General features: G+C 57.3%; 55 protein-coding genes, 3 tRNA genes and 1 riboswitch (1 of these 59 cut by a window edge). Of the genes, 30 read left to right on the top strand and 28 right to left on the bottom strand.

The annotated features are described in order from the left end of the window. The 13 genes from AVO44_RS17360 to AVO44_RS17300 form a co-directional block, all read left to right on the top strand. Positions 1-249, top strand: the end of a protein-coding gene (locus tag AVO44_RS17360) for a peptidylprolyl isomerase (RefSeq protein ID WP_068339734.1). Its footprint begins 600 nt before the window's first position; the window shows 249 of its 849 coding nt (coding positions 601-849); its start codon lies off the left edge, out of view; the stop codon is at positions 247-249. 5 nt (positions 250-254) lie between these two features. After that, positions 255-1,481 carry a bifunctional glutamate N-acetyltransferase/amino-acid acetyltransferase ArgJ gene (gene argJ / locus AVO44_RS17355; protein ID WP_068339731.1) on the top strand — a complete coding sequence of 409 codons (1,227 nt, stop codon included), beginning with the start codon at positions 255-257 and terminating at the stop codon, positions 1,479-1,481. After that, entirely contained in the window at positions 1,478-1,876 is a 399-nt protein-coding gene (gene mutT / locus AVO44_RS17350; RefSeq protein ID WP_068339728.1) for an 8-oxo-dGTP diphosphatase MutT, read from the top strand. Before argJ ends, mutT begins: the two co-directional genes overlap by 4 nt. A 365-nt stretch (positions 1,877-2,241) precedes the next feature. After that, positions 2,242-4,215 (top strand): AMP-binding protein, encoded by a 1,974-nt coding sequence (locus AVO44_RS17345; RefSeq protein WP_068339724.1) that lies wholly within the window; start codon positions 2,242-2,244, stop codon positions 4,213-4,215. Positions 4,216-4,293: 78 nt separating this feature from the next. Further along, positions 4,294-5,112, top strand: coding sequence for an ABC transporter ATP-binding protein (locus AVO44_RS17340; RefSeq protein ID WP_068339720.1), 819 nt, complete (start codon positions 4,294-4,296; stop codon positions 5,110-5,112). Positions 5,113-5,141: 29 nt separating this feature from the next. Beyond that, the gene (locus tag AVO44_RS17335; RefSeq protein WP_068339716.1) at positions 5,142-6,128 is read left to right on the top strand and encodes a branched-chain amino acid ABC transporter permease; all 987 of its coding nucleotides are present in this window, start codon (positions 5,142-5,144) and stop codon (positions 6,126-6,128) included. A 2-nt stretch (positions 6,129-6,130) separates the two neighbouring features. Then, on the top strand, positions 6,131-6,388 hold the full coding sequence (locus AVO44_RS17330) for a hypothetical protein (protein ID WP_068339714.1): 258 nt from the start codon (positions 6,131-6,133) through the stop codon (positions 6,386-6,388). A gap of 3 nt (positions 6,389-6,391) precedes the next feature. Beyond that, on the top strand, positions 6,392-7,468 hold the full coding sequence (locus AVO44_RS17325) for a branched-chain amino acid ABC transporter permease (protein ID WP_068339710.1): 1,077 nt from the start codon (positions 6,392-6,394) through the stop codon (positions 7,466-7,468). Between the two features lie 72 nt (positions 7,469-7,540). Beyond that, positions 7,541-8,821, top strand: coding sequence for an ABC transporter substrate-binding protein (locus tag AVO44_RS17320; protein ID WP_068339706.1), 1,281 nt, complete (start codon positions 7,541-7,543; stop codon positions 8,819-8,821). Between the two features lie 73 nt (positions 8,822-8,894). Continuing rightward, complete coding sequence (locus tag AVO44_RS17315; protein WP_068339703.1) at positions 8,895-9,728, top strand: ABC transporter ATP-binding protein; 834 nt, start codon at positions 8,895-8,897, stop codon at positions 9,726-9,728. A gap of 19 nt (positions 9,729-9,747) precedes the next feature. Beyond that, the gene (locus AVO44_RS17310) at positions 9,748-10,968 is read left to right on the top strand and encodes a phenylacetate--CoA ligase family protein (protein WP_068339954.1); all 1,221 of its coding nucleotides are present in this window, start codon (positions 9,748-9,750) and stop codon (positions 10,966-10,968) included. Between the two features lie 117 nt (positions 10,969-11,085). Next, positions 11,086-12,750 carry an ABC transporter permease gene (locus AVO44_RS17305; RefSeq protein ID WP_082677535.1) on the top strand — a complete coding sequence of 555 codons (1,665 nt, stop codon included), beginning with the start codon at positions 11,086-11,088 and terminating at the stop codon, positions 12,748-12,750. A 76-nt stretch (positions 12,751-12,826) separates the two neighbouring features. Continuing rightward, a complete protein-coding gene (locus AVO44_RS17300) occupies positions 12,827-13,177 on the top strand; it encodes a DUF2794 domain-containing protein (RefSeq protein WP_068339699.1) in 351 nt (116 codons plus the stop codon). Here AVO44_RS17300 and AVO44_RS17295 read toward each other — a convergent pair. The 3 genes from AVO44_RS17295 to AVO44_RS17285 form a co-directional block, all read right to left on the bottom strand. Beyond that, positions 13,174-13,911 carry a C40 family peptidase gene (locus tag AVO44_RS17295; RefSeq protein ID WP_068339694.1) on the bottom strand — a complete coding sequence of 246 codons (738 nt, stop codon included), beginning with the start codon at positions 13,909-13,911 and terminating at the stop codon, positions 13,174-13,176. The genes AVO44_RS17300 and AVO44_RS17295 overlap by 4 nt on opposite strands. After that, a complete protein-coding gene (locus AVO44_RS17290; protein WP_068339691.1) occupies positions 13,908-15,290 on the bottom strand; it encodes a leucyl aminopeptidase family protein in 1,383 nt (460 codons plus the stop codon). The genes AVO44_RS17295 and AVO44_RS17290 overlap by 4 nt, the downstream gene beginning before the upstream one ends. A 63-nt stretch (positions 15,291-15,353) precedes the next feature. Beyond that, positions 15,354-15,743: a hypothetical protein gene (locus AVO44_RS17285; RefSeq protein ID WP_068339688.1), complete on the bottom strand. Its 390-nt coding sequence runs from the start codon at positions 15,741-15,743 to the stop codon at positions 15,354-15,356. Between the two features lie 144 nt (positions 15,744-15,887). Between AVO44_RS17285 and AVO44_RS17280 the strand changes: the two genes are divergently transcribed. Beyond that, positions 15,888-16,538, top strand: coding sequence for a carbonic anhydrase (locus AVO44_RS17280; protein ID WP_068339685.1), 651 nt, complete (start codon positions 15,888-15,890; stop codon positions 16,536-16,538). A 114-nt stretch (positions 16,539-16,652) separates the two neighbouring features. Here AVO44_RS17280 and AVO44_RS17275 read toward each other — a convergent pair whose 3' ends face one another. The 3 genes from AVO44_RS17275 to AVO44_RS17265 form a co-directional block, all read right to left on the bottom strand. Further along, a complete protein-coding gene (locus tag AVO44_RS17275; RefSeq protein WP_068339682.1) occupies positions 16,653-17,675 on the bottom strand; it encodes an aspartate-semialdehyde dehydrogenase in 1,023 nt (340 codons plus the stop codon). 110 nt (positions 17,676-17,785) lie between these two features. Beyond that, positions 17,786-18,820: a glycosyltransferase family 4 protein gene (locus tag AVO44_RS17270; RefSeq protein WP_068339679.1), complete on the bottom strand. Its 1,035-nt coding sequence runs from the start codon at positions 18,818-18,820 to the stop codon at positions 17,786-17,788. Between the two features lie 23 nt (positions 18,821-18,843). Next, the gene (locus AVO44_RS17265) at positions 18,844-20,016 is read right to left on the bottom strand and encodes an MFS transporter (protein WP_068339675.1); all 1,173 of its coding nucleotides are present in this window, start codon (positions 20,014-20,016) and stop codon (positions 18,844-18,846) included. Positions 20,017-20,157: 141 nt separating this feature from the next. On the opposite strand from AVO44_RS17265, the gene AVO44_RS17260 reads away from it, so the two are divergent. Then, on the top strand, positions 20,158-21,300 hold the full coding sequence (locus AVO44_RS17260) for a DUF3095 domain-containing protein (RefSeq protein WP_068339672.1): 1,143 nt from the start codon (positions 20,158-20,160) through the stop codon (positions 21,298-21,300). A 3-nt stretch (positions 21,301-21,303) separates the two neighbouring features. Here AVO44_RS17260 and AVO44_RS17255 read toward each other — a convergent pair whose 3' ends face one another. Beyond that, positions 21,304-22,074 carry an HpcH/HpaI aldolase family protein gene (locus tag AVO44_RS17255; protein WP_068339668.1) on the bottom strand — a complete coding sequence of 257 codons (771 nt, stop codon included), beginning with the start codon at positions 22,072-22,074 and terminating at the stop codon, positions 21,304-21,306. A 276-nt stretch (positions 22,075-22,350) separates the two neighbouring features. On the opposite strand from AVO44_RS17255, the gene hpaR reads away from it, so the two are divergent. Next, entirely contained in the window at positions 22,351-22,785 is a 435-nt protein-coding gene (gene hpaR, locus AVO44_RS17250; RefSeq protein ID WP_068339665.1) for a homoprotocatechuate degradation operon regulator HpaR, read from the top strand. 474 nt (positions 22,786-23,259) lie between these two features. Next, a complete protein-coding gene (locus AVO44_RS17245; protein ID WP_068339662.1) occupies positions 23,260-23,958 on the top strand; it encodes a fumarylacetoacetate hydrolase family protein in 699 nt (232 codons plus the stop codon). A 3-nt stretch (positions 23,959-23,961) separates the two neighbouring features. Here the strand turns inward: AVO44_RS17245 and AVO44_RS17240 are convergent, their stop codons facing one another. Then, on the bottom strand, positions 23,962-25,170 hold the full coding sequence (locus AVO44_RS17240; protein WP_068339659.1) for a winged helix-turn-helix domain-containing protein: 1,209 nt from the start codon (positions 25,168-25,170) through the stop codon (positions 23,962-23,964). 4 nt (positions 25,171-25,174) lie between these two features. Continuing rightward, complete coding sequence (locus AVO44_RS17235) at positions 25,175-26,200, bottom strand: LacI family DNA-binding transcriptional regulator (protein WP_068339948.1); 1,026 nt, start codon at positions 26,198-26,200, stop codon at positions 25,175-25,177. Positions 26,201-26,315: 115 nt separating this feature from the next. Between AVO44_RS17235 and AVO44_RS17230 the strand changes: the two genes are divergently transcribed. Further along, positions 26,316-26,392: transfer RNA gene (locus AVO44_RS17230), tRNA-Arg, on the top strand. Between the two features lie 729 nt (positions 26,393-27,121). Here the strand turns inward: AVO44_RS17230 and AVO44_RS17225 are convergent. The 6 genes from AVO44_RS17225 to AVO44_RS17200 form a co-directional block, all read right to left on the bottom strand. Beyond that, entirely contained in the window at positions 27,122-29,788 is a 2,667-nt protein-coding gene (locus tag AVO44_RS17225) for a methyl-accepting chemotaxis protein (protein WP_082677534.1), read from the bottom strand. Positions 29,789-29,891: 103 nt separating this feature from the next. Beyond that, positions 29,892-31,052, bottom strand: coding sequence for an ABC transporter substrate-binding protein (locus AVO44_RS17220; protein ID WP_068339652.1), 1,161 nt, complete (start codon positions 31,050-31,052; stop codon positions 29,892-29,894). A 152-nt stretch (positions 31,053-31,204) separates the two neighbouring features. Beyond that, entirely contained in the window at positions 31,205-32,257 is a 1,053-nt protein-coding gene (gene arsB, locus AVO44_RS17215) for an ACR3 family arsenite efflux transporter (protein WP_068339649.1), read from the bottom strand. Then, on the bottom strand, positions 32,254-33,519 hold the full coding sequence (gene arsJ / locus AVO44_RS17210; RefSeq protein ID WP_068339647.1) for an organoarsenical effux MFS transporter ArsJ: 1,266 nt from the start codon (positions 33,517-33,519) through the stop codon (positions 32,254-32,256). Before arsJ ends, arsB begins: the two co-directional genes overlap by 4 nt. After that, entirely contained in the window at positions 33,516-34,514 is a 999-nt protein-coding gene (locus AVO44_RS17205; protein ID WP_068339644.1) for an ArsJ-associated glyceraldehyde-3-phosphate dehydrogenase, read from the bottom strand. Before AVO44_RS17205 ends, arsJ begins: the two co-directional genes overlap by 4 nt. Beyond that, positions 34,511-35,344 (bottom strand): arsenate reductase/protein-tyrosine-phosphatase family protein, encoded by an 834-nt coding sequence (locus AVO44_RS17200; protein WP_068339641.1) that lies wholly within the window; start codon positions 35,342-35,344, stop codon positions 34,511-34,513. Before AVO44_RS17200 ends, AVO44_RS17205 begins: the two co-directional genes overlap by 4 nt. Before the next feature lie 214 nt (positions 35,345-35,558). Here AVO44_RS17200 and AVO44_RS17195 point away from each other — a divergent pair. Next, positions 35,559-35,634, top strand: a tRNA-Thr gene (locus AVO44_RS17195). 66 nt (positions 35,635-35,700) lie between these two features. Here AVO44_RS17195 and AVO44_RS17190 read toward each other — a convergent pair. The 7 genes from AVO44_RS17190 to AVO44_RS17160 all read right to left on the bottom strand — a co-directional run bounded on the left by AVO44_RS17190 (position 35,701) and on the right by AVO44_RS17160 (position 41,637). Beyond that, entirely contained in the window at positions 35,701-36,126 is a 426-nt protein-coding gene (locus tag AVO44_RS17190; RefSeq protein ID WP_157770020.1) for a hypothetical protein, read from the bottom strand. A 259-nt stretch (positions 36,127-36,385) separates the two neighbouring features. Continuing rightward, positions 36,386-38,314 carry a 1-deoxy-D-xylulose-5-phosphate synthase gene (dxs, locus tag AVO44_RS17185; protein ID WP_068339634.1) on the bottom strand — a complete coding sequence of 643 codons (1,929 nt, stop codon included), beginning with the start codon at positions 38,312-38,314 and terminating at the stop codon, positions 36,386-36,388. 13 nt (positions 38,315-38,327) lie between these two features. Beyond that, positions 38,328-39,194 carry a polyprenyl synthetase family protein gene (locus AVO44_RS17180; protein ID WP_068339631.1) on the bottom strand — a complete coding sequence of 289 codons (867 nt, stop codon included), beginning with the start codon at positions 39,192-39,194 and terminating at the stop codon, positions 38,328-38,330. Then, a complete protein-coding gene (locus AVO44_RS17175) occupies positions 39,194-39,436 on the bottom strand; it encodes an exodeoxyribonuclease VII small subunit (RefSeq protein WP_068339628.1) in 243 nt (80 codons plus the stop codon). Before AVO44_RS17175 ends, AVO44_RS17180 begins: the two co-directional genes overlap by 1 nt. Further along, positions 39,433-40,359: a histone deacetylase family protein gene (locus tag AVO44_RS17170; RefSeq protein ID WP_068339625.1), complete on the bottom strand. Its 927-nt coding sequence runs from the start codon at positions 40,357-40,359 to the stop codon at positions 39,433-39,435. Before AVO44_RS17170 ends, AVO44_RS17175 begins: the two co-directional genes overlap by 4 nt. A 67-nt stretch (positions 40,360-40,426) precedes the next feature. Continuing rightward, positions 40,427-41,128, bottom strand: a complete 702-nt coding sequence (locus AVO44_RS17165) for a response regulator (RefSeq protein ID WP_068339623.1) — start codon at positions 41,126-41,128, stop codon at positions 40,427-40,429. Continuing rightward, positions 41,125-41,637: a MarR family winged helix-turn-helix transcriptional regulator gene (locus AVO44_RS17160; protein WP_068339620.1), complete on the bottom strand. Its 513-nt coding sequence runs from the start codon at positions 41,635-41,637 to the stop codon at positions 41,125-41,127. The genes AVO44_RS17165 and AVO44_RS17160 overlap by 4 nt, the downstream gene beginning before the upstream one ends. 159 nt (positions 41,638-41,796) lie before the next feature. Here AVO44_RS17160 and AVO44_RS17155 point away from each other — a divergent pair, with 159 nt between their 5' ends. The 5 genes from AVO44_RS17155 (at position 41,797) to AVO44_RS17135 (ending at position 46,324) form a co-directional block, all read left to right on the top strand. Then, positions 41,797-42,663 (top strand): branched-chain amino acid aminotransferase, encoded by an 867-nt coding sequence (locus tag AVO44_RS17155; RefSeq protein ID WP_068339618.1) that lies wholly within the window; start codon positions 41,797-41,799, stop codon positions 42,661-42,663. A 127-nt stretch (positions 42,664-42,790) separates the two neighbouring features. Then, positions 42,791-43,741 carry an AraC family transcriptional regulator gene (locus AVO44_RS17150; RefSeq protein ID WP_068339615.1) on the top strand — a complete coding sequence of 317 codons (951 nt, stop codon included), beginning with the start codon at positions 42,791-42,793 and terminating at the stop codon, positions 43,739-43,741. Positions 43,742-43,850: 109 nt separating this feature from the next. Further along, positions 43,851-44,216 carry an SPW repeat domain-containing protein gene (locus AVO44_RS17145; RefSeq protein ID WP_068339612.1) on the top strand — a complete coding sequence of 122 codons (366 nt, stop codon included), beginning with the start codon at positions 43,851-43,853 and terminating at the stop codon, positions 44,214-44,216. 134 nt (positions 44,217-44,350) lie between these two features. Beyond that, complete coding sequence (locus tag AVO44_RS17140) at positions 44,351-45,919, top strand: alkaline phosphatase D family protein (protein WP_068339609.1); 1,569 nt, start codon at positions 44,351-44,353, stop codon at positions 45,917-45,919. A 207-nt stretch (positions 45,920-46,126) separates the two neighbouring features. Further along, the gene (locus tag AVO44_RS17135) at positions 46,127-46,324 is read left to right on the top strand and encodes a hypothetical protein (protein WP_068339606.1); all 198 of its coding nucleotides are present in this window, start codon (positions 46,127-46,129) and stop codon (positions 46,322-46,324) included. Between the two features lie 246 nt (positions 46,325-46,570). Here AVO44_RS17135 and AVO44_RS17130 read toward each other — a convergent pair whose 3' ends face one another. The 4 genes from AVO44_RS17130 to AVO44_RS17115 all read right to left on the bottom strand — a co-directional run bounded on the left by AVO44_RS17130 (position 46,571) and on the right by AVO44_RS17115 (position 49,842). Continuing rightward, positions 46,571-47,506: a DMT family transporter gene (locus AVO44_RS17130; RefSeq protein WP_068339603.1), complete on the bottom strand. Its 936-nt coding sequence runs from the start codon at positions 47,504-47,506 to the stop codon at positions 46,571-46,573. A gap of 52 nt (positions 47,507-47,558) precedes the next feature. Beyond that, positions 47,559-48,221: an HD domain-containing protein gene (locus tag AVO44_RS17125; RefSeq protein WP_068339599.1), complete on the bottom strand. Its 663-nt coding sequence runs from the start codon at positions 48,219-48,221 to the stop codon at positions 47,559-47,561. Then, a complete protein-coding gene (gene aroC / locus AVO44_RS17120) occupies positions 48,205-49,305 on the bottom strand; it encodes a chorismate synthase (RefSeq protein WP_068339596.1) in 1,101 nt (366 codons plus the stop codon). Before aroC ends, AVO44_RS17125 begins: the two co-directional genes overlap by 17 nt. Before the next feature lie 96 nt (positions 49,306-49,401). Then, on the bottom strand, positions 49,402-49,842 hold the full coding sequence (locus AVO44_RS17115) for a 6,7-dimethyl-8-ribityllumazine synthase (protein WP_068339593.1): 441 nt from the start codon (positions 49,840-49,842) through the stop codon (positions 49,402-49,404). Positions 49,843-49,915: 73 nt separating this feature from the next. Further along, positions 49,916-50,066: riboswitch (FMN riboswitch) on the bottom strand. A gap of 109 nt (positions 50,067-50,175) precedes the next feature. Between AVO44_RS17115 and AVO44_RS17110 the strand changes: the two genes are divergently transcribed. From AVO44_RS17110 to AVO44_RS17090, 5 genes are all read left to right on the top strand, one after another. Continuing rightward, positions 50,176-50,784, top strand: coding sequence for a glutathione S-transferase (locus tag AVO44_RS17110; protein WP_068339590.1), 609 nt, complete (start codon positions 50,176-50,178; stop codon positions 50,782-50,784). A gap of 378 nt (positions 50,785-51,162) precedes the next feature. Further along, entirely contained in the window at positions 51,163-51,747 is a 585-nt protein-coding gene (petA, locus tag AVO44_RS17105; RefSeq protein WP_068339587.1) for a ubiquinol-cytochrome c reductase iron-sulfur subunit, read from the top strand. 14 nt (positions 51,748-51,761) lie between these two features. Beyond that, a complete protein-coding gene (gene petB / locus AVO44_RS17100; RefSeq protein ID WP_068339584.1) occupies positions 51,762-53,105 on the top strand; it encodes a cytochrome b in 1,344 nt (447 codons plus the stop codon). A gap of 17 nt (positions 53,106-53,122) precedes the next feature. Then, positions 53,123-53,908, top strand: a complete 786-nt coding sequence (locus AVO44_RS17095) for a cytochrome c1 (protein ID WP_068339582.1) — start codon at positions 53,123-53,125, stop codon at positions 53,906-53,908. A gap of 143 nt (positions 53,909-54,051) precedes the next feature. Then, positions 54,052-54,465 carry a nuclear transport factor 2 family protein gene (locus AVO44_RS17090; RefSeq protein ID WP_068339579.1) on the top strand — a complete coding sequence of 138 codons (414 nt, stop codon included), beginning with the start codon at positions 54,052-54,054 and terminating at the stop codon, positions 54,463-54,465. Positions 54,466-54,476: 11 nt separating this feature from the next. Here AVO44_RS17090 and mtaB read toward each other — a convergent pair whose 3' ends face one another. Both mtaB and dapF read right to left on the bottom strand, forming a co-directional pair. After that, positions 54,477-55,733: a tRNA (N(6)-L-threonylcarbamoyladenosine(37)-C(2))-methylthiotransferase MtaB gene (mtaB, locus tag AVO44_RS17085; protein WP_068339574.1), complete on the bottom strand. Its 1,257-nt coding sequence runs from the start codon at positions 55,731-55,733 to the stop codon at positions 54,477-54,479. After that, positions 55,730-56,572 (bottom strand): diaminopimelate epimerase, encoded by an 843-nt coding sequence (gene dapF, locus AVO44_RS17080; RefSeq protein ID WP_068339945.1) that lies wholly within the window; start codon positions 56,570-56,572, stop codon positions 55,730-55,732. Before dapF ends, mtaB begins: the two co-directional genes overlap by 4 nt. 209 nt (positions 56,573-56,781) lie before the next feature. Between dapF and AVO44_RS17075 the strand changes: the two genes are divergently transcribed. After that, positions 56,782-56,857 (top strand) — tRNA-Lys (locus AVO44_RS17075). The last annotated feature ends 219 nt before the right edge of the window (positions 56,858-57,076 follow it).

Below are 57,076 nucleotides of genomic sequence, written 5' to 3'. Positions count from 1 at the left end.
CTGGAAAAAGGTCAGGTTTCCGCGCCTGTGCAAACCCAATTTGGCTGGCATGTTGTCACTCTGAACGACAAGCGCAAAACCGAGGCGCCTGAGCTGGATCAGGTACGCGCAGAACTGGCCCAGACTTTGCAACAAGGCGTGATTCAGGCCCAGATCGACGACCTGACCCAAGCAGCCGAGATCGAGCGCCCCGCGCTTGAGGGGGCCGGCCCAGAAGTGATGCGCCAGATCGAACTGATTCAGGAGTAAACCCCGTGGCGACGATCACTAAGGTTTCCCCGCTGGCACCGGCGGCATTTCCCGATTTGCCCGCGATTGACGGGGTGCGCTTTGCGACTGTTGAAGCTGGTGTGCGCTATCAGGGGCGCACCGACGTTATGCTTGCGGTGCTGGACCCGGGAACCTCGGTGGCTGGGGTATTTACGCGATCCAAGACCCGTGCGGCCCCGGTTCTGGACTGTCAGGCCAAGATTGGCGGGCCATCTGAAGGACCGGCAGCTATTCTTGTGAATTCTGGCAATGCCAACGCCTTTACCGGACATTACGGTCAAACCTCGGTGGCTGAAGTGACCCAAGCAGTGTCCAAAGCCACCGGCGTTCCGGTCGAGCGGGTTTTTACCTCGTCGACCGGCGTTATAGGCGAGCCGTTGCCCCATGACCGCATCATAACCCAGCTTGAGGTGTTGAAATCCGGATTCAGCCGCCACGCGATCGAGGATGCCGCGCGGGCTATCATGACGACGGATACGTTTCCGAAAGGAGCATCGGCGCAGGTTGAGATTGAAGGTAAAACAGTCTCTATTGCGGGGATTGCGAAGGGTTCCGGTATGATTGCGCCGGACATGGCGACCATGTTGGTCTACATCTTCACCGATGCGCAGGTCGACCAATCGGCGTTGCAGACGATGTTGTCGGCGCAGACTGATCGCACCTTCAACTGTATCACGGTCGACAGCGACACTTCGACTTCGGATACGTTGCTGTTGTGCGCAACCGGCGCATCTGGCGTGGACGCAACCGGGAATTCGGCGTTTGCCGAAGCGCTGGAACGCGTGATGCTGGATCTTGCGCAGCAAGTGGTGCGTGATGGTGAGGGGGCCACGAAATTCTTAGAAATTTGCGTAACCGGGGCGGCTTCGGACGCGGATGCAAAGGTACACGGTCTTGCCATTGCAAACTCGCCGCTGGTGAAAACCGCCATCGCGGGCGAAGACCCGAACTGGGGTCGTGTTGTCATGGCCATCGGCAAATCTGGCGCTGCGGCGGATCGCGACCTGCTCAGCATTCGTTTCGGGGACATACTTGTGGCCGAAAAGGGTTGGGTCAGCCCTGAGTATCGTGAGGAAGACGCCGCTGCTTACATGAAAGGTCAGGATCTTGTGATCTCGGTCGATCTGGGGCTGGGTGATGGCAGTGCCACGGTTTGGACCTGCGATTTGACCCACGGCTACATTCAGATCAACGCGGATTATCGGTCGTGAAAACTGTATTAGTGTCTGCTGTTGCCCTGATTGACGTAGAGGGCAGGGTGCTGCTGGCGCAGCGCCCGGAGGGCAAATCCATGGCTGGCCTGTGGGAGTTCCCCGGCGGCAAAATCGAACCCGGTGAAACCCCCGAGGCCGCCCTGATCCGCGAATTGCACGAGGAATTGGGGATCGACACCTGGGCCTCGTGCCTCGCCCCGCTGACGTTTGCGAGCCACAGTTATGATAATTTCCACCTGCTGATGCCGCTATTTGCCTGCCGCAAATGGGACGGCATCCCGCAGTCGAAAGAGGGTCAGGCTTTGAAATGGGTGCGAGCAAATGACCTGCGGAACTATCCAATGCCTGCGGCCGACGTGCCGCTGATTCCGATATTAAGAGATTGGTTGTGAGGGAAAAGAACTGGATTTTCCGACATGAACCCGGTGTTGGAAGTTCTTCAGAAAGAATCAGTCGAGTTCTGTGCCGGAAAACGGATTTGAAAGAAGCGATCGGTGATATGATCGCTGGGAATGAATTCAAAACGCATCTTCTGTCAAATCATGAATGCTTAGAAATCTACGCAAGCTAAATATGATTTCTTGTGACAAAAACGTGGTGTCCGCCCCTGTTACAATTCGTAAGAATTGAGAAAACATCAGGAAATAGTTGACGCTGATCGTGCACGCGTTCCTTAATCGGGGCGCTGGCGTCCGGGGGCTTCCTCGGGTCCGCCGTTTCTGGCCAGAGGAGAGGCCGGATTGGGAGGAGAGAAAGATTGGCTCAGACGCAGTCGGGCGCAGAAGGGTTAGTTTCCCTTCCTGCGCTGCTACACCGTAATGCGACGCAGTTCGGGGATGCCCCGGCCTATCGGGAAAAAGAATTCGGAATCTGGCAGTGCTGGACCTGGGCGGAGACCGCCGCCGAGGTGCGCGCCCTGGCGCTGGGCTTGCTGGAGCTTGGCGTTGAAAAAGGCGACCACATCGCCGTGATTGGTCGCAACCGCCCGGCACATTATTGGTCAATGGTGGCCGCACAGATGGTCGGTGCTGTACCCGTTCCGCTATATCAAGATGCCGTGGCCGAAGAGATGGCCTATGTAATGGAGCATTGCGGTGCAAAATACGTGGTCTGCGGCGATCAGGAGCAAGTCGACAAGGTCATCGAGATCCAAGAGAACCTGCATCAGGTCAATCAGATTCTCTATACCGACAAACGCGGAATGCGGAAGTATGACCATTCCCAGATGAACGCGCTGGACGACATCATGGCTGAGGGTCGCGCAGGGCATCAGCGGTTCGATGCGGAACTGGATAAGCGCATTGCCGACATCACCTATGACGACACCTGCGTGATGCTTTATACGTCCGGCACCACGGGTAAACCCAAGGGCGTTGTGCTGTCGAACAGAAACGTTATCGAAAGCGCCAAGAACTCGGCGGAGTTCGACCACCTGACCCGCAATGAGGATATCCTGTCCTACCTGCCGATGGCGTGGGTGGGTGATTTCATTTTCTCGATCGGTCAGGCCTATTGGTGCGGCTTCTGTGTGAACTGCCCCGAAAGCGCTGACACGATGATGACCGACCTTCGCGAAATCGGGCCGACCTATTTCTTTGCTCCGCCGCGCGTGTTCGAAACGCAGCTGACCAACGTGATGATCCGGATGGAGGACGCGGGCAAGCTGAAGCAGCGCATGTTCCACTATTTCATGGCCCATGCCAAAAAAGTCGGTGGATTGCTTCTGGACGGTAAACCTGTGGGTTTTGGCGACCGGATGAAATACGCGCTGGGCAACCTGCTGGTTTACGGCCCGCTCAAAGATACGTTGGGCTATGGTCGTTTCCGGGTTGGCTATACCGCGGGCGAGGCGATCGGGCCCGAGATTTTCGATTTCTATCGCTCGCTGGGTATCAACCTGAAGCAGCTTTACGGTCAGACCGAGGCCACCGTATTTATCACCGTGCAGCCAGATGGCGAAGTGCGTGCGGACACGGTTGGCGTTCCTGCACCGGACGTTGAACTGAAGATCGATGAAAACGGCGAAATCCACTACCGCTCACCCGGTGTGTTCGTCGAGTATTTCAAGAACCCCGACTCGACCGCTTCAACCAAGGATGCCGAAGGCTGGGTGGCCACAGGCGATGCTGGATTTATCGAGGAAGACACAGGGCATCTGCGCATCATCGACCGTGCCAAGGATGTCGGCAAAATGGCTGACGGCTCAATGTTCGCGCCGAAATACGTCGAGAACAAGCTCAAGTTTTATCCCGATATTCTTGAAGTCGTCGTGTTCGGCAATAACCGGGATTACTGTGTTGCGTTCATCAATATCGACCTGACGGCGGTAGGCAACTGGGCCGAGCGGAATAACGTCGCCTATGCGTCGTATCAGGAACTGGCGGGCCACCCCCGCGTATTGGAGACCATTCGCAACCACGTGGAAGCGGTGAATAAGTCGGTCGCTGCGGACGAGATGTTGTCAGGCTGCCAAGTGCATCGTTTCGTGGTGCTGCACAAGGAACTGGATGCGGATGATGGTGAAATGACCCGCACGCGAAAAGTGCGCCGCGGGTTCGTTGAGACCAAATTCCAGGACATCATCGACGCGCTTTATGACGGGTCCCAGACTATTTCGACCACGACCGAAGTGACCTATGAGGACGGTCGCAAGGGTTCGATCAGCGCGACACTTCAGATCGTCGATGCGCCGGTTGTTCCGGTTGGCCAGCACAAGGTGGCGGCGGAATGAGGGCCTGTCGCGCGCCGCTTGACCTGCGGTCATCGCCCCGCCCGCCGTCCCGTTTTTGCGAACACCAAGGAGTGACAGATGCTGGATAACACCGAAGGATATGTCACCGAGGACGGCCGCAAGATCGGCGGAGTGGTGATGGAGATGAAGAACATCACCTTGCGATTTGGCGGTGTGGTGGCGATCAAGGATATCTCGTTTGACATTCGCGAAGGCGAGATTCGCGCGATCATCGGGCCGAACGGCGCGGGCAAGTCCTCGATGCTCAACGTGATCTCGGGGTTCTATGTCCCGCAGGAAGGTGAGGTCTGGTTTCATGGGTCCAAGCGCCCGCCGATGCGGCCTTATGAGGTTGCGCGCCAGGGGATTGCACGGACGTTTCAGAACATCGCTCTGTTCGAAGGTATGAGCGTGCTGGACAACGTCATGACTGGGCGGTTGAACTACATGAAGACGAACATCCTTCAGCAGGCGGTGTGGAAGGGCAAGGCCGAGGCGGAAGAGGTAGAAAACCGCGAGGCTGTGGAAAAGATCATCGATTTTCTGGAAATCCAGCATATCCGCAAGACGCCGGTGTCGCGCCTGCCTTACGGGTTGAAGAAACGCGTCGAATTGGCCCGTGCCCTGGCGGCAGAACCCAAGCTGCTGCTGCTGGATGAGCCGATGGCCGGCATGAACGTCGAAGAGAAAGAGGATATGAGCCGCTTTATCCTCGATGTGAACGACGAATTTGGCACCACCATCGCATTGATCGAACACGATATGGGCGTGGTCATGGACCTGAGCGACCGCGTCGTGGTGATGGACTACGGCAAGAAGATCGGCGACGGCACCCCGGACGAAGTGCGTAGCAACCAAGACGTCATCGACGCCTATCTCGGGGTCAGCCATGACTGAACATCAGACAGACATGAGGAGAGGCGCAGATGCCTGAACAACTCGTTTTCGCGATGGAGGTCATCCTCAACGGCCTGATGGCGGGGGTGCTTTACGCTCTGGTCGCGCTGGGTTTTGTGCTGATCTACAAAGCCTCGGGGATTTTTAACTATGCCCAAGGGGTCATGGCCCTGTTTGCAGCGATGACATTGGTCGGGATCATGAACGGTCAGGTACCTTTTGCGCATCTGATAAACGCGACCTTTGGCACGCATATCCACTATTTTGGCTGGAATGTGCCTGCACTGCTGGCGATTCTGCTTACAATGGCCGTCATGGTGTTTCTGGCTTGGGCTGTGCAGCGCTTTGTCATGCGGCACTTGGTCGGGCAAGAGCCGATCATCCTGTTCATGGCCACAATTGGTCTGGCCTATTTCCTTGAAGGCGTGGCCGACCTCATGTGGGGGTCCGAGATCAAGACACTGGATGTCGGCCTGCCACAAGGCATCAACCTGTCGATTGATGAGGCTACCTTCAACATCTTTGGTTATGGTTTCTTTATCGACAATCTGGACATTGTAGCCACGGTGATCGCCGCCCTTCTGGTGGCGGGCTTGGTGGCCTTCAGCCAGTATACCAAACAGGGCCGGGCTATGCGCGCCGTGGCAGATGATCACCAGGCGGCGCTGTCGGTCGGTATCTCGCTGAACTTCATCTGGATCATGGTGTGGTCGGTGGCCGGGTTCGTGGCGCTGGTCGCAGGGATCATGTGGGGCACCAAGTCGGGTGTGCAGTTCTCGCTGTCGCTGATCGCGCTCAAGGCGCTACCAGTGCTGATGCTGGGCGGCTTTACCTCAATCCCCGGCGCCATCGTCGGCGGGCTGATCATCGGTGTGGGCGAGAAGCTGTTCGAGTTCGCCGTGGGCCCGCTGGTCGGCGGCGCGACCGAGAACTGGTTTGCCTATGTGCTGGCTCTGATCTTCCTCGTATTCCGGCCGCAGGGTCTGTTTGGCGAGAAGATCATTGAGAGGGTCTAGCCGTGCAGAAATTGATCGCCATCATCAACGTGGTTGCGTGGGCGGGCTTCTGGGCCTTTGGCTACATCGCACTCACCTCGGACGATCTGACCGACAGCCAACTGGTCGTGGCCGCGATTCTCGCCTTTGCGGGACTGGTGACCGGGGTACTGGCCTACATGAAACTGGTGCGCAGCTCCGAGGCGAGCGGATACGCCAAAGGTTCGAACCAACTGGATGCCGAAGCGCGCAACCGGGCGCAGCAAGAGTGGGAGAAGTAAAGTATGTTCTACCGTGAGGCCGGGGATTTCAAAACCTCCTACATTGATGACAACCAGACCTTTCCGATCAAGTTTGACCGGTATCGCTATTATGTCGTCCTTGCCGTGGCGTTTGGGATCATCCCGTTTGTGATGAATGACTACCTTGCCAACGCGCTGCTCTTGCCATTCCTGATCTATGCGATTGCTGCAATCGGTCTGAACATCCTTGTGGGATATTGCGGACAGGTCTCGCTGGGTACTGGTGGTTTCATGGCTGTAGGCGCTTATGCCTGCTACAAGCTGATGACCGCCTTCCCGGACGTCAGCATGTTTATTCATGTGATCCTTGCGGGTGGGATTACCGCAATCGTCGGCGTTCTGTTCGGCTTGCCGAGCCTGCGGATCAAAGGGTTCTATCTGGCGGTAGCCACGCTGGCGGCTCAGTTCTTTCTTGTCTGGCTGTTCAACCGGGTGCCCTGGTTTTACAACTATTCCGCCTCGGGCCAGATTAACGCGCCTGAGCGGGACGTTTTCGGCATTGTCATCACTGGCCCAAATGCTTCGGCCTGGGCAACCTATCTGTTCTGCCTGATCTTTCTGACCATTTGCGCCATTATCGCGCGTAACCTGACGCGAGGCACAACGGGGCGGACCTGGATGGCGATCCGCGATATGGATATCGCAGCCGAAATCATCGGGGTGAACCCGTTGAAGGCTAAACTCACTGCTTTTGCTGTCAGCTCGTTCTTCGTTGGCATCTCTGGCGCGTTGTTCTTCTCGGTTTATCTGGGCGCGGTCGAGGTCGGAGAGGTGTTTGGCATCCAGAAATCATTTCTTGTGCTCTTCATGATCATTATCGGCGGGTTAGGCTCTATTTTCGGCTCGTTCGCTGGGGCCGCGTTCCTGGTAACATTGCCCGTGGTGCTGAAGGTTGTCGGGGCTGATTGGCTGGGATGGCCGACCGACATCGTGGCGCATCTTCAGTTGGTGATCGTGGGTGCGCTGATCATCATGTTCCTAATCCTTGAACCGCATGGTCTGGCGCAGTTGTGGCGCCTGGCAAAAGAAAAACTCAGACTCTGGCCGTTCCCGCACTAGGTGCGGCCCAATCAGATAACGGGTGCAAAGCCCGACCATAAACATCGGACCAATCAAGGGAGGATACACCCGATGAAATTGAAACTGGCAACCGTGGCGCTGGGCGCCGCACTGGCGGCAGGCCCGGTCATGGCAGACCTCGTGTTCCCGTCGCTCAGCTATCGCACAGGACCATATGCAGCAAGCGGCATTCCGTTTGCCGATGGCTACGCGGATTACTTCACGCTTTTGAACGAGCGTGACGGTGGTATCGGTGGCGTACCTATTCGGGTCGTGGAATGCGAGACCGGATATAACACCGAAAAAGGTGTGGAATGCTACGAATCCACAAAGGGCGAAGGGGCGCTGCTGTATCAGCCGCTGTCGACTGGCATCACCTATCAGCTGATCCCAAAAACTACCGCTGACGGTATTCCCATGCACACGATGGGTTATGGCCGCACCTCTGCGAAAAACGGTAGTGTGTTCAGCCACACCTTCAACTATCCAGCAAACTACTGGGATGGTGCGTCGGGCGCGATCAACTATTTGCTTGAGGAAAACGGCGGTGATCTGAGCGGTAAGAAAATCGCGTTGGTCTATCATAACTCGGCCTACGGCAAAGAACCGATCCGCACGCTCGAGGAACTTTCCAAGAAGCATGGGTTTGAGCTTGTCGCGCTGCCGGTCGACCATCCGGGTCAGGAACAGAAGTCACAGTGGTTGCAAATCCGTCGTGACCGTCCCGACTTTGTCCTGATGTGGGGTTGGGGTGTGATGAACCAGGTTGCGGTGCAGGAAGCCGCGAACATCCGGTACCCGATGGAAAACTTCATCGGAATCTGGTGGTCTGGTTCCGAAAATGACGTGTTGCCAGCGGGAGAGGCGGCAAACGGTTACAAGGCTCTGACTTTCCACAACGTCGGTTCGGACTATCCGCTTTATGACGACCTGCAGAAATACGTGGTCGACTCAGGCAAAGCGGCCGGTGCCGGGGACCAGGTGGGTTCGGTGCTGTACAACCGTGGCATCTATGCTGCGATGTTGGCGGCGGAAGCTGCCAGGAAAGCGCAAGAGATCTCGGGTAACGCTGACATCACCGCCGCCGACATGCGTGACGGAATGGAGGCGTTGGAAATCACCGAAGCACGGATGGCTGAATTGGGGCTGCCAAACTTTGGCCCGGCCTTTTCGGTCAGCTGTGAAAACCATGGCGGGGATGCGCTGGTTGGCGTGACGCAATGGGATGCGGCCAGCAAAACCTGGAGCATGATTTCCGAGTTCAAGCCGACCGACAGCGACGTTATCGGTCCGCTGATTGCCGAAGATTCCGGTAACTACGCATCGGAAAACAACATCGAACCGCGCTGCTGATACGGCGCTTTTGAACACCGGGGCGGCGGACAGCGCCGCCCCGCACCCCACACTCGCTTGAGGATATGCGCAGATGCTGGATGCGGCTCAAACCACCGAAGTTCAGGCGGAAACTCTGCTTGAAGTCAATAATATCGAGGTGATCTACAACCACGTTATCCTTGTGCTCAAAGGGGTCAGCCTGACCGTTCCCAAAGGGGGTATCACGGCGCTGCTGGGTGGCAACGGAGCGGGCAAGACGACGACGCTTAAGGCTGTTTCGAACTTGCTGCACTCGGAACGGGGCGAGGTGACAAAAGGCTCGATCAAGTATCGCGGGACCAGCGTGCATGAAAGCGACCCCGCTGACCTTGTTGAGAAGGGCGTTATCCAGGTTATGGAAGGCCGCCACTGCTTTGAGCATCTGACGGTTGAAGAAAACCTGCTGACCGGCGCCTATACCCGCAAAGATGGAAAGGCTGCAATCCAGCAGGACCTTGAACTTGTTTATACCTATTTCCCACGCCTGAAAGAACGCCGCCGGTCACAGGCGGGATATACCTCGGGCGGTGAACAGCAGATGGTTGCTATGGGCCGTGCTTTGATGTCGCGACCCGAAACGATCCTGCTTGACGAGCCCTCGATGGGGCTTGCCCCGCAGCTTGTCGAAGAAATCTTCGGTATCGTTAAGGATTTGAACGAGAAAGAGGGCGTGTCGTTCCTGTTGGCTGAACAGAATACCAATGTCGCCCTCAGGTTCGCGCATTACGGCTATATCCTGGAATCGGGCCGAGTGGTCATGGATGGGCCGGCCGCTGATCTGCGCGAGAATGCGGATGTAAAGGAATTCTATCTGGGCATGTCTGACGAGGGGCGTAAAAGCTTCCGGGATGTGCGTTCGTATCGCCGCCGCAAGAGATGGCTGTAAGCGGATGGAGGATCAAACCATGACCACTTTCTACGATGCGCTCGAGACCCGCTCCGCCGATCAACGGGCTTCGGATCAGGCGAAGGCTCTGAAGGTTCAGTTGCAGCGGGTGCAGTCCGCGCCGGGCTTCGAGGCGCATCTTGCCGGGGCGGATATTGGCCAGGTTTCCGAAATTGCAGATCTTGTAAAACTGCCGGTTCTGCGCAAGGCGGATCTGGCACAGGCGCAGACGACGCGCCCTCCGTTCGGGGGGTTCACGGTTAAGCCAGCGCGGCATTTTCATCATGTGTTCCAATCCCCCGGCCCGATCTATGAGCCGGGCAGCATTGATCCGGACTGGTGGCGTATGGGTCGCTTTTTGCATGCGGCGGGCGTTGGTCCGGGCGATATTGTTCATAACTGTTTCGGTTATCACCTGACGCCGGCAGGCATGATCTTTGAAAGCGGTGCGCGCGCGGTGGGGGCCGCAGTGCTGCCCGCTGGCACGGGCCAGACAGAATTGCAGGTCACGGCCGCGCGCGATGTGGGCTGTACTGCGTATGCTGGCACGCCGGATTACCTGAAGGTCATTCTGGACAAGGCCGATGAGATGGGCGTGTCGCTGAATTTCAGTTCGGCGGTTGTCGGTGGTGGGGCGCTGTTCCCGTCATTGCGACAGGAATATGCTGACCGGGGAATCTCATGCCTTCAATGCTACGCAACCGCCGATCTGGGCAATATCGCCTATGAAAGCCCCGCGATGGAAGGGATGATCATCGACGAACACGTTATTGTCGAGATTGTCACCCCCGGAACCGGTACCCCCGTGACCGAAGGGGAGGTGGGCGAAGTTGTCGTGACCTCGTTGAATCCAGACTATCCGCTGATCCGCTTTGCAACCGGAGACTTGTCTGCGATCATGCCAGGTCAATCCCCGTGCGGACGCACGAACATGCGGATTAAGGGATGGATGGGTCGGGCTGACCAGACCACCAAGATCAAGGGCATGTTCGTACGGCCTGAGCAAGTGGCAGCATTGGTCGACAAACACGCAGAGATCGTGAAGGCCCGCGTCATCGCAACGCGGCAGGGTGAAATGGACGCTATGACCGTTCAGATCGAAAGCTCTGGCGGGGATGATGCAGCCTACGTGAAATCCGTGGTTGAGGTTCTGAAACTGAAAGGCGCGATTGAGGTCGTGGCCCCCGGAACTTTGCCCAAAGACGGATTGGTGATCGAGGATCAGCGCGTTTACGAATGAGCCAAGCATAGGCTGCGTCCATTTGTGGCGCAGTTTTCTCGCTCAGCCACTGGCTATTCCGAGCGTTTTGGTCGAATAAAGGCAGGCATTCTGCGTTTGCCTGTCACGATCGGAACCATGGCCGACATCGAATCTTTAGAACAAAGACCGCGTCATCGCGGCATTTCAGGCACGCGGTTTCTGGCGGCTGCGGCTTATCTGGTTGCAGCTGCGTGCCTGTTGCCGATGGTGGCGGTCGTTCTGGCTGCAGTTACCGGTGGAACAGACACGATTTCGCACCTGTTCGATACCGTGTTGCCCCGCTATGTGATGACGACCTTGATCTTGGTCGTGTTGGTGGCCGTCGGCACCTTGGCCATCGGCGTGGGCGCAGCTTGGCTCGTCACGATGACGCGGTTTCCCGGCGTTCGTTTCCTTGAGATCGCCCTTGTGCTGCCGCTTGCTTTTCCGGCCTACGTTCTGGCCTACGCCTATACGTTTGTGCTGGATCATCCCGGCATCGTTCAGTCCACCCTGCGAGACGTGACCGGCTGGGGGCCAAGGGACTATTGGTTCCCCGAGATCCGCTCGACCGAGGGTGCGGCTTTGATGCTGATCCTGGTTCTTTATCCTTATGTCTATTTGCTGGCTCGCGCAGCGTTTTTGCAGCAAAGCGCCAGCGCATTCCTCGCCGCCCGCGCACTTGGAAAAAACCCGTTGCAGGCATTCTGGACCGTGTCACTCCCGATGGCGCGCCCGGCAATTGCTGGCGGCGTATTGTTGGCGATCATGGAAACCATCGCGGATTTCGGCACAGTGGCTTATTTCGGCGTACAGACTTTTGCCACCGGTATCTACACCAGTTGGTTTTCGATGGGGGACCGCGCCGCTGCTGCGCAGTTGGCGTTGTGCCTGTTGGGTTTTGCGTTAACCCTCGCTGTGATCGAAAGAACGCAGCGCGGAAGGGCAAAATACTATCAGGCGGGTAAAAGTCACGCCTCGCTGCCGGTTGCGCAATTGACGGGGTGGAAATCAGGTATGGCAATCAGCCTCTGCGCTGTCCCGGTGTTGCTGGGCTTTTTGCTGCCGGTTTTCATTCTGGTGGAGATGGGATTGGAGTCAGAGCAGAACCTGCTCTCGCGCCGCTATATCGGGTTTATCCAGAACTCGCTAACGCTTGCTGGAACCGCGGCGGTGATCACTGTAAGTGCCGCAATCTGTGTTGGCTTCTTTCAGCGTTTGCGTCCCGGACGGGGATCCGCAACTGCCGGGTATTTGGCGCGGTTAGGCTATGCAGTGCCCGGCGGAGTGATTGCTGTGGGTCTGCTGGTGCCTTTTGCCAGCCTCGACAACGCCTTGGATTCATGGATGCGGCAAACCTTTGATATCTCGACCGGATTGCTGTTGACGGGTTCAATCTGGTTGCTGATTGCAGCCTACATGGTGCGTTTTATGGCTGCCGCGCTGAGCGCTTATGAAGGCGGGCAGAGCACAGTTCACGCCAACATGGACGCCGCCGCACGATCATTGGGGCAAACGCCGCTGGGTACGCTACGCCGGGTTCATCTGCCGATACTGACGCCGTCGCTTCTGACTGCGCTGCTAATCGTCTTTGTTGACGTGATGAAGGAACTTCCTGCCACGCTGATCATGCGGCCATTTAACTTTGATACTTTGGCCGTTCAGGCCTATCGGCTTGCCTCGGATGAGCGGTTGGAAGGCGCGGCCGTGCCCTCTTTGGTCATTCTGGCGGTGGGGCTTTTACCAGTGATTTTGATCTGTCGACAGGTCGGTCGTCGCTGAGGCGCGATGGGCCAAAATATCACATAGCTGTGCGCTCGGGCTTGATTCAAACGCGTTTTCCGGCAAGGCTGGTCCCATGAACATGCAGCCTCCAAGCCGGTTATCTGCAAATTCGGCACAGATGCCTGTCGCGTTTGACCGGCGCGAGATGTCCCATATCCTATCCGTCTATGGTCGGATGGTCGCCGCCGGAGAATGGCGCGATTATGGTATTTCCAACCTGCGGGACATGGCCGTTTTCTCCATCTTTCGTCGCACTGCTGAGCATCCGATTTACCGGGTCGAGAAGCACCCGCGTCTGCGCCAAAAGCAGGGAATGTATTCGGTGGTTGGTATGGATGGCCGAATTCTGAAACGCGGCCACGATTTGCGGACGGTGCTTCGGGTGCTGGAGCGTAAGCTGATCCGGTCCGTTGACCTTGATTAGAGCCGTTTGTGCGACGTAACCGGCCCGTCGCCTTGTTTATCAATTCTGGCTATCGCCTGGTCCATAGGCTCGAACGTGACATCCATATGATAGGCGTTTGCGTGCAACAGCATGTTTTCACCAAAAACCCAGGCAACATGACCCTTCCAGAACAGTAGGTCACCGCGTTTCGGCTTCGTACCGGCAGGAAGGACCTTGCCTAACTCTCGCTCTTGATCGCTGCTGTCGCCGGGGCAGGCCAGGCCACAGGCCAGCAGTCCGGCTTGCACCAGACCCGAGCAATCCAACCCAAGCCGGCTGTTGCCGCCCCAAAGGTAAGGTGTACCCAAAAACAGCTCTGCCACGGCCACAGGATCCGAAAACCGCGTTTCACGGCGCTTGGCGTGTACGGAAGGGATGAACCCCAGTTCTGTTTCCAGAAACCTGCCCTGTTCCGACAGAACCTGCACCCTGCTGCCGAAACTCAGCGATATCCGGTCCGGGCTTTTCATATCCGGCTGGGCATAGGCATGAGTTGCAGGCGCTGTGATCCAGTGCGTGTCGGATACTTCTGTACCTAGTTGATCCGAGGCGACCCAACCCGCGTAACCGTCCTTGTCTGCGATGATCCGGCTCCAACCATTCTGCGTTTCGGTCACGTTCACGGCGTCACCAAACAAAAGCTGCCGGTCCCGCGCGCCGTCTGGGCTGCGTAGCAGGTTGACCACTGGGCTTATGACGCGCTGGCGGCTCATAGGCCCAAAACCTCAGGCAAGGCGGTCAGAAGGGCGCGCGGACCTTGGCCAAGGCCACCTTTACTGCGCCCCGGTGCTTTTCTGGGTTGCCAGGAATAGATGTCGAAATGCACATAGCGGCTGTTCCCAACAAACCTGCGCAGGAACAATGCGGCAGTGATCGACCCGGCGAACCCGCCCGATGGCGCATTGTCGAGATCGGCGATACCGGGTTCTATCATAGCCTCGTAAGGGTCGTGGAAGGGCATCCGCCAAACCGGGTCCGCAGCCTTCTGTCCGGCTTGCATCAGTGCTTGGGCGGCAGTCTCATCGTCGGTGTAAAACGGCGCAAGATCGGCGCCGACCGCCACCCGTGCCGCGCCGGTCAGGGTCGCCATCGAGATCACCAAATCCGGCCCGCCCTCATCCGCCAACGTCAGTGCATCTGCCAACACCAGTCGACCTTCGGCATCTGTGTTGTTGATCTCGACCGTCAGACCCTTGCGGGATGTCAGGATATCGCCGGGTCGAAACGCATTGCCGGCCACTGAATTCTCAACTGCTGGTATCAGAACCCGCAGCTGAAGCGGTAAGTTCATCGCCATGATCATTTGCGCCAGACCCAGCACATTGGCTGCCCCGCCCATGTCCTTCTTCATCAGCGCCATGGAGTTTCCGGGTTTCAGATTCAAACCCCCGGTGTCGAAACATACACCTTTGCCGACCAGAGTAAGTTTGGGACCAGAGTTCCCCCAATTCATCTCAATAAGGCGTGGGTCCTGCACGGCCGCGCGACCAACTGCGTGGATCATTGGCAGGTTTTGATCCAGCAGGGCTTGCCCCCGAACCGCCTTGCAAGAGGCACCGAAGTCTTGCGCTAACGTCTCCACGGCGGCCTGAAGCTGATCTGGCCCCATATCCGCCGTTGGCGTGTTGACCAGATCGCGTGTCAGCGCCTCGGACTGGGCCAGTATCTCAATCCGTGGGGCATCAATGCCGTCGGGTGCGACAAGGCGAGCCTTGGCCGGAGACTGCTTGGCATAGGTATCGAAGGCATACCCCGTCAACAACCAGCCCAAACACTCAGTCTCCAGCGCGTTCGCAGGTACACCCGAGGCGATGTGATAATTCCCTTCAGGCAGCGCCTCGGCCGCAGCGGCCAGAGGGAAACGCTTGCGCCTGCGGATTGCGGGCTTGCCATAACCCGCGACGGCAAAACTAGGCGTTCCATCCGGCCCAGGGACAAGCGCAACCTGACCGAGTCGACCTGTAAAATCACAAGATTTCAGCCAATTAGTCAACGATTGCGGCTGATCATTCAGCCAGTCGTCCAGATCTGGTTGCGCAATGACATATAACGGCAGCGACGGATCAGAAGGCGAAGCGAAGGACAGGGTCATAGAGATCTCAGCTGGTTCAATTTGCGCCCAGCCTAACCACCCACGGCCTGTCCGCAAGCCCTGTTAGATGGAAAGGTCCTGCTGATCCCAGATCACCGTCAGAGACTTTTCCCCGACGCGGATCAACCGCCACAGGGTAGCACCAGTTGCGACCGCATCCCCCGCATCGACGGATTGCGCCACATCGCCTGCAACACGGGCCAACGCGACCATGCCAATTTGTTCGGCGATTGCCACCAATGAGCGCGCGCATTTCCTCAGAGCGGCCCAGTCGCGTTGCCGCCAGAACCTTTCGCAATTTGACAGACGAACGGCTAGCTCTTCGACCGTGCGGCACAGCACGTCCATCGCGTCCTTGTCGCCCATCTGTCGATAAAGCCCATTCAGCCGATCCGGATCCAGCCGAACGGTTTCCTTGTGTTCAAGCGTGAGTATATTATCCACCACATTCACCCCAATTCTTTATGCCCCCACGGCATAGGGCGACATTGGCGACAAAATCCTTTGCAAAACCTTGCCTTCTGACCGGAAAATTGCTCGAATTTTTGATGAATTCAGGCTAGAGCGACCGGCAAAGACTGATCAAGGGACAACTTTATGGACTATGCCAAACCTCTGCCGTCCTATCTGGTGAAGCGGTATCATGGTTGGAAAGCCACCACTTACACGGAAAATCAGGTCTGGTATCGACGTCTTGCCACCGAGGGGCAGCGCCCGCGTGCGATGGTGATTTCCTGCTGCGACAGCCGCGTCCATGTCACTTCGATCTTTGGCGCAGATCAGGGTGAGTTCTTTATTCATCGAAACATCGCCAACCTTGTTCCACCTTACGAACCCGATGGAGATCACCACGGCACCAGTGCGACGATCGAATATGCCGTCACGGTTTTAAAAGTGGCGCATCTTATAGTACTGGGACATTCGCAATGCGGCGGTGTGCAGGGGTGCATCGATATGTGTGCGGGCCATGCCCCCCAATTAGAAGCTAGGGAAAGCTTTGTTGGCCGCTGGATGGATATTCTGAAACCGAAATACGGGCTGGTCGCCGATATCGAAGATGCACATGAGCAAGCGCGACAGTTTGAGCGGCACGCCGTCGTGGCTTCGCTTGAGAACTTAATGACCTTCCCGTTTGTGTCTTCAGCAGTGCAGGATGGTTCGCTCAGTCTGCATGGGCTGTGGACCGATATCGGCGAAGGTGGTCTGCAATGCTATGACCCGCACAACAAAAGGTTCGAGGCTGTCTGAATGACAGGTACGTGCCAGACCGTTTCAGTCCAATCGACGCCGAAGAACATACCTGGTACATAAAAACCCCGCCGAAGATGCGACGGGGTTTAAAAAAAATCAATGCGCTGATGCTCAGCCCTTTTTCAGAACCTCACGGCCCAGCAATTCGGCGATCTGTACCGCGTTCAGGGCCGCACCCTTGCGCAGGTTGTCAGAAACGCACCACAGGTTGATGCCGTTTTCAACGGTCGAATCCTGACGGATACGGCTGATAAAGGTGGCGAAATCACCCGCGCATTCAACCGGCGAGACGTAGCCGCCCGCTTCGCGCTTGTCGATTACCATGATGCCCGGTGCTTCGCGCAGGATGTCGCGGGCTTCGTCTTCGTCCAGGAATTCCTCGAACTCGATGTTCACGGCCTCGGAATGGCCGACGAACACGGGCACGCGGACGCAGGTTGCGGTGACCTTGATCGACGGATCGACGATCTTCTTGGTCTCAACCACCATCTTCCATTCTTCCTTGGTCGAGCCATCTTCCATGAAGACGTCGATCTGAGGGATGACGTTAAACGCGATCTGTTTCTGGAATTTCTTTGGCTCAACGTCAGTTGTCGGGTTGTAGATCGCTTTGGTCTGATCCCAAAGCTCATCCATACCTTCCTTACCGGCGCCCGAGACCGACTGATAGGTCGACACAACAACGCGCTTGATCTTGGCGCGGTCATGCAGCGGTTTCAGCGCGACAACCATCTGCGCGGTCGAGCAGTTGGGGTTGGCGATGATGTTCTTGTTCTTATAGTCGTGGATCGCCTCGGGGTTACATTCCGGCACGATCAGCGGAATATCAGGGTCGTAGCGATAAAGAGATGAGTTATCGATCACCACGCAGCCCGCGGCCGCCGCCTTGGGGGCGTAGGTCTTTGTCGCGTCCGAGCCGATGGCAAATAGCGCCATATCCCAGCCGGTAAAATCAAAGGTGTCGATGTCCTGGGTCGTCAGTGTCTTGTCGCCAAAGCTTACTTCGGTTCCCAGTGAACGACGGCTTGCCAGCACGGCAAGGTCATCAACCGGGAACTGGCGTTCCGCCAGGATGTTCAGCATTTCGCGGCCCACGTTACCCGTGGCGCCGGCGACAACGACGCGATAGCCCATTTCATGTCTCCAAAGTTAAGGACGCGCGTTCATAGCCGCGTTGCAGCGAAGAAAAAAGGGTTATCGGGGATTTTTGCCGCTATGAAACCGATTTTCCGCTACAGCGCGTGTCAGGTGTCGTTCAAAAGCTGTTCGTAAAGGGACACAAGGGTCTTGGCCTCACCGTTGATATCGAAATTCCGCTCAACATGGGCGCGGGCGGCGAGTCCGGATTGCGAAAGGGAATCAGGGTTTGATAACATTTCAACCGCGGCATCGGTCAACGCGGGGATATCACCGGGTGTGACTACGCGACCCAACGACGGGTCCGTTACGATTTCGGAGAACGCACCGACATCGGTGGCAACAACCGGCACGCCGCAGGCCATCGCCTCAAGCGGGGTCAGGCCGAACCCTTCCCACCGCTGCGGGGCGATGAACAGATCCAGCACCTGATACCACTCGGCGATCTGGTCGACGGTCACCTCGGGCATGAACAGGATGCGTTCAGAAAGACCGGCCTTGGCGACCCTGTCTTTCAGCTCGGCCAGATAAGCAGTGTGTTTTTCGGTCGCGCGGCCCATAACGATGCCATGAACATCTTCAAAGCGGTCACACAGCTCGATCATCGCGTCAACAAAAGCGTCAGTGCCTTTCTGGTGGCGGATACGGCCATAGCACCCCAGCAGTACGCCATCAGGCAGGCCCAGACGCGTCCGAACCTCGGCTTTGTCCTTGGGCGGCGTGAAATCCTGCAAATTGATGCCGTGCATGATCACCTGCGCGTCACGTTCCAGATACCCGGCGGTTTTGCGCGAGGTGGCGACAACCGCGTCCATCTTGTCGATCAGCCATTTGGTATAGCCGGTATGGGCGCGTTGCGAAGCGCTGGTGAACAGAAGTTTCAGGCGCAACCGCAGGACATCGCGCAGAATCAGGCCCAGCAGCATCTCGGTATTGCGCCGTGCATGCCAGACACGCAGGGTCTTGCGCGACAGGAAGGGCAGGCGACCCAAAGGAATATGCGGGATATCCGACGGCAACCCCGGTCCTGTGGCAGTGATATCGATCCATTGCGCCTGCAACGGCACCAGACGGGCAATCGTTGCCGTTACGCCAGAGAGTCGGCGCTTGAGATTGGGGGCAATGACGCGCGGGTCAGACATTGATGCTCCTGACGGGTTCAGCGTTAATCAACGCTGTCGCGGCTGAACAGGTATATCACACAGCCAAGGGCGAGCGTAATTGCGAAAAAGCCGAATATCGCTGTGTAAGGCGCGGTTGGGCTGATGTCCACCGTGGCCGCGTGGATGCGTCCGGTGACGAATTGCGCAAGGCCGACGCCACCAATACCAAAGAGGTTCAAAAGGGTCATGCCGCGCCCCACCAGATGCGGTGCCACAAATGCCCGGCCATGCGCCATGATGACCGGAAAGCTGGCCCCAAGGAAGCCGATCAACGCCATCAAGACCACTGACAGCCAAACCGCGCTGTCGATCCACAGGCACAACAGGGCCAGTGCCGCCGCGCCCAGCGTGTTGCCACCAAAAATCACCCATTTTCGTGTACCAAGCACCCGATCGAGCGGCCCGTAGGCAAATGTTCCGGCGATCATGGCCGCTCCCATAATGAGGGTCGCTGTTCCGATCTGGGTTGTGCTGAGGCTGAAGATATCGCTCAGGTAAGGCCCGGCCCACAAGCCGCGCGTGGCCGCCGATGGCGCATAGGCCACCAGCATCAATGGCAGGATCGCCCACAAAGCAGGTTCTTTCAGCAGGTCCAGTACGGACCCTCGATGCTCGGTCTCGACCTTTTTGGGGTCGTTCACCGTGCTCCAGATCCCCAGAGCGATGGCTCCCGAAAACAAGGCCAGAACCCACATCGTTGCCCGCCACCCCATCAACTCGACCGCTAAGGCCGTTGGGTACGAGGCCACAAGGTTGCCGACGGACCCGACACCCAGCATGACCGCGGCCAGCGTTGCAAAACGGGCAGGGGGGTATTCACGCGCAAAGATATAGTAGGATGCCATAAGCACCGGTGAGCACCCAACACCGATCAATCCCATCGCAATTGCGATGTGAAAGGGCGTATTGGCAACGGCAAACAGCGCCGCGCCGCCTGCACCGCCAACCAGCAGCAGGCTCGCTGCTGTCAGGCGCGGTCCGATCCGGTCCAGCGCCCAACCGACCGGCAGTTGCATTGCCGCAAAGATCAGGAACCATAGCCCCGATGCAAAAGCCAAATCCTCGGGCGTGGCGTTGATATCGCGCCCCAGATCGACGCTGAGCACCGCCAGGAAAGCGCGAAAAAACTGGCTAAGCACATAGCCCAGACACAATACCACCAGACCCGCTTTCATGAGATGCCTTTCTTCTTCACCAGCGCGGGAAGCAGTGGCATGTCGCAATGCATTACACAAGCGCGTGTGTTACACTGTTTGTACCGGACAGTATTCACATTTGGGCTATCGTTAGACTAAGAACATCACCCAGAGGTGCAAATGAAAGACGCCCAGGCCGCTTTTTACGAAAGCCTTCCCCTACAGCGGGATTTTACGAGTTTGGCGCAACCCGCGCGGTTTTCGGCCGTGCCCGACGACTGGGCGCTGGGTGTCGCTGATATTGTCGATTCGACCGGTGAGATTGCCAACGGGCGATATAAGACGGTCAACATGGTTGGCGCTGCTGTGATCTCGGCCATGATAAACGCCCTGAAGGGGCAGCAATTTCCCTATGTCTTTGGGGGGGATGGGGCTGCGTTTGCGATCCCTGCAAGTGCTGTCGACATCGCCCGAACGGTCCTGGCCGAGTTGCGGCGCTGGGCAGAGGAAGAGTTTTCGATCGCGTTGCGCGCGGCCCTGGTGCCAGTGTCCGAGCTTCGTCAGGCGGGGCGTGACCTGCGTGTCGCGCGATATGCACCCTCGAACGGCGTGGACTATGCCATGTTTTCAGGCGGTGGTCTGGCTTGGGCCGAGGCAATGATGAAAGAGGGGCAGTTCCAGGTTCCGCCTGCTGACCCCGGCGCTCAGCCCGACCTGACGGGACTGTCTTGCCGTTGGTCCAACATCAAGGCGCAGCATGGCAAGGTCGTATCCCTTGTGATTGAGCCAACGCCCCAAGCAACCGAGAGCGATTTTGCCGATCTGGCGCAATCAGTCTTGTCAGCAGCTGAAGGGTTGGAACGCGCGGGCCACCCGGTTCCGGAAAACGGCCCGCCCATTAAGTGGCCGCCCCCCAATTTGGCGCTTGACGCGAGTGTGTCCAGATCCGGGCGCAACCTGTTTACACAGAAGGTTAAGCTGCTGGGCCAGAACCTTTTGATCGCTCTATTGTTCAAGTCCGGCAAAAGCCTGGGTCAATTCGACCCTGAACACTATAAGAATATGGTCAGCCGGAATGCCGATTTCCGCAAATTTGACGATGGGTTGAAAATGACGCTGGATTGCGACTCAGCGACATTCTCGCAGATTGAGATCATGCTGGAACAGGCACGCGCGCAGGGCAAGATCCGGTACGGTGTGCACGCGCAGGATGAGGCGATGATGACATGTTTTGTACCCTCGGCCACTCGCGATGATCATGTGCATTTCGTAGATGGTGCCGCGGGCGGTTATGCACAGGCCGCGGCTGCGATGCAGACCTAGGTCCTACTTTGCGGTCCATTCGGCCGCCAGCGCCCGGGCCGCCTGTGTCAGCAACATTACGTCGATTCCCACTGCAAGAAACTGAGCACCCATGTCCATGTAGGCTTGTCTGGCAATGTCATTGGTTGCCAGAATTCCGGGTGCTTTACCTGCAGCCTTTATGCGCGTGATTGCGTCGGAGATGGCGGCTTGAACCTCGGGCACATCGCTTTTGCCCGGAAATCCCATATCCGCAGACAGGTCCGCCGGGCCGATAAAGACACCGTCGACACCTTCGACCGACAGAATTTCATCCAGCGCGGCCATACCGGCGCGGTTTTCGACCTGCACCAGCAGGCAAATCTGGTCGTCCGCAGATTGTATGTAATCCGTGACAGACCCGTAACCGGTCGCCCGCGCCGCGGCAGCACCCACACCGCGCACGCCTTCGGGGGGATATCGACACGCCCGTACCAGTTCGCGGGCTTGCTCAGCGCTGTTCACCATGGGGACCAGGATGGTCTGTGCGCCTAAATCCAGCACCATCTTGATCAGGGCCGTATCCCCAACGGGCACCCGCACCACCGGATGCGTCGGGCTTGCTGCAAGCGCCATTAACTGATCTCTGATCGAGCGGATATCATTCGGAGCGTGCTCGCCATCTATCACCAGCCAGTCGAACCCTGCTGAGCCCATGATCTCGGCCGTGACGGCCTCACCAAAGCTGCTCCAGCAGCCGATCAGCCTTTTGCCCTGTGTTAGAGCCTGTTTAAACGTGTTCTTTGGAGCGGGCATACGAGCACCTTTCTGTTATTCAGCGGGCAACGCCAGTTATAACGGCATCCTCGCGGCTATTTAACGGACCAGTCCAAAAGAAAACCACCAAATTATCTGATTGCTGGATTAGGCAGTTCAGGAGTTTCACTATTTTAAGCGCCTATCCGTTCCTGTGGGCGGAGCAAAAGAAGCTGGGGCTGGCAAATGCAAACTCAGCCTGAAATGACCCCAAAAAACACCGTGAAAATCGGTTTATGACGTTGCAGCGCCGTTGGAATTCGGCAAGACTTTCGTATGACCAATGATGTACCATTGACGTCACGCTCATTGCCTATCGCGCTGCTGCGGGCTCGGGAACGGGTCATGGGACCCATTCGAAAGATGTTGGCGGATGCCGGTGTTACCGAACAGCAATGGCGCGTATTGCGTGTCCTGAACGAGGAAGGCCCGCAAGAACCGACCCACATTGCAGAGCGGGCCTGTCTACTGCTGCCCAGCCTTACACGCATTCTGCAAAAGCTTGAGGCAAAGGACCTGATCGTACGGCGTGTGCATCCAGGTGACAGGCGCCGCCAGATTATCGACATCTCTGACAAAGGGAACCAGATCATCAAGGATAATATTCAGGTAACAATCCAACTGGCTGAGGATCTGCGCACCAAAATGGGTCCTGAACGTCACGAAGCCTTGTTGGACCTTTTGAACGAATTGCGAGATTTGGAAACCTAAGGGGTGTCCCTCGAACCCCGCCAGAGACAAGTGGTATCCCTGACGGGGCGGCCAGACGTATACTGGATTATTTGCCTGGCCCCAAGCCGGTTGCGTCAGATATGCCCAACGGTCCGGCCTGCGTTTCAGAGAACGCGCCGGTTTGAAATAAAACCGACTCTGTGACGCAGAGACTTGTTGGGGGTTATGTCTCAGGCCATGGTTCTCTGAAATTGTGACGTCCCGACCGTTGTGTCGTACCCAAGTTTCAGGGTGCCAAAACACAATAGCCGTACTGGTACATCCGTCTTACATCTGATCGGTGGCAAGAATGATCGGCCACCAATCTGCTGCCGATTTCTTTCTCTTACTTCTATTTAGGACCCGGTTGCAGAATTCCAAGACAGGGCGACCGGAATGTGATGACCTGCCACAAGGGCGGCTTGCTCCTCCAGATCACCACTTTAAGATGCCCGAAAATTAGTGGGGACCCCAATGCCGGACATTTTGTTTTCTCTTTCCGACCCGATAGCGATCCCGGTGCAGGGGCAGGATGCGGTCTATCCGGTAGGTCGGATATTTTGTGTTGGTCGCAACTATGCAGCACATGCCGCCGAGATGGGTCACGAGGTTGACCGCGAGGCCCCATTCTACTTCACCAAGTCCGCGTCAAACGCGGTACTGACAGGGGCAACCGTTCCATATCCTCCCGGAACAGAAAACTTCCATCACGAGATGGAGTTGGCCATTGCCATCGGAAAACCTGTCTTTCAGGCCACCAGTGCACAAGCTTGGGATGCCGTTTTCGCTTATGGTTGTGCCCTGGACATGACCCGCCGCGACCTGCAGATTCGCGAGCGCAACAAGCAGCGTCCGTGGGATTTGGGCAAAGACCTAGAGGCCGGTGCCGTGTTTGCTCCGCTGACCTTGGCCGCGGACTGGTCGCCGAAAGACGGGACGCGCATTTTCCTGACTGTGAATGGACAAACGCGTCAGGACGCAACGCTGGGTGAGCTGATCTGGAAAATTGACGAGATCATCAGCCATCTGTCCCGTTTCTATCATCTAAGACCCGGTGACCTGATCCTGACCGGTACGCCCGCCGGTGTTGGTCCTGTACAGGCCGGGGACCAGATTTACGGTGGAATTGACGGTCTGGACCCAGTTCAACTTACACTGTCTGACGCAGAATAGACCCTATTTCGGATCTTTCAGCCAATCTGTTTCGAATTCCACATCGTCCAAATCCGCAAAACGGCGAACCCGATCCAGCTCTGATTGCAGCCGTTTCGTGCGTGCGTCCGACCAACGCACCGAACGTTCCGGCCACAGGGCGCTGACCTTGAGAACGCCTTGATCGCGTTGCGCTTTCGTGTCGATGCGCCCGATCATTCGATCGCCCTCTAAAAGGGGAAAGACGTAATAGCCATATGTCCGCTTGGCGGCGGGAACGAACACTTCAATGCGGTAATGAAATCCGAAAAGCCGCTCGGCCCGCTTGCGGTCACGCAGCATCGGATCAAAAGGGCTAAGAACCCTCATGCGCCCCGGAACCGATGGCACCTCAGCCTCGATCAAGTCTGGTCGGGCAAGCAGCTTGCGCAGCTTGCCATCAGCGCAAGTAACTTCGATTTCCTGCAAGAGACCGTTTGTTAGAGCCTTTTCTGACCATTGCCGAGCTTCAGCAACACTGACAGTATCCCAGAATGCAGCCAGCTCTCCGGGTGTTGCGAAACCTAAACGGTCCAGTGCTGCGTTGCACAGCCAGTCTACCGTTTCCTCGACATCACAGCGCAGGTTGCCCGGACACAGATGCGTTTCGATCACCCGCTCGGTCAAATCATACCGCTTCTGAAAACCGCTGCGCCCGACAACGGTCAACGCACCAGACCGCCACAGAAACTCAAGCGCTGTTTTGGACGGATGCCAGTCCCACCATCCGCCGGATCCCTTTTTCTCATCCTTGCCAACATCCGAGGATGGTACCGGTCCATGATCACGGATATGCTGCAGAACGGTGTCGAACTGTTTTTCGAACCCGTCCCGTCGCCAGTTTTTCCAGCGGGATTTCAGCAGCGCCGCGTCGCGTTGAAATCGCAAATGCCAATGCGGATAGAATTCAATCGGAATAACGGCGGCGTCATGTGTCCAGTGCTCGAACAGCGCACGGTCGCGCTCATACAGGCGCTTAAGGTTTTTCGCGCGGTACGATGGCCTGCGAGAGAACAGGATCATGTCATGCGCGCGGGCGACCGTGTTGATGCTGTCCAGCTGTACGAAACCCAACCTATGGATCAACTCCAACAAGTCTGCTCCGCTGGCCCCGCCCGAAGGTTTCTCGGCCAGCGCATGACGATCCATAAACAGGGCGCGGGCCGCCCTGTTGTCCAGTCGTGGAAGCACCATTAATTCAGCGCCGCTTCAGCGTTTCGCCATAGCTGATCTTGGGGGTCAGAGTTATGCGGGTTTCGATATCGGCATCCGGCTCGGCCAGCTGCGCGGCAATGATCTCGGCCGCCTTGCGCCCGATTTCCAATCGGCAGGCATCCATCGTAGCCAGCTTGCGCGGAAGACCTTGCAAAAGTTCGACATTGTTAAACCCAGCCAGCCCGATTTGTCCGGGTACATCGACCCCCTGTTCCAACAGGTACAACATTCCCCCGGCGCCAATCATATCGTTGGAGTAATACAGGAAATCCAGCTCGGGTGACCGTTCCAGCATGGCTTGCGTCATCTCGCGCCCCTTGGCCAGAGCCGAGCCGCCGGAATAGAACTCGCGATCTTCAATCTCGATCCCGTTCTTGCCCAACACTTCGGTAAAGCCTTCGAACCTTTTGCGGGCGCGGTGATCCAACGGCATCTTGGTTCCCATAAAACCGATATGCTTATAGCCCGCCTTCAGAATTGCTTCGGCCATTTCGCGCCCGGCGCGGCGGTGCGAGATTCCCACCATGGCATCAACCGGCTTGCCGTCGGTGTCCATGATCTCAACCACCGGTATTCCAGCCGAATCCAGCATGGCGCGCGCCGCCTCGGTATGTTCCAGCCCCGCGATGATCACGCCCGAAGGACGCCACGAAAGCATCTCATACAGTACTTTTTCTTCTTTCTCAGGCAGGTAATCTGTGACGCCGACTACGGGCTGTAATTCTGTGTCTTCCAGAACCTGATTGATGCCGGTCAGAACCTCGGGGAAGACCATATTCGACAAAGAGGGGATAATCACCGCGACAAGGTTAACCCGGCTTGAGGCTAGCGCACCTGCGATTTTGTTGGGCACGTATCCCAGCTCTTTCGCGGCAGCCAGAACACGGGTGCGGGTTGCGTCCGAGACATCGCCCCGGTTCCGCAAAACCCGGCTGACCGTCATTTCGGATACTCCTGACGCTTCCGAGACATCACGAAGGGTAAGCGGGCGTTTTGTTTCTGTGGTCACCGGTGGCACCTGCACTGTTGTTTTGACCGATGGTAGCGTGAACAGGGCGCTGTTTACAACTGTTGCACATAGGCCATGACAAGCCTGAAAAACCAAGGTAGAGAATGCCTTGCACGGCCCCGTGGCTCAACTGGATAGAGCAGCCCCCTCCTAAGGGGCAGGTTGCAGGTTCGAATCCTGCCGGGGTCGCCATTTATTAGGATTGCTTCAGTCACCGAATTGAATGCACAGGCTTAAAACTCTCGGCCGTAGCACTGTGCTGTGGGCCAAGGGGAATGCGCTGATGGAGAATTCGGAGCGGGATGGCGCGTCACGGCGACCCGACCCGTACTGAGGGTCGCACCGAACGTAAGGCCGCGATTGCAATATTGCAGCGCTTCTCCGCTGAGACGACCTTGTGGCTGACCTCGGATTCCAACAAACGATACTGTGCGGCCCATTGCGCTGCGGATACCTGTGGGACTACGTCAATCTGCACAGACGAGGAAGACGCGTTATCCAGTAGTCTTCGGGCGTATATTCCGGCGCCACGGCTACGCTTTGACCCAAAAGCACTGAACTGGCGTTAGGTCTGACCGAGACAGTTGGCGGCATGTCCCTGCCCAACTGTCACGGCTTTGAGGTCTTGCGGTCGGGCTTAGTTCCGACGCTAACTACAGGAAATTCCTTCTGGCCGATGGCGGTAAAAGGTTGAAAAAATCACAGACCTGTTTCTGGTCACCCGACACGTAGGATTGAAGAAAGAACTCATCCACTAGGAGGAAGAGCGCCCCTCGCCCGACCAATTCAGCGAACTACTGGAGGGGCAGGGCGCGTCACTCCTCACATCCTCAGTGAGACTTATCTCACTGAAGACTTGGGGCAGATCCTTTTCTCAGACTGCGCACTTATGCCTAGACAGTACTTGCAACCGCAGAAGGCCTACGCCACGAATTGCTTTGCCTTGTGAAACGGTTCATCCGGTGCAAAACCTCTCTTGTGTTGATCAGTACCCACGTCTTGAACATCAATGGTAAATGCATCGATGAGGCGGGACAGTTTTATCGCGTCTTGGCTGAGCAATTGACCGGCTGCGCTGGTTTCCTCGACCATGGCCGCGTTCTGCTGGGTCACCTGATCCAGTTGAGACACCGCTATGTTCGCTTCACTCAGCCCAGTCGCTTGTTCCGATGTCGAGTCTGCAATCGCGGATACCAGGTTCGAGATATGCGACACTCGATCAGAGATACTGCGCAGCGTTGTCCCCGTCCGGCCAACAAGGCTTACTCCGGATTTCACCTGCTGAGTACTCTTGGAAATCAGACCCTTGATTTCCCGCGCAGCGTCGGTGGTGCGTTGCGAAAGACCGCGAACCTCGGAGGCGACAACGGCGAAGCCGCGCCCCGCCTCGCCTGCGCGGGCAGCTTCCACACCTGCGTTCAGTGCAAGCAGATTGGTTTGGAACGCGATATCGTCGATCACGCCAATAATCTGTGAGATCTGGGTGGAGCTGTCTTCGATATCCTTCATAGCAGAGACCGTTTCCTCGACGATCTGACCACTGGCAATCGCCTCGTCGCGCGCTTCGTTCGTGGTGTTTTCCGCATCACGGGAGCCTTCCGCCGCAGAACGAACGCTGGCGGTGAGTTCCTCAATCGCGGCAGCAGTTTCCTCAAGCGTCGCGGCTTGGCTCTCCGTCCGGTGGGAGAGGTCGTTCGAGGCCTGCTGAATCTCGGCGGAACCGCTGCGCAGTGAGTCTGCAACCTGAAAAACCTCTACGACAGTCGCGTTCAGCGTGCTGGCGGTCAAGTTGAAGTCGTCTTTCAGTTTCGCATAGCCATCGGTTAGTTCCCGCGTGATGCGGTAGGTCAGGTCGCCTTTGGCGAAATGCGCGAGACCGGTGCCGATCGCATCAACCGCAGCAGTTTGCTTGGCTTGATTTTCCGCGCGTTCTTCCTCGGCGATACGGGCCATTTCTTCCTTTTCGACCAGGCCGTCGCGGAATACTTTCAAGGCGTTGGCGATGCGGCGAACCTCGTCAGAAGCGCGCTCAAACCCGGTGACTGGGGTCATATCGCCTTGCGACAGACGCTCAGTTGTTCGGCTGATTGCATTCAGCGGACGAATAATCAGCCAATGATTCATTAGCAAAGCCAGAAAAACGAACCCGAGCGCAAAAGCCCCTAGTTTCCCAAGATTTCCCTGGACCTCGGTGGCATCGGCAGCCATCGACCGTGCGTTCTCGGTGATCGTTTCTTGGCTCGCTACACCCTGCAGCGAAGCCGCGCCGGCTATTTTCAAAACCGCCTTGACGGTTTCCTCTGCGGCGTCGGTCGCAATCCGGTCAGAGTCCAGAGACTTCATGCGCAGGAAAGCCAGCCCTTGATCCGCTGAGGCCATGTCGGACAGGCGCGAAAGCGGACCTGCGAGTGAACCATCGCCAAAATCCGCATATTTGGACAAAGAGCCAGCCGCGGCGGCCAGTGCGTCTCCGGCAATCCTTGCCTGCTCCAGGGTCTGGGCACCAGCAATTTTCAGCGCCTCGATCTGATACGCGGACAGCCAGGAGTTAATCTCGAGCAGGGCGTTCATATAAGCGACTTCATTGTCCAAAAGACCCTGGATTGCATCCCGGTTTCCAGAGGCCGCATCCTCTGCCGCAATAGTTAGCTCGAAGACCATATCATCAATCGCTGTGGAGAGCGCAGCATCTGCCTGCTGCCGCCCAGACAGAACCGCCGCCCGGTCGACGGGTCTGCCCAACTGCCCCAACGCGATGGCTTTGTCGAGGATGCCCACGGCATTCGTGAGGTCCGCTTCGATATCCGCGCCGTAGTCCCGCAAAGCCAATGCCTCCAGGCCTTTGGAAAGATGCTTCTGATAGGAAGACGCCAGGTCTGATAGGATGGACCGCATGGCCTGATCCCGGGTTGTAGACAGAGCCAGCGACACACCGGACATCAGGTTTAGCTGAGCCCGCGTTTCAAGTAGCTCCTGCAATGAGGTAAATTTATTGTCAACGAGGTCGACCATCGTTTCCTCAATCGCGGCAATCGTGTCTTCGCCTTGGATTGCGATGTTGAAATAGGCGTCATCGGCCGTTTGCAGCAGGATCGTCTGCAACGCAGTGACCCCTTCCTGCAATTCGTGGGTCATCTCTGCCGCGCGATTATTGAAATCAAAGGCACTCTCGCGCGCCTCAACAAGCGTATCGAGGGTCTGCATGACATGCGCCAGATCGGCGCTGAACGCCGCGCGGCTTTCATCGGGTTGGGCTGCAACGGCTTTAGTCAGGGCCTGCGACGCCGTCTCAAGGGTTTCCTCTGCTCGGGTCAGCCCAGCCAGATCCTGCTGCATGAGGGTGAGAACCATTGCGTCCTTGGTGGCGCTCGCCGCTGAGATCAGCGCAGTGCTTTGGCTTAACCTCGGAAGGTCCCGCGCAGTCATGTTATCTGCGCTGACAGCCACGCGGCTGAAGGATTGGTAGGTCAGGTAGCCCGCTCCGCCTGCAACAGCGGACAGTGCAACAAGGATGAAAGTTATCTTGCCGCGAATGCTGGAAAGTAGGTTGAGACGGCGCAAGAAATTAGACCCTTTGAAGCGAAGCATATGCATATCCTTGGTAATTTATCTGGATGGCACTTAGTCCTGCCCGATTGGCGGGCAGGATGTTTGCAGTCAGGCAACGCGCAGAACGCGTTGCCATTGGCCCTTAGGAGCCGCCTCCGGATATGACCGACTCGAACGTGCCGTCGGCTGTGATGCGTGTGAGAAAGACCTCATCCATGCCCTGGTTGTCATCCGGACCATAGTGCAGGGTCACACCGCCCAGATCGACCGTGGTTAGCGAGGCAAGTGCCAGCAGGAAGTTTTCGCGGGTCAGATTTTTGCCTGCGTCCTCCAACGCCGCAATCGTGAGGCGGCCGACGATATACCCTTCGAGCGAGACAAACCCAGGCTGCGCAGCCGCATCGACGGCTGCCAGCGCGGTTGTGTAGCGGGCAACCAGCGGATTAGAGTCGTCCCACGGGAAGGGCACAACCTGGCTTACGATCACCCCTTCACCCGCATCGCCAAGTTCCTTCGCTAATGCATCCGATCCCACGAAAGAGATATTCACGTAGGTGGCGTCGAGTTTCATTTTGCGCGCAAGTTTGATGAATTCGGCAACCGGTTTGTAAGCGCCCACCATGACTACGGCGTCCGGTTTGGCTTTGCGGATCGACAAGAGCGCCTTTTTCACGGCCGTCGTGTTTCTGGTGTAAGTGCCTTCTGCGGCAAGCGTCATGCCGCGTTTTTCCAGCGCGGCGGTGACCCCATTCAGGCCAACACGACCGAACCCGTCATCCTGATATAGAAGCGCAATGGACTTCATGCCCTGCTGGTCGACGAGATACTCAATCCACGCCTCGGTTTCGGCAGAATATGTTGCGCGCACGTTGAAGATATTACCGTAACCTGCCTCGCGCAGAAATCCGGCACCCGTAAAGGGCCCGATAAAGGGAAGGCCGGCTTCAGTGGCAATAGGCTGGGTGGCCGACGAGGTTGGCGTCCCGACGGCACCGATCAGGGCGATGTGTTTGTCGTCTTCGACAACCGTTTTCACCAGCTCGGCAGAGCGGTCTGGCTCGTAGCCGTCATCCATACTGTCCAGTTTGATATTACGGCCATGCACACCACCGGCGGCGTTCGCCTCTTCGAAGGCGGCGGTCAAGCCAAGCCGCATGCCGATGCCCAGGGCAGAGGCGGGCCCTTCAAAGGCGGCAACTTGTGCAAATGTAACGCTATTGTGGGTAACACCCTGTTCAGCCGCAGCGAAAATAGGCAGAGCCGCCATGATGCCCGCGGCAAGCATCGTTTTTTTGAGAAGCATAGGTATTCTCCCGTGGTTTTCGAAATTCCACCGGACACTGCACGATTGGCTCTTAATAAAATCTAAGTGAGCCTTATTTTTCCTCGCTTCCCCTGTTTTATAGTTAACATACTGTAAAAATTAATCATTTTTTATGAAGAGAGTTGGCTTTCCTAAGATCTCAAGGTCTTGGTGCCCGTCACTCCGGACCTTTCGGGTTCGGGAAACCGCGAGCGGGTACGATTGGCAAAAGCAACAAGCGATAGCATGACCGGAACCTCGACCAGAACCCCAACGACAGTCGCCAAAGCAGCGCCCGAGTTCAAGCCGAACAGGCTGATGGCGACAGCGACGGCCAGCTCAAAGAAGTTTGACGTACCAATCATGGCGCATGGGGCTGCGATTCGATGGGGGACTTTCAGCGCATAGGCCGCCCCGTAGGCCAGTGCGAAAATCCCGTAGCTCTGGATCAGGATTGGAACCGCGATCAGCACGATCACCAACGGCTTGGCAAGAATAGTCTGACCCTGGAGGCCAAACAGGATAACGACTGTTACGATCAGGCCCATGACTGACCATGGCTTTACGCGGGATGAAAAGGCATCAATGGCGTCTTGTGAACGCAGTTTGCGGCGAGTGATCAGCCCGGCGATCAGCGGCAACACCACGTAAAGCACCGTCGCCAGAACAAGGGTTTGCCATGGCACCTCGATGTCAGTCACGCCCAGCAAGAAAGCCACGATAGGGGCAAAAGCCACGACCATAATCAGATCGTTCACCGAGACCTGCACCAGCGTGTAAGTCGCATCCCCTTTGGTGAGTTGGGACCAGACAAACACCATCGCGGTACAGGGGGCCGCGCCCAGCAGGATCAGGCCGGCTATGTATTGTGCGGCGTCTTCGGGCTGAATCCAGGGCGCAAAGACATAGTTGAAAAACACAACCGCCAGAAAGGCCATGGTGAAGGGTTTGATCAGCCAGTTGACCACCAGCGTCACGATCAAACCTTTCGGTTGGCGCGCGACCCCCGCTACTGCGCCAAAGTCTACACCGACCATCATCGGGTAGACCATCGCCCAGATCAGGACGGCCACCACCAGATTGACGCTGGCCACCTCAGCCGAAGCAACTAGTTGCACAAGGCCCGGTGCGGCCAGGCCTATGAGCACACCGCCAATCATAGCCAGAGCGATCCAGACGGTCAGGTAGCGTTCGAAGATGCTCATGCATAAGCCTCATTTGTTTGATCCGTCAGCTTACCGGATGTCAGCGCCGCCAATGCTATCATTACAGCAGACGTGCCCAAAACCAGTGGAAGCCCGCCAATCTGGTAGGTCAGGCCAGACAGAACAGTGCCCACAAGGCGGCCTGTCGCGTTGGCCATGTAGTAGAACCCTACGTCCATCGTTACACGCTCCGACTTGGTGAAAGCCAGAATCAGATAGGAATGCAAAGATGAGTTCACAGCGAAAATTGCCCCGAATACCAGCAAACCTGTTACCAGTGTTATGGTCAGCCATGCCTCGGGCCCAGATGAGGCAAGCACTGCAACCGTCAAAGCGGCGGGAACACAAAACAGTATTGCGGCCCATTTACGCGCGGCGCGGATCAGGTCGCCTTCGCTGCGCCTAGATGCGCGCAGGATACCGGGTGCGATGGCCTGAACGGCGCCGTAAAGGATGACCCAGACAGCCATGAAGGTGCCGATCATGAAGAACGCCGCGCGGTTTCCATCTTCGGTGCCGTCGGACAACACAGCATAAAAGTAAATCGGTATACCGACGACGAACCACACATCCCGTGCGCCAAAAAGAAAGACCCGCGCCGCCGACAGCCAATTCACGTTGGCGGATTTCGAAAAGACCTCAGAGAATTTGGCGCTTTTGCGCCCTTTTGGCAGGCCAGGTGGCATGTACAGAATGACCGCCGCAAGGATGACGGCCAGCACAATCGCCATGACCAGCACAGCCCAGACAAAACCCAATGTGGCCAACAGCGCAGCCCCCAGTAAAAAGCCCAGCCCTTTGACCGCGTTCTTTGAGCCGGTCAGCATAGCGACCCAGCGGAACAGTCCGCCGCCCTCGGGCGGAGCCAAGAGTTTGACGGCGGATTTTGAAGACATTTTAGCCAGATCTTTCGCCACTCCGCTGGCGCCCTGCACAAGCATGACAAAGGCAACAGAAGCGCCGATCGCCCAATTAGGGTCTAATTGCGTCAGCGCCAAAAGCGCCACGACCTGAAGCCCCAGGCCGGCATACAGGGTCGAGGTCAAACCGAACCGAGCCGCGATCCATCCGGCGGTAAGATTTGTGACCATACCCGCGATCTCATACAGTACGAACAGGTAGGCCAGCTGCACCGGCGAGAAGCCCAGGGTGTGAAAATGCAGCAGCACCAGCATGCGCAGGGCCCCGTCGGTCAGCATAAAAGCCCAGTACGCCGCGGTAACGGCGATGTAGGCCGACAGACCTTCGGGTCTTTGTGTCACAGCGTGTTCCCGACCATGAACGCAACGTCGACGAGGCGGTGGGCATAGCCCATCTCATTGTCATACCACGCATAAACCTTCACTTGCGTCCCGTTCACCACCATGGTTGAGGGCGCGTCGATGATCGAAGACCGTTCGTCATTGGTATAATCAGTTGAGACCAGCGGGCGCGTCTCATAGCCCAGAATACCCTTGAGTTCACCTTCGGCTGCGGCTTTGAAGAATGTGTTGACCTCGTCAACACTGGTTTTCCGTTCAACCTCGAACACGCAATCCGTCAGCGAGGCGTTTAGCAGCGGAACGCGCACTGCATGACCGTTCAAGCGCCCTCTGAGTTCGGGGTAAATCAATGTAATCGCTGTGGCTGACCCCGTGGTGGTCGGGATCAGCGAATTCAGTGCTGATCGAGCGCGCCGCAGGTCTTTCGCGGGTCGGTCTACGATGGTCTGGGTGTTGGTCACGTCGTGGATTGTCGTCATCGACCCGTGACGGATGCCCAGGTTTTCGTGGATCACTTTCACCACCGGCGCCAGACAGTTCGTGGTGCAGGACGCCGCCGTGACGATGTGATGAGCAGCAGGATCGTAAACGCTGTCATTCACACCCATGACAATATTTGCGGTCGGGCCGTCCTTTACAGGGGCCGACACCACGACCTTTTTCACCCCGGCTTTGAAATAAGGGGCCAGCTTGGCCTCGGTCTTGAAGACACCGGTGCAATCGATCACCACGTCGACGCCGTCCAGCGGTAACTGGCCAAGGTCCTTCGTGCCAATGAAAGGCAGTCGGGTCCCGTTGATTGTCACGCTATCGGCGTCATGTTCGAAACGCGCGTCCCAGCGACCGTGAACTGTGTCGAACTCAAGCAGATGCGCGTGCATCGCCGGATCGCCGATACAATCATTGATCCATGCGATCTTGGCACCCTTTTCAAGCAACGGTTTCAACGCCAGCTTTCCGATCCGGCCAAGACCGTTTACCGCAAACGCCGTCATTTTATGTCCTCAACAGGTGTTCTGCCGATGTCATCGACTGCGGATTGCAGTGCGATCCGGTCAAGGCTTTCAACGGGCAGTGCAGTGAAGGCCTGTATCCGGCGCTTGAGTGCGCCATAGGCTCTTTGGAACGCGAGGCTTTTTTCAGCATCCGTGCCTTCAGCTTTCACCGGGTCTTCCATGCCCCAATGGCCGCTGATCGGCTGCCCTTGCCACGCTGGGCATTCCTCATTTGCGGCCTTGTTGCAGACGGTGAACACAAAATCCATTTCTGGTGCGTCAGGGCCGGAAAATTCCGACACTGTCTTGGACCGGAGCAAGGACGTGTCGTGCCCCTTGTCCGCCAGAACCTTAACCGCAAACGGGTTCAGTTCCGAAAATGGCCTTGTACCGGCCGAATAGACGTTGAACCGGTCTCCGGCGAGATCTCGCAGAAGAGACTCGGCAAAGATGGAGCGCGCCGAGTTCCCGACGCAAATGAACAATACGTTGAATTTCCGATCTGTCATTGTGCCTTTTCCTTGCTGTAAGGGCATACAGATATCCGGACGACCCCGGCAGCAATCGTTCAGCAGAAAGCCAAGCATGTGCTGCACGTTCTTCATATCAACCGAATAAAGCAGAGAGGTTCCCGACCGTTCCTGCGTTACCAGTCCCGAGCGTTGAAGCGCGTTCAGATAGTTCGACAACGTACTGGGTTTGATGCCCAGTTCGTTTGCCAGTTCGCCCGCAGGCACAGTGTCAGGAAAGCGTCGCATTAACATGCGAAACACTGAAATACGTTGCGGATGGCCGAGAATGGCCAGTTGGTCTGAAATTAATTCTAGCATATTTCATGAAATATGGAAATAAAGCTCATACCGCAATCCTTAATCGGCGCTGTTACAGAAAATTCACAATCGAAAAAAAGGGACAGACAGAGCAATAGCCTTTCGACCTTGCTGCGTCGCATTCGGTGGCACCCAAGGTTTTGAAAAGCAACTTATGCAATCCGCAGAAGGAGGCTTGCGCGTTTCAGCCTGACCGTTTACAGAACAGTCGCCTGCCTCAATAGCTCAGCTGGTAGAGCAGGTCCTTCGTAAGGACAAGGTCGGGGGTTCGAGTCCCTCTTGAGGCACCATTTATCGAATTCTGTTGAAAGTGTGTACCGTGTGACACTCTGCTGTGGTTCAGATTGTTTCAGCCGCTAAAGACATTCCTGCACGCCAAGGCGTATGAGATAGTCACCGGAAACTAAGAAAAGTTCGCTGGGTCCGGCGTATCTGGCTTTGGACATAAACCAGTTTTTGACCGGAGTCGGGTAGTAGCTGGATAGAGACGCGCTTTTTCTTTCGAATTCACTGGCCGTCATTTCCGTGCGATTCAACCGGTAGGGGCCGTGAAAACCAAATACTGTTTTGCGAGAGATGCAAACATCATCCGCACCCAGCAGCATAGTGCAGCTGGAATGACAAAAGTCCCCGGTTATCCGGAACTGTGTGTTGGTTCGGTTGGCGATTTCAATCTGGACCAAACGGTCCAAGATACGCCCGCCAGAATCGTTGCCGACCTGTATATCCTTTGATGCCGCTGGCACGCTCGTCAGAAAGCATGCCACCAGCGCCGCAATCATGTTTCTCATCCGCCCGCCTGCTCAAGGGTGGTTTTTTGTTTTGACTACCTGTAGCAGAAAAACCCGGACGCAAAAACGCTGTCAAAAAACATGAGAGAATCCTGTGTTCTCAATAACTCACCCGAAGGGAATCGGCCTGCCTCCGCAATCAGGGCCGTAGCGGCGCGTTGGGCCTCAAAGGCAGGCGTTCAACCTGAGGTGCAGCAAAGAAAGAATTCTCAACAATAGTTGCGTTTTGATCCGTGACGGTTCCGACGTCTCATGCGCGTTTTTCACCAAGGGACGCAACGCCCAACACCGACAAAACCTTGGCCTCGATCTGTTGGGCGTTCAGGCCTGCAACAGTGTACATGTCGGATGGGCTGGCCTGATCAATGAATGTATCCGGCAGCACCATTGAGCGGTACTTCAACCCGTGATCGAATACACCCTCATCCGCCAAGAGCTGCGCCACGTGACTGCCAAATCCGCCAATGGCACCTTCTTCGATGGTTATCAGCGCTTCATGGTTCGCGGCCAGTTCAAGGATCAAATCTCGGTCCAGTGGTTTGGCAAACCGGGCATCGGCAATGGTTGGGGTAATGCCCCGGGCTGAGAGAGCCTCAGCCGCTTTCTGAACTTCTGCCAGACGGGTTCCGAACGAAAGTATCGCCACGCGTGCGCCTTGTTGAATCAGGCGGCCTTTGCCGATCTCAAGAACTTCACCACGTTCGGGCAAATCGACGCCCACGCCTTCGCCCCTAGGGTAGCGGAAGGCAATGGGGCCTTCATCATGAGCCGCCGCAGTCGCGACCATGTGCATCAGTTCGGCCTCGTCTGCAGCCGCCATGACTGTCATACTAGGCAGGTTGGACAGGTAGGCGATATCGAACGACCCCGCATGGGTTGCCCCATCGGCACCAACCAAACCGGCACGGTCAATGGCAAAGCGTACCGGCAGGCGCTGAATGGCCACATCATGCACCACCTGGTCATACCCGCGCTGCAAAAACGTAGAATACATTGCGCAGAACGGTTTCATTCCCCCCGCAGCCAGCGCGGCGGCGAAAGTCACACCGTGCTGCTCGGCAATCGCAACGTCGAAACAGCGCGAAGGATAGCGTTCGGCAAAAAGGTTCAGGCCGGTTCCGTCTGGCATTGCGGCGGTGACGGCGACGATCTTGTCGTCGCGCCCGGCTTCCTCAACCAGCGTCTTGCCAAAGACCGAGGTGTAAGATGGTGCGTTGGACGGCGCCTTTTTCTGCTCACCCGTCACAACGTCGAATTTCGCGGTCGCATGGCCCTTGTCGCGGGCTTGCTCAGCTGGGGCATAGCCCTTGCCCTTTTTGGTCAGCACGTGGATCAGAATCGGGCCGGTCGCCCGTGCCTTCACCGTGCGCAGCACCGGCAGAAGCTGGTCCATATCATGCCCGTCAAGCGGGCCGATGTAGGAAAACCCCAGCTCTTCGAACAATGTGCCGCCCACAGCCATACCTTTCAGCATTTCCTTGGCGCGCTTGGCGCCCTCGCGGAACGGTTCGGGCAGCAGCGAGACCGCGCCCTTGGCGGCGGCTTTCAACTCGTGGAACGGGGCTTCGGTGTAGATACGCGACAGATAGTTCGACAGAGCGCCAACAGGCGGGGCGATGCTCATATCGTTGTCGTTCAGGATCACGATCAGGCGCTTTTTCAAATGGCCTGCGTTGTTCATCGCCTCAAAAGCCATGCCCGCCGACATTGAGCCATCGCCGATCACGGCAATCGCGTCACCCAGCCCTTCCGGTGTGACACCGCCCAGATCGCGGGCAACCGCAAACCCAAGCGCCGCGCTGATCGAGGTTGAGCTATGTGCCGCGCCGAACGGGTCATAGGGGCTTTCGCTGCGTTTGGTAAAACCGCTGAGGCCGTCTTTCATGCGCAGGGTACGAATTCGGTCGCGACGCCCGGTCAGGATTTTGTGGGGATAGCACTGATGCCCCACATCCCAGATGATCTTGTCACGCGGGGTATCAAAAACGGCATGCAACGCAGTCGTCAGTTCCACCACGCCAAGCCCGGCGCCGAGATGTCCGCCAGTAACCGAAACGGCCGAGATCGTCTCGGACCGCAATTCCTGCGCAAGCTGGGTCAGTTGCGCATCTGAGAATTGCTTGAGATCCGCAGGTCTGTTCACAAGGTCCAGCAGAGGCGTTTTCGGGCGGTCAGTCATTGGCGATCCTGGCTTAGCTGTCCCGGGAAATAACGAAGCGGGCGGCATCCTTCAAGGTTTCAGCCGAAGCGCCATAGCCTGTAAGGGCGGCGCAGGCCTCATCCACAAGTTCCGAAGCCCGGGCTTTGGCCGCATCCAAGCCCAGTAACGAAACAAAGGTGGCTTTACCGGCCCTGGCGTCTTTTTGCAGACGTTTCCCGGCTTTTTCGGCATCACCTTCGACATCCAAAATGTCGTCTGCGATTTGAAAGGCAAGACCAAGCGCCTGGGCATATTGGCGCAATGGCGCAGGGTCGGCCTGCGCCAGCCGAGCGCCTGCACCGGCTGACCACTCGATCAATGCGCCGGTCTTGCCGGCCTGTAAACGCGTGATCTCGCTCAGCGTAAGCGGGGACGCAGCCGTCTCAGCGGCAATATCCAAGGCTTGCCCCAGCACCATCCCCTGAGCGCCGCTGGCCTGGGCAAGTGTCAGGGCCAGATCAGCGCGTATGTCGGCAGTGCCAACCTCGGGCCGCGTGCAAAGTTCGAATGCCAGCGTGTGCAACGCGTCACCTGCCAGAACAGCCGTGCCCTCATCCCATTTCATATGCACGGTCGGGCGACCACGACGCAGGTCGTCGTCATCCATGCAGGGCAAATCGTCATGCACCAGCGAATAAGCGTGCAATGCCTCAATCCCCGTGGCGGGCCAGATTGCGCGGTCAATGTCCACCTGATGCATGCGGGCGCTTTCAAGCACCAGAAAACCGCGCAGCCGCTTGCCCCCTTGCGTGGCATAGCTCATCGCCTGTGTGACATCCACGTCGCTCAGCGCGCCCAGAACCAGATCAAACTGCTTCTGAATCCGTGCCGCATCCTGCGCCAGTCTTTCGCGAAACATTACTGACCTTCGACAGGCGTTGTCCCGGTTGGCTGTCCATTGGCGTCCAGGGTAATAGCGGCCACTTTTTCCTCGGCCCGCTTCAGCTCATCCTCGCAGCGCTTTTTCAGCGCCGCACCGCGCTCGTAAAGAGCGATCGACTGATCCAGCGCCACGTCGCCGCGCTCAAGCTGGCCAACCACGGCTTCAAGCTCTTTCATAGCTTGTTCGAATGTCATCTGGTCTACGAGGGTATCGGTCATCGGGCTGCCTTCATCAATTCTTCCACATGGGCGCGTGTGGCCTCGGCCAGTGCGTTCAGATCATACCCGCCTTCCAGAGTCGAGACGATACGTCCGTCGCACAGCTCATCGGCGATTTTGCAGAGTTCAGCCGTGATCCAAGCGAAATCGCCGGTCGACCAGTTCAGATTTGCCAGCGGATCGTCCTGATGCGCGTCGAATCCGGCAGAGATGATGATTAGTTCGGGCTTGAAAGCACGCAGGCGGGGGAAGGCCTGCGTTTCATAGGCCGCGCGCATCTCGGCCCCGCCGGTTCCCGGTGATAGCGGAATGTTCAGAACGGTTTCAAAAGCGCCTGTCTCATCCGCTCGCCCGGAACCGGGCCAAAGCGGCATCTGTTGGCTGGTGATTAGCAGCGCGCGCCGTTCATCCCAAAGTAAATCCTGCGTGCCGTTGCCGTGGTGTACGTCGAAATCAACCACCGCGACCCGGTTCAAACCGTGATGGTCCAGCGCATGCTTGGCCGCCAGCGCTGCATTGCCGAACAGGCAGAAACCCATTGCAGTCTCTGATTCAGCATGGTGCCCCGGAGGCCGGATCGCACAAAACGCATTCGGAGCCTCTCCGCCCAGCACCATATCCACCGCGCGCACTACAGCCCCTGCGGCCCGATACGCGGCATCGACCGAACCGGCAGACATGAATGTATCGCCGTCGATCTGGGCAAAACCATCAATGGGGCAAGACTCCCGAATATCCCGGATGTAGCTTTCCGGATGAATCCGCAACAGATCGTCATCGGCGGCCAAAGGTGCAGTTGTCCGGCGAAGGTCCAGCGGTTCCAACGCGTGCAAAACATGCTCCAGCCGCGCAACCCGTTCAGGATGCCCGTCCGGCGTCACATGCCTGAGGCAATCCGCATGGGTCAAAAGCGCGGTCTTCATCACGATCCCCTGTTCATTCGGCTGAAATACTTATGCAGAGGACATAAAACCGTCTTTGGTAACAAAATCAATCCGGTGCCAGCATATATCCGGCGCCGCGCACCGTTTGAAGGTATCGCGGTTGTTTGGGGTCCTGCTCGATCTTGCGACGCAGGCGAGTGATCTGGACATCAACGGCACGTTCCTGCGCCTGACCCTTGTCGCGCCCCAGATCCTCGACAAGCTTGGCCCGGCTGATCGGCTCGCCGGGTTGAGTCGAGAAAATCTTCATCAATTGGCTTTCCGTTGCGGTCAGGCGCACGGGGTCTTCGCCCTGCCACATCTCGCCGCGCTCAACATCATAGCGGATCGGGCCGAGATTCAGGATCTTGCTTGCAGTATCCTGCGCAGGCGTTTCCGGCATGCGCCTCAGGATTGCGTTGATCCGCAGCAGCAGTTCTTTTGGCTCGAACGGTTTGGCAAGGTAATCATCTGCCCCCGCCTCTAGTCCGGAGATGCGATGCTCGGTCTCGCCGCGCGCGGTCAAAAGAAGGATCGGCGTCGTATGTGTCTCGCGCAGCGTTTTGGTCAGACTTACGCCATCCTCACCGGGCATCATCACGTCCAAAACGATCATGTCGAAATCCAGACCGGACAAGACCCGCCGCGCATGGGCGGCATCACGGGCAGCCGTCACCAGAAATCCGTTTTTCATCAGGAACTTCTTGAGCAGATCACGGATACGCTCATCGTCGTCGACGATCAGCAGATGGGCGTCCATTTCGCTCATGAGGTCGTGTCCCGCAGTTTTGTATAGGCATGACGCATATCAGCATCCATCATTGCTTCAAGCACTTTGCGAAATCCTGATACGGCCTCGGGGCCAGCTTCCTTGTAAGCGGCACGCATCCGTACACGCTGGGCTTCGGACAGCCGAGCCTCAAGCGCCTTTCCCTTTTCAGTCAGAAACAGGTGCCGCTCGCGCTTGTCAGTGGTGCCCACGCGGCTTTCGACAAGACCATCTTCGATCAAAGTTCGCAGAACGCGGTTCAGCGACTGTTTCGTAACCCCAAGAATGGCCAGCAAGTTGTTGACCGTTGTGCCGGGCGCGCGGTTGATGAAATGGACGGCCCTGTGATGCGCCCTGCCATAGGCCATCTGCGTCAGAATGCGGTCGGGGTCGGCAGTGAACCCGCGGTAAGCGAAAAACATCGCCTCGATCCCTTGCCGCAACTGTTCGTCAGTCAAAAACAAAAGGCTTTCTCCGCCAAAGACTTGGGCTGGGCGCGTATCCGACATAGTTTGCCTCATTCGTTACATAAGTCGACTTTATGTCAGCGTTATTGACATTCCAAGAGTGGACAGGTATCGAGCCGCAGTTTTTGCGCAACTTTACTTCCGCAAACGTGTAAAATGGCGCAACAATCGATAAATTCAACCCGGTTCAGGAGGTTTCGGATGGCGGGGTATGATGATCGTGATGGCGTGATCTGGATGGATGGTAAGCTGGTGCCGTGGCGTGACGCCAATGTTCACATCCTGACCCACGCAATGCACTATGCATCCTCGGTTTTCGAGGGCGAGCGTGCGTATAACGGCAAGATCTTCAAAAGCCGTGAGCATTCCAAACGGCTGGTTGCGTCGGCCGAGGCACTGGACATGCCGATGCCCTACACGATTGACCAGATCGAAGCCGCCAAGAAAGAGGCTTTGGAAGCCAGTGGCTTGCAGGATGCGTATGTTCGCGCTCTGGTCTGGCGCGGATCGGGTGAGGATATGGGCGTGGCCTCGGCCCGTAACCCGGTGCATATGGCCATCGCGGTTTGGCCTTGGGGTGCCTATTACGGTGACGCCAAGATGCAGGGTGCCAGGCTTGACATCGCCGAATGGAAACGGCCCAGCCCCGAAACCATCCCGGTCCATGCCAAGGCGGCGGGTCTTTACATGATCTGCACCATCTCCAAACACAAGGCCGAGGCCAAAGGCTGCTCGGACGCTCTGTTTATGGATTACCGCGGCTATGTGGCCGAGGCGACAGGCGCCAACGTGTTTTTCGTCAAGGATGGTGAGGTTCACACACCCCTGGCGGATTGCTTCCTGAATGGTATCACGCGCCAGACAGTGATCCAGATGCTGAAAGACAAGGGCATCACCGTGATCGAGCGTCACATCCAACCCGAAGAGATGGCTGACTTTGAACAATGTTGGCTGACGGGCACTGCAGCCGAAGTCACGCCCGTTGGTCAGATTGGTGATTACACGTTCGAGGTGGGTGATATTACCCGCGAGATCGCCGCAGATTACGAGGCGCTGGTCCGCTCCTGACCCGCGTTATCGGCAATTTCCCAAAACCCCCGTTGTTCGCGGGGGTTTTTCTTTGCCAGCCGTTCAAGCTTTTGTGCAGATGGTTCAAACGGCTGGACGAATGGGCAGCCGCGTGTACGTTACTCTCATGTTGGACCTGCTTAGCGATATCCTGACTCGCCTGTCTTTGCGTGGGACGTTCTATTTTCGAACGTCCTTTACGCCGCCTTTTGGTATTCAGGTTCCGGCCTTTCAGAACGTAGCGCGTTTCCATTTCGTACAACGCGGTGAGCTGAAAGTTCATGTCTCTAACGCTGGGGAAACTCTGCGTCTGAAGCAAGGAGACCTAATACTGATCCCGCATGGATCGGCACATGCATTGCTGTGCAACGAGGTCACGCCGCTGGATGCTCTGCCGTTAGAGCAGGTTTTGGAAGATGCGGGCTACAAGGGTGACGGCGTCTTGATTCACGGTGGTGGGGACGAAGATCGGGATACGCAACTGATTTGCGGCCATTTCTCGTTCACCAGCCCGCCGGGCCGGCAAGGCACTGGTCATATGCTGATCGACCGCCTGCCGCCTTACATCTTGATCGAAAATTATGGTGAAGATGCAGGCATCTGGATCGAAGCCACCTTGCGGATGATCGGGTCGGAGATCAACGGCGCGCGGATCGGTGGCGACCTGATCGCGATGAAAATGTCCGAGGTGCTTTTCGCGCAAGCCATCCGCGCACATCTTGAGCGTCAATGCCCCAGTGATACTGCCCTTGCTGGTTTTGCCGATCCGAGGGTTTCACGTGCGCTGACAGCGTTTCACCAATCTCCGGCGCAAGAATGGAGCGTCGAATTGCTGGCGCGTGAGGCCGGCATGTCGCGTACCGCTTTCGCGCAGTTGTTTGCCGAGAAGATCGGAACCACGCCAATGCAATACCTGACGGACTGGCGGATGCAGATCGCCTGTCACGGGTTGACTGAAAATCGCTGGAACGTGGCTGATGCGGCGGCAGAGGTTGGCTATGCGTCCGAGGCCGCCTTTTCCCGCGTGTTCAAAAAACAGATCGGCCTGTCACCGGCAGCATACCGGTCAATGTACTGATCGGACTCAACTTTGAACGATCTGCAAGGTTTTCTGGACGCTCCAGACTTAAACGTACGGAACCCCTAACCTAGCTTGAAGCCATGCCAAGCAAGGAAAGGAAATCTTAATGTCCGTTCGTTTCGTTACCCGCACCATTCACGCCTATCTGGACTATCCAGTGGCCGTGGCGCTGATGGCGCTGCCTTTTGTTCTGGGTCTTGGGGACTCGAACCCGATGGCTTTCTGGTTGTCGGTTGTCACCGGTGTGGCGGCGTTTGTACTGACCGTTCTGACCGATCACCACTTGGGAATGTGGCGGGTGCTGCCCTATAAATTCCACCTGGCCGTTGATCTGCTGGTTGGGCTTACATTCTTGGCCGCACCCAGCCTGTTTGGGTTTTCGGGCATTGATGCGATATACTACTGGCTGAACGGCGCGGCGGTGGTCGCCGTTATCTCGCTCAGCGCGCCGGAACAAAGGGCAACTGCCTGAGCGATTTTTCCAAGCAGTATCACCTCACCGTCGTGATACTTTCATGATTATGAGCCGCCTGTTGTCTGACAGGCGGCTTACTGCCGCTCACCAATCGCGGGGCCTTGAAACGGTCGCCAGACAGGAGCGCAGTAATGAGCCGAATTCTCCGCCCCAACCGCCGTGCCGTTTTGACCGGCAGCGTTGCCTTTGCGGTGTCATTGTCGATACCTGCGATCAGTCGCGCCAGCGCGCGACCGGTGTTTACGCACGGCGTACAATCCGGAGATGTTGACACGACAACCGGCATGATCTGGACCCGAACCGACCGGCCTGCCCGCGTGATGATGGAGGTGTCGACCACCGAAAGCTTTGCCAATGCCCGCAAGCTGGCCCCAATAGATGCCATCCCAAACAGCGATTTTGCCGTCAAACGACTAATCGAAGGGCTGCCCTCGGGTCAGGATGTTTTCTACCGGTTCGTTGCAGCGGACCTGAGCGACATAAATGTTCTGTCAGAGCCTATTACAGGCCAATTCCGTACCGCGCCCACCAGCCGCAGAAACATCCGTTTCGTCTGGTCCGGCGACACGGCGGGTCAGGGCTGGGGCATTGATGACGATGGGATGCGCACCTACGCCACCATGTTGCAGCACAGGCCGGATTTCTTCATCCACTCCGGCGATACTGTCTATGCTGACAACCCTATGCAAGACGAGGTCGAGAAAGACGGGCAACTGATCTGGAGAAACACCACCCTGATCGACGAAAAACGCAAGGTCGCCGAGACGCTGCCCGAATTCCGTGCCCAGTGGAAATACAACATGATGGACCAGCATGTGCGGGCGATGAATGCCGTCTGCCCAACCTTTTTCCAGTGGGACGATCATGAGGTGGTCAACAATTGGTCCGACGCCAAGGATCTGACAGAGGATGAGCGATACACCGAGAAATCGATTCACGTGCTGCAATCTCGCGCAAGCCGGGCATTCCATGAAATGACACCCTTGCGGTTCACGCCAGCCGAACCGGGTCGGGTTTACCGCAAAATTTCGTACGGTCCGATGCTCGATGTGTTCTTTCTGGACCTGCGTAGCTATCGCGGGCCGAATGGGCCATCGATAGAAGCAGAGATTACGGATCAGTCCCGTATTCTTGGGGCGGAACAACTGGCTTGGTTGAAACGTGCGCTGGCTGCTTCGCAGGCAACCTGGAAGGTGATCGCGTCGGACATGCCGGTTGGGTTGATCGTTTGGGATCGTTGGAAAGGCCAAAAATGGGTTGAGGCGATATCGAACGGGGATAATGGTCCGCCGAAGGGGCGCGAGCTTGAGATCGCGGACCTGCTGCGGTTTATCAAGACTGAGAGTATCGTAAACACTGTCTGGGTCACAGCGGATGTTCACTATACCGCGGCGCACTACTACGACCCTAACAAAGCCCAATTTCAGGATTTTGAGCCTTTCTGGGAATTTGTCTCGGGCCCGCTGCACGCCGGGACATTTGGGCCTCGGGTGCTGGATGGAACCTTTGGGCCCGAAGCAAAATTTTTCAAAGCTCCGAGCAAAGAGCAGGGCCCTAATTTACCCCCAAGCGCCGGGCTGCAGTTTTTTGGCCTTGTCGATATCGACGGGGAGACGCAGCAGATGACGGTGCGTCTGATGGACCGCGCCGATACCGAACTGTGGTCCGTCACACTCGACCCGCAAGTGAGCGATCTGTGATCACGTAAAGCTCACGCATACGTTGCCATGGCGGGATTACTTTTCCTCTTGCTTTGTCCGACAAAAAAAATCAGATAATAGCCAGTGCCTGATGCAAAGCAACACGGCACAGAGTTTCGATGTGGTTTGCGTACTTAGCGCAAAACTTGGTGACAACGTTCCGCCGCCTTGTAAACGATCGCCGCTTGGCACGGTTAGAGTACTGACATGGACGAAAGACTGGACGAAATCTTGGCAATGTACGAAGCCGCAAGCGCTTGCGGATGCTGCTGTGATGACGACTTCTGCGCCTATGTCGAAAAGACGAAAACACGTGAAAAAACAGACGAGGCAGAACACCTGCCCGAAAGCGCTGCCAGTCGTCGCGGATCAGTTCGCCATCTATTCGAACACGCGTTCAGCTAACGGACCCAGTCAGGGGCCACTTGGGTTTAAATCCTGGAAATCTCCACCGCGCTTGGGGGCATCACGCCCCGTCAGGAAAACGCTGGTCTTGTCCGACCGTGCATTCAACGCGCCGATAACCTGATCGATATTCTTAGCGCACTGAAATATTGATTTTGCACAGTTTTAAACATCCTGCGCGTCGCTGGTGACAAACCCTGAACTTGTGCTGGTTACATTCCAGGGCATGTTCGGCAGGGCTAAGGATCATGCTTTGGGGTCGGTCACGGCGCGGACCTTGCCGCGTTCAAGCCCCAACTGATGTTCGCGCCAGATCACCACGATATTGCCCGCAATCACCAGCGCTGCACCGGCCAGCATGACCAGTGTTGGCAGTTCGCTGAACCAGACATAGCCGATCACGATGGCAAACAGCATCGAGGTATAGTCGTAGGGCGCCAGCATAGATGCCTGACCAAATCGATAGGACGATGTGACGAGGATTTGCGCCACTCCTCCGATCAGGCCGGCCAGAATTAGTATAGCGGCTTGGTCCCACGTCGGCAGCACCCAACCCCAGAACACGGTCAACCCCGACAGGATGGTCGCCGTCATCGAAAAATAGAATACGATCGCGGCGGGATGGTCGACCTGCACCAGTTGCCGGATATGAATTTGAACAAAGGCGCGGGCAACGGTCGCACCCAAAATACACAGGGCACCCAGTGTGGCTGCCGCTTGCATCGTTTCACCATCCAAACGGGGCCAGATCATGATCAGAACCCCAAGCAACCCGATTGAGACTGCGGCGATCCGAATTGCACGAATACTCTCACCCAGCATGATTGCAGCCAGGACAAGGGTAATAATCGGCGTTGCATAGCTAATGGCAGTGGCTTCCGGCAAGGGAATTAGACCTAAGCCGGTGAATGTCAGACCCATCGCCGTCGTCCCAAGAACACCGCGCCAGAAATGCCCCATCGGTTTGCGCACGACAAAACCTTGCGCCAATTCTCCGCGCGCGACCAGCCAGATCACGATGACTGGAATGGCAAACAGCGATCGGAAAAACACCATCTCACCCGGTGGGAAGTGATCGGACTGCGCCTTGATCAGCGCGGCCATGACGGTGAACAGAAACACCGCGCTCACCTTAAGAGCGACGGCCAGCAGAGGTCGATGCGATGTTAACGATTTCACCATGCGCGCGACCCTGCTCTTTTACGCAGGAAAGATCAACGGCAAGTCAACGAGTTCAGCGCGTGATCCAATCGGCGGGCAAGACGGTGCCAATTTCCTCGGAAAACTCTTCGAGAAAGCGGATCATGCGTTGAACACGCCTCTGAGCGATTGCGCGGCCACCGTCTGTCAGCATGTCGCCGGGCAGCGCCAACAGCTTTACCTTCCAATGGTCCAGAGAGTAGGTCAGGTCATCCAGGCCGCGATTCGCGGCAAACGGATCGGCCGGGTCGTACAACGCCCGTCCCAACGCGCCCGAGACGGAAAAGTTGCGCGCAATGCCAATCGCACCCAGCGCATCCAGCCTGTCCGCGTCGCGCAGGATACAGGCCTCAGGCGACAAAGGCATGATATTCGCCGAAAAACTATGCGCTTCGATCGCGTGCTGAATGGCGTGGATCTGATCTGCGCTATAGCCAAGTTTGCCCAATATAGGCTCTGATTCTGCAGCCGAGCGCCGTGAGGCCAGGTGCCGCTGGGGGTCATCCTTGGGTAGGTTCACCAGATCGTGCAGATAGCTGGCCGCCAGCAAAACCGGCAGATCGGTCTGCGCGTCTGCAATGGCCTGAGCGTTCACCCAAACCCTGTCCAAATGCGCCAGATCATGCGCTGGATCGGTCTCCATCCGCTGCGCGACCACGGCGCGCAGGCGCGAACGCAGATCAGCCGATCCGTCCACGGTTCTCTCCGATCTGGCCGCGATGCAGCAGCAGGTGGTCGAGGATTACGCAGGCCATCATCGCCTCACCTACCGGCACCGCACGGATGCCCACGCAGGGATCGTGGCGGCCCTTGGTGATGATTTCGGTTTCTTCCCCGGACTTGGTAATCGTCTTGCGGGTGGTCAGGATGGACGAGGTTGGTTTTACCGCGAACCGCACCACGATGTCCTGCCCGGTCGAAATCCCGCCCAGAATACCGCCGGAGTGGTTCGAGCTGTATTGCGGGCCGTCCTGACCCATGAAAATCTCGTCTGCGTTGGCTTCACCTGTCAGTTCGGCGGCGGCCATACCTTCGCCGATCTCAACACCTTTGACGGCGTTGATCGACATCATCGCTGCGGCCAGATCAGTGTCTAACTTGGCGTAAACGGGCGCTCCGATCCCGGCAGGTACACCGCGCGCGACCACTTCGATGACCGCGCCGACCGAGTTGCCGGATTTGCGCAGGTCGTCCAGATAGGTTGCCCAATCCGCGGCCGCCTGCGCATCAGGTGTCCAGAACGGGTTCTGTTCGATCTGGGACCAGTCGAAATTTGCCCGGTCGATCCTGTTTGGTCCGATTTGCGTCATATAGCCGGTGATTTGAAGGTTTGGCGCGATCTGTTTGATTGCCTCGCGTGCCAGCCCACCAGCAGCCACCCGCGACGCAGTCTCGCGGGCCGAACTGCGCCCGCCGCCGCGATAATCCCGGATGCCGTATTTCTGCCAATAGGTGATATCGGCATGGCCCGGTCGGAACTTGTCCATGATATCGCCGTAGTCTTTCGAGCGCTGATCGGTGTTCTCGATCATCAGCTGGACGGGTGTTCCGGTGGTCTGACCCTCAAACACGCCGGACAGGATTTTCACCTGATCGGGCTCTCGCCGCTGTGTGGTGAATTTGTTTTGTCCCGGTTTGCGTTTATCCAGCCAGTGTTGGATCATGCTTTCGTCAATTTCCACGCCCGGCGGGCAGCCGTCCACGGTGGCGCCCAAGGCGGGTCCGTGGCTTTCGCCCCAGGTGGTGACGCGGAAAAGATGTCCGAAACTGTTCATCGACATGGGGCATGCTCCTTTGCGCGTCGTGATTAGCGGGCAAGGCCCGCGGCCTCAAGGGGATTTGCGGTTGAGGCGTTACAGCCTCAACCTTTGGTCACGTCACGCGGCGACGGCCAACCCGGCGCGCGTCTTGGTGATTTGCAGAGCCGCTTGGGCCGCTTCGCGACCTTTTTGCACAAAGTGATCGCGGTAAATGGCGTCGTGGTGGTCGGTTTCCTGATACTGGTGCGGTGTCAAAGACACAGACAGCACCGGTATGCCGGTATCCAGTCCGGCCCGCATCAGGCCATCAACCACGGCCTGCGCCACAAAGTCGTGCCGGTAAATGCCGCCATCCACGACGAAAGCAGCACAGGCAATAGCGGCGTAGCGCCCGGTTTGGGCCAGATCACACGCCAGCAGGGGCATCTCGAACGCGCCGGGGACGTCGAACACATCGACTTGCCCGGCGGGGATGAGTTGCAGAAACCCATCGAGCGCGCGGTCGACAATATCAGAATGCCAGTTGGCTTTGACGAAGGCATAGCGGGTGTGTGTCATCATGATCTCCTTAGCAAAACAGACACGTCACCCAAGGCGATCACGAGCAGACACGCCGCATCAACGGCGCGTTGCACGTTCTCTTTCATCCGGACTTTAACCGTCGGCTCTGGCCTCTCACCAGATCTGCTGACACCCCGAACAGGTCCGAGGCCGCTCGCGGGCTTACGGATCATCGCCCGCATACCGCCGGTGGGGAATTCCGCCCCGCCCTGAGAACGCCGCGACTTTGCCAAGGTAGGTAGGCTTCTGCAAGAGGTATCACGGCGCGAAAATGGCGGGTTTCGTTTCAGCCACCGTGCTGTAAGGTCGGCCCATCCAAGGAGAGCGCGAATGAAACTCTATCACAGTCAGACGTCACCTTATGTGCGCAAGGTCATGGTGTTGTTGCACGAAACCAACCAGTTGCAAGATGTTGATCTGGAAACGGTTGCGGGAACGCCGCTCTCGCCCGCTGCGCCGCTGGAAGGCAAGAACCCGTTAACGAAAGTTCCAGCGTTGGAACGCCCGGACGGCCCAACCCTGTTTGACAGCCGCGTGATCTGCGCGTTCTTCGACGCGCGTGCCGAAGCGGGGTTTTATCCCGAAGGCGCGCGGCGTTGGGACGTTCTGACGCTTGAAGCATTGGCTGATGGCATTCTGGATGCTGCTTTGTTGATGACATACGAAGCCCGCTTGCGCCCTGAGGACAAGCAATGGGATGAGTGGGTCGAGGCGCAGTGGGTCAAGATTGAGCGCGCCTGTGCTGCGCTAAATCAGCGCTGGATGGCGCATTTGTCAGGTTCGCTGGATATGGGTCAGATCGCTGTGGCTTGTGCGCTGGGCTATCTGGACCTGCGTCATGATGCACGTGGTTGGCGCGGCGGCAATGATGCGCTGGCGGCTTGGTTTGCCGCATTCAGCGAACGACCCAGCATGGTCGCCACCCGTCCGCCAAGTTAGGCAACAAGCCGAAAGATTTCGTATGGCGGTTAAATGTGGCGATGCGTGAAACCGCGCCGCCGAGCGGCAGCTATTTCAAACCCAACACTCCACCTTGGCCGGCAGGTTCCGATTCAGGCGCTTGTGGCAACGAATTATTTCACCGAATCACATTGGCCAAAATCCGGTTGAACCCCGGATTTTTGCCCATAAACCGGGCCAGGCATTGAAAATTTTGCCCTCAATACTGAAATGAATGCCCAGATGCGGCGTAGTGCGCGCCTATGACCGCTGGACGAACCGATTTCTCCCGGCTAGATACGCGGCTTGAGACACCGCACTCGTGCGGTGCGCGAGCTATATGCCCGTGCTCGGGCGCTACAAATCGGAGAGAACCTCGTGTCCCACGCAGAAGACAACGAAGGCACCCGCAGAGATTTCCTCTACTACGTCGCTGGCGGCGCAGGTGTCGTTGCCACGGGTGCAGCCGTATGGCCCCTGATCAACCAAATGAATCCCTCGGCAGACGTTCAGGCGCTGTCCTCGATCCGCGTGGATGTCAGCGGCGTCGAACAGGGTACGCAGCTGACGGTGAAATGGTTGGGGAAACCTGTATTCATTCGTCACCGCACCGAAGCCGAAATCCAGGCGGCGCAAGAGCAAGACGCCGATGGTGTGGAGGCGATGCCTGACCCTCTGGCACGTAATGTGAACCTGCCCGCAGATGCACCCGCGACCGATGCGAACCGCGTGATGCCGTCGCCCGAAGGCGAAGCGCCTGGTGCGTGGCTGGTCCAGATGGGCGTCTGCACCCACCTTGGCTGCGTCCCACTTGGCGATGCCGGTGAATTTGGTGGCTGGTTTTGCCCCTGCCACGGATCGCACTACGATCTTGCCGGGCGGATCCGCAAAGGCCCCGCCCCTGAGAACCTGCCTGTTCCGCCTGCGGAATGGACTGACTCAACCACCATCAGACTCGGCTAAGGGAGACCCAACTCATGTCCGGAATTCCCCACGATCATTACGAGCCGAAGACAAACGGCGAAAAGTGGTTGCACAGCCGCTTGCCAATCGTCGGCCTTCTTTATGACACCCTGATGATTCCCACGCCCAAAAACCTGAACTGGATGTGGATCTGGGGCATCGTCCTAACATTCTGTCTGGCGTTGCAAATCATCACCGGTATCGTCCTGGTTATGCACTACACGCCGCATGTTGACTTGGCTTTTGCCAGCGTCGAACACATCATGCGAAACGTGAATGGCGGTTATATGATCCGCTATCTGCACCAAAACGGTGCGTCTCTTTTCTTTGTCGCAGTGTATATCCACATCTTCCGCGGCCTGTTCTACGGCTCATACAAAGCCCCGCGCGAGGTCACGTGGATTATCGGCATGCTGATCTACCTGATGATGATGGGCACCGCCTTCATGGGCTACGTACTGCCCTGGGGTCAGATGTCCTTCTGGGGTGCGACCGTGATCACCGGCCTGTTTGGCGCGATCCCGTTTGTTGGCGAAGCGATCCAGACCTGGCTGCTGGGCGGACCCGCCGTGGACAACGCGACGCTGAACCGCTTTTTCTCGCTGCACTACCTGCTGCCGTTCATCATTGCCGGACTGGTAATTGTGCATATTTGGGCCTTCCACACCACCGGCAATAACAACCCAACTGGTGTTGAAGTGCGTCGGACTTCCAAAGCAGAGGCCGAGAAAGACACGTTGCCGTTTTGGCCGTACTTCGTGATCAAGGACCTGTTTGCTCTTGCCGTAATCCTGGTCGTGTTCTGGGCCATTGTCGGCTTTATGCCGAACTATCTGGGCCACCCGGACAACTATATTGAGGCCAACCCGCTGGTTACGCCTGCACACATCGTGCCTGAATGGTACTTCCTGCCGTTCTACGCCATCCTTCGGGCCTTCACGTCCGAGGTTTGGGTCGTGCAGTTCGCCAGCTTCATCACCGGCGGTATCATCGACGCCAAGTTCTTTGGTGTTCTGGCGATGTTCGGTGCGATCCTGGCGATGGCTCTGGCACCCTGGCTGGACACATCGACAGTGCGTTCGGGCAAGTATCGTCCGATGTTCAAATGGTGGTTCTACCTGCTGGTCATCGACTTCTTTGCGCTAATGTGGCTGGGCGCCATGCCCGCGGAAGAACCTTATGCGACCTTCTCGCTCATCGCTTCGGCATACTGGTTCGCCTACTTCCTGGTGATCCTGCCGATCCTAGGCGTCATTGAGAAGCCGCTGCCGCAGCCCGAGACCATCGAAGAAGACTTCAACGCGCATTATGGCAAGGCAGATGCCGATGCCACACCCGCAGCGGCCCCGGCCGAATGACAAGAGGGACCGGAAACATGTTCAAGAAACTTGCAATCGGCGCCGCGTTTGCCATGGCCTTTACTCCTGCCGCGTCTTTCGCGGCAGGGGCCTACGACACCCATATCGAGGATTTCGATTTCTCGTTCGAAGGACCTTTCGGCACGTGGGATCAGAACCAGTTGCAGCGTGGCCTTCAGGTCTATACTGAGGTTTGCGCCGCCTGCCACGGCCTGAGATACGTTCCGCTGCGCGACCTTGAGGCGCTGGGATATTCGGAAGAAGAAGTGATCGCCTATTCGGCGGACAATTTCGAAGTGTTCGATCCCGAGCTGGACGATTTCCGCCCGGCGATCCCGACGGATCATTTCCCGGCCAACGATTCATTGGGTGCGCCTGACCTGAGCTTGATGGCCAAAGCCCGCGCTGGCTTCCATGGCCCTTATGGTCTGGGCATAAACCAGCTGCTCAAAGGCATGGGTGGCCCGGAATACATCGCCTCATTGCTGGATGGCTATACCGGCGAGGAAAAGGAAGAGGCAGGCACCATCCTGTACGAAAACAAAGCCTTCCCCGGTGGATGGATTTCGATGGCGCCGCCATTGGCTGAAGATCAGGTGGAATTCGCTGATGGTCATCCGGCAACCGTAGAAGCCATGTCCGAAGATATCGCTGCCTTCCTGATGTGGACAGCCGAGCCGAAGATGATGGAGCGTAAGTATTCGGGCTTTGTCGGCGTGATCTTCCTGTCGGTCCTGTCGGTGCTGCTGTATCTTGTAAACAAGCGCCTGTGGGCACCGCATAAAGGCAAAAAGATCAGCTGATCGGAAAGCCCGATAAATCCCAATTGGCCCGGTGCACAGCACCGGGCCTTTTTTGTTTCCCCGTTTCCCGGTGCTATACTTGCCCGGCCCTTTCGTATTTTGGGGCAAGCGCATTTCAGTTGTATTCATTGGGAGGATTGATCATGAGCACGCAAAGCAATGTTGAAACGATGCGGAAAGCCTTCACAGAATGGAATGACTGCAAGGCGTCGGATATCAGGATGTGGAAAAAATACACAACCACGGATCTGAGATTGCGCTCCTTGGGTCAGGGGCAAAACCGACTGGATTTCAGCCGCGCACGCGATGGTCAGACCCAGATGCTGGAATACCTTGCAGAGCTGACAACAGCATTTGAGATGCAGCACTGGACGCTAAAAGACACCATCGCACAGGATGACCGCGTCGTTGGTATCGACGTCTGCGCCTGGAGGCATAGAGGCACCGGCAAGACGGTAGAAACGCCTATCGTGATTATATGCAGGTTCCATGATGGTCGGATCTGCGAGTATGATGAATTCTACGATACGGCTGCGGTATCCGCCGCCATGACCTGAATAAGGCTGCTTCAGGCAATCAGCTGTGTTTTGGTTGAGCCCAGCACTTTGGCCGTCACGATCTGCCCCTCGTGCTGAGGCGATGCAAACGCCACTTCGGTGAACTGCTCAGTCCGGCCCATATGCGGGTTCTCCATCAGGATGTGATGGGTTTTCCCGATCTGAGCGGCCAGGTGTTTGGCAACCTGCGCCTCACCAGCTTTGCGCAGGCGGGCTGCCCGATCCTTGATAGTCTGGCCGTTGATCTGCTGCGGGATGCGGGCGGCCGGGGTGCCTTCACGCTTGGAGTAGGGGAAGACGTGCAACCAGGTCAGATCACATTCGGCAACCAGCTTTAACGAATTCTCGAAATGCGTCTCGGACTCGGTCGGAAAGCCCGCGATGATGTCGGCGCCAAAGGTCATCTCAGGGCGCAGCTTGCGCGCCTCTTCGGTGAAACGGATGGCGTCGTCGCGCAAATGGCGGCGTTTCATCCGCTTGAGGATCAAGTCGTCACCATGCTGCAGTGACAGGTGTAGATGCGGCATCAGGCGCGGCTCGGTCGCGATGGCCTGCATCAGGTTATCATCCACCTCGATCGAGTCGATCGAACTGATCCGCAGGCGAGGCAGATCGGGTACAAGCCTGAGAATCCGCATTACCAGATCGCCTAGCTTGGGCTGCGCGGGCAGGTCAGCACCCCATGAGGTCAGGTCTACGCCGGTCAGCACGACCTCGTTGTACCCCTTGTCCACCAACCGTTTGATTTGGTCCACCACCACGCCCGCAGGGACGCTGCGCGAGTTACCACGGCCATAAGGGATGATACAGAAGGTGCAGCGGTGATCACATCCATTCTGGACCTGCACATAGGCCCGGGACCGCGTTCCAAACCCGTCAATCAGATGACCGGCAGTTTCAGTGACCGACATGATGTCATCGACCTGCACGGCCTCAGTCTCGCCAATGAAATCCGCAGCCATGCCTTTCCAGGTGTCAGGCTGCATCTTTTCGGTATTGCCGATGACAGCGTCGACCTCTGTCATCGCTGAAAACGTCTCAGGCTCGGTCTGTGCGGCACAGCCGGTAACGATCAGCCGGGCATCGGGGTTTTCGCGGCGCAGTTTGCGGATTTCTTGCCGGGCCTTCCGCACCGCCTCGGCGGTTACTGCGCAGGTGTTCACCACAACCGCGTTGGACAGACCCGCTTGCTGCGACAACTCTTTCATCGCCTCAGTTTCATAGGCGTTCAGACGGCAGCCCAGAGTGGTGAATTTCGGGGCACTCATCCCAGTGTCCTCAGAAACTCGGGTGTCAGCGTACCCGAGAAGACATGGCAGGTAGGCCCGGTCATCCAAACGCCATCGTCGCGCCAGTCGACCCAGATGGTGCCGCCGTCCAGATCAATCTGCACCTTGCGCCCGGTCAGACCACGCCGAGCGGCAGCAACTGCCGTCGCGCAGGACGATGACCCAGAGGCCAGCGTAATCCCGACGCCACGTTCCCATACGCGCATGCGGATGTGATCCGGCCCGACGATCTGCGCCACCTGAACATTAGTACGTTCTGGGTAAAGCGGGTGATGCTCATACCGCGACCCAAACTCAGCCAAGGGGATCGCCTCGGCATCTTCCACAAAGAAAGTGCAGTGGGGGTTGCCCATCCCAGAGGCAGTTGGCGCGCCTTCAATCGGCAGTTCCAGCGTATCGGTCTCTTCAGCCAGGGGAATTTCGTGCCAGTCCACTTGCGGCTGCCCCATGTTGACCGAGGTCAGACCATCACCCGCATCGCGTGCATGAAGCGTGCCGCGCTCGGTGGTCAGGGTTAGTTCGGACCGGCCTGTTTCCTCCATCAGGAAGCGGGCGATACAGCGGGTCGCATTCCCGCAAGCGGCCGAGGTGGACCCATCTGCATTGAAAAACACCAAATGCGCATCCGCAACGCCGTTTTCGATTACGGCCAGCTGATCGAAGCCAACGCCAAAATGCCGGTGCCCGACCGCCTGAGCGATTGCGGGCGTGATCTCAACCGTTTGCGCACGCGCATCCACGACAACAAAGTCGTTGCCCAGCCCGTGCATTTTCATGAAGGGCAAACCAGAGGTGAATATTCCTTGCATGGCGCGCATATAACCTTGCGCCAGAAAGGAATCCACCCTGCGGTGAAGATTCCTGAAAAAAGGGGTTGACCCCCCCGCGCCACCTGCCTAATTAGGCCGCCTATCGGGACGCCGGATACACGCTGTGTAACGGCAAAACGATGCGCAAATTTAGGGCTTGAACCCAGTTGGCAAATTGTCCTAGTGAGCGCGCAAGATCGAAAGATCAAACATAGAGTGGGCCGTTAGCTCAGTTGGTAGAGCAACTGACTTTTAATCAGTGGGTCGCAGGTTCGAATCCTGCACGGCTCACCACTGTTTTCAAAGACTTACGAGACGATCTCGCGCCTGATACTCAAGTCGGGTAAGCGTAGGGTAAGCGGGTGCGCCCGTTTTTTCCTTTACATTCGCCCGAGGGTTGCATGACTCTGCAGACAAGGGAGGAACTGATGGGACACATCAGGCTTGGCACATTGCCTCGGTCCAGGAAGTGGCGCGAGGTCGTTAATCTGATCGCAACCGATGCGTCAGTCG

It is taken from the genome of Ruegeria profundi (assembly GCF_001507545.1).
In the GTDB taxonomy this organism is placed as follows: domain Bacteria; phylum Pseudomonadota; class Alphaproteobacteria; order Rhodobacterales; family Rhodobacteraceae; genus Ruegeria; species Ruegeria profundi.
Note: the sequence above shows the minus strand (reverse complement) of the source record. Positions and strands in the feature narration are given on the sequence as shown.

Bases quoted from the DNA above. Each gene is read 5' to 3' on its own strand.
- AVO44_RS17280 (WP_068339685.1), top strand. From the start codon at position 15,888: ATGGACTATGCCAAACCTCTGCCGTCCTATCTGGTGAAGCGGTATCAT.
- AVO44_RS17225 (WP_082677534.1), bottom strand. From the start codon at position 29,788: ATGCTTCGCTTCAAAGGGTCTAATTTCTTGCGCCGTCTCAACCTACTT.
- AVO44_RS17200 (WP_068339641.1), bottom strand. From the start codon at position 35,344: ATGCTAGAATTAATTTCAGACCAACTGGCCATTCTCGGCCATCCGCAA.
- AVO44_RS17165 (WP_068339623.1), bottom strand. From the start codon at position 41,128: ATGAGCGAAATGGACGCCCATCTGCTGATCGTCGACGACGATGAGCGT.
- mtaB (WP_068339574.1), bottom strand. From the start codon at position 55,733: ATGAGTGCCCCGAAATTCACCACTCTGGGCTGCCGTCTGAACGCCTAT.
- AVO44_RS17245 (WP_068339662.1), top strand. From the start codon at position 23,260: ATGCCGGACATTTTGTTTTCTCTTTCCGACCCGATAGCGATCCCGGTG.
- AVO44_RS17255 (WP_068339668.1), bottom strand. From the start codon at position 22,074: ATGCCCGCTCCAAAGAACACGTTTAAACAGGCTCTAACACAGGGCAAA.
- AVO44_RS17315 (WP_068339703.1), top strand. From the start codon at position 8,895: ATGCTGGATGCGGCTCAAACCACCGAAGTTCAGGCGGAAACTCTGCTT.
- AVO44_RS17260 (WP_068339672.1), top strand. From the start codon at position 20,158: ATGAAAGACGCCCAGGCCGCTTTTTACGAAAGCCTTCCCCTACAGCGG.
- AVO44_RS17275 (WP_068339682.1), bottom strand. From the start codon at position 17,675: ATGGGCTATCGCGTCGTTGTCGCCGGCGCCACGGGTAACGTGGGCCGC.
- AVO44_RS17335 (WP_068339716.1), top strand. From the start codon at position 5,142: ATGCCTGAACAACTCGTTTTCGCGATGGAGGTCATCCTCAACGGCCTG.
- AVO44_RS17290 (WP_068339691.1), bottom strand. From the start codon at position 15,290: ATGACCCTGTCCTTCGCTTCGCCTTCTGATCCGTCGCTGCCGTTATAT.
- AVO44_RS17150 (WP_068339615.1), top strand. From the start codon at position 42,791: ATGTTGGACCTGCTTAGCGATATCCTGACTCGCCTGTCTTTGCGTGGG.
- hpaR (WP_068339665.1), top strand. From the start codon at position 22,351: ATGACCAATGATGTACCATTGACGTCACGCTCATTGCCTATCGCGCTG.
- AVO44_RS17170 (WP_068339625.1), bottom strand. From the start codon at position 40,359: ATGAAGACCGCGCTTTTGACCCATGCGGATTGCCTCAGGCATGTGACG.
- AVO44_RS17140 (WP_068339609.1), top strand. From the start codon at position 44,351: ATGAGCCGAATTCTCCGCCCCAACCGCCGTGCCGTTTTGACCGGCAGC.
- AVO44_RS17325 (WP_068339710.1), top strand. From the start codon at position 6,392: ATGTTCTACCGTGAGGCCGGGGATTTCAAAACCTCCTACATTGATGAC.
- dapF (WP_068339945.1), bottom strand. From the start codon at position 56,572: ATGCGCGCCATGCAAGGAATATTCACCTCTGGTTTGCCCTTCATGAAA.
- AVO44_RS17205 (WP_068339644.1), bottom strand. From the start codon at position 34,514: ATGACGGCGTTTGCGGTAAACGGTCTTGGCCGGATCGGAAAGCTGGCG.
- AVO44_RS17115 (WP_068339593.1), bottom strand. From the start codon at position 49,842: ATGACACACACCCGCTATGCCTTCGTCAAAGCCAACTGGCATTCTGAT.
- AVO44_RS17155 (WP_068339618.1), top strand. From the start codon at position 41,797: ATGGCGGGGTATGATGATCGTGATGGCGTGATCTGGATGGATGGTAAG.
- AVO44_RS17310 (WP_068339954.1), top strand. From the start codon at position 9,748: ATGACCACTTTCTACGATGCGCTCGAGACCCGCTCCGCCGATCAACGG.
- AVO44_RS17300 (WP_068339699.1), top strand. From the start codon at position 12,827: ATGAACATGCAGCCTCCAAGCCGGTTATCTGCAAATTCGGCACAGATG.
- petB (WP_068339584.1), top strand. From the start codon at position 51,762: ATGTCCGGAATTCCCCACGATCATTACGAGCCGAAGACAAACGGCGAA.
- AVO44_RS17295 (WP_068339694.1), bottom strand. From the start codon at position 13,911: ATGAGCCGCCAGCGCGTCATAAGCCCAGTGGTCAACCTGCTACGCAGC.
- AVO44_RS17130 (WP_068339603.1), bottom strand. From the start codon at position 47,506: ATGGTGAAATCGTTAACATCGCATCGACCTCTGCTGGCCGTCGCTCTT.
- AVO44_RS17305 (WP_082677535.1), top strand. From the start codon at position 11,086: ATGGCCGACATCGAATCTTTAGAACAAAGACCGCGTCATCGCGGCATT.
- AVO44_RS17095 (WP_068339582.1), top strand. From the start codon at position 53,123: ATGTTCAAGAAACTTGCAATCGGCGCCGCGTTTGCCATGGCCTTTACT.
- AVO44_RS17180 (WP_068339631.1), bottom strand. From the start codon at position 39,194: ATGTTTCGCGAAAGACTGGCGCAGGATGCGGCACGGATTCAGAAGCAG.
- AVO44_RS17145 (WP_068339612.1), top strand. From the start codon at position 43,851: ATGTCCGTTCGTTTCGTTACCCGCACCATTCACGCCTATCTGGACTAT.
- AVO44_RS17190 (WP_157770020.1), bottom strand. From the start codon at position 36,126: ATGATTGCGGCGCTGGTGGCATGCTTTCTGACGAGCGTGCCAGCGGCA.
- AVO44_RS17240 (WP_068339659.1), bottom strand. From the start codon at position 25,170: ATGGTGCTTCCACGACTGGACAACAGGGCGGCCCGCGCCCTGTTTATG.
- AVO44_RS17135 (WP_068339606.1), top strand. From the start codon at position 46,127: ATGGACGAAAGACTGGACGAAATCTTGGCAATGTACGAAGCCGCAAGC.
- arsB (WP_068339649.1), bottom strand. From the start codon at position 32,257: ATGAGCATCTTCGAACGCTACCTGACCGTCTGGATCGCTCTGGCTATG.
- AVO44_RS17270 (WP_068339679.1), bottom strand. From the start codon at position 18,820: ATGTCTGACCCGCGCGTCATTGCCCCCAATCTCAAGCGCCGACTCTCT.
- AVO44_RS17220 (WP_068339652.1), bottom strand. From the start codon at position 31,052: ATGCTTCTCAAAAAAACGATGCTTGCCGCGGGCATCATGGCGGCTCTG.
- AVO44_RS17265 (WP_068339675.1), bottom strand. From the start codon at position 20,016: ATGAAAGCGGGTCTGGTGGTATTGTGTCTGGGCTATGTGCTTAGCCAG.
- AVO44_RS17175 (WP_068339628.1), bottom strand. From the start codon at position 39,436: ATGACCGATACCCTCGTAGACCAGATGACATTCGAACAAGCTATGAAA.
- AVO44_RS17090 (WP_068339579.1), top strand. From the start codon at position 54,052: ATGAGCACGCAAAGCAATGTTGAAACGATGCGGAAAGCCTTCACAGAA.
- AVO44_RS17320 (WP_068339706.1), top strand. From the start codon at position 7,541: ATGAAATTGAAACTGGCAACCGTGGCGCTGGGCGCCGCACTGGCGGCA.
- aroC (WP_068339596.1), bottom strand. From the start codon at position 49,305: ATGTCGATGAACAGTTTCGGACATCTTTTCCGCGTCACCACCTGGGGC.
- AVO44_RS17340 (WP_068339720.1), top strand. From the start codon at position 4,294: ATGCTGGATAACACCGAAGGATATGTCACCGAGGACGGCCGCAAGATC.
- AVO44_RS17110 (WP_068339590.1), top strand. From the start codon at position 50,176: ATGAAACTCTATCACAGTCAGACGTCACCTTATGTGCGCAAGGTCATG.
- dxs (WP_068339634.1), bottom strand. From the start codon at position 38,314: ATGACTGACCGCCCGAAAACGCCTCTGCTGGACCTTGTGAACAGACCT.
- AVO44_RS17160 (WP_068339620.1), bottom strand. From the start codon at position 41,637: ATGTCGGATACGCGCCCAGCCCAAGTCTTTGGCGGAGAAAGCCTTTTG.